At 68.5% G+C, this 57,671-nt stretch carries 48 protein-coding genes and 2 pseudogenes (1 of these 50 running past the window's edge); 15 read left to right on the forward strand and 35 right to left on the reverse strand.

The window, feature by feature from the left end; genetic code table 11:
• Positions 1 to 3,576, reverse strand: a 3,576-nt coding sequence (locus A5708_RS08995) for a type I polyketide synthase (protein ID WP_155765949.1), incomplete at its 3' end; no start/stop codon positions are given.
• A gap of 416 nt (positions 3,577 to 3,992) precedes the next feature.
• Positions 3,993 to 4,343, reverse strand: a complete 351-nt coding sequence (locus A5708_RS09000; protein ID WP_081292884.1) for a hypothetical protein — start codon at positions 4,341 to 4,343, stop codon at positions 3,993 to 3,995.
• A gap of 182 nt (positions 4,344 to 4,525) precedes the next feature.
• Between A5708_RS09000 and A5708_RS09005 the strand changes: the two genes are divergently transcribed.
• On the forward strand, positions 4,526 to 4,861 hold the full coding sequence (locus A5708_RS09005) for an RNA polymerase-binding protein RbpA (RefSeq protein ID WP_007770897.1): 336 nt from the start codon (positions 4,526 to 4,528) through the stop codon (positions 4,859 to 4,861).
• A gap of 24 nt (positions 4,862 to 4,885) precedes the next feature.
• Here the strand turns inward: A5708_RS09005 and lnt are convergent.
• The 3 genes and pseudogenes from lnt to A5708_RS09025 form a co-directional block, all read right to left on the reverse strand.
• Positions 4,886 to 7,471: pseudogene (lnt, locus tag A5708_RS27955) on the reverse strand (apolipoprotein N-acyltransferase); the annotation flags it as partial.
• Positions 7,472 to 7,793: 322 nt separating this feature from the next.
• The gene (locus A5708_RS09020; RefSeq protein ID WP_065028295.1) at positions 7,794 to 9,383 is read right to left on the reverse strand and encodes an amidohydrolase; all 1,590 of its coding nucleotides are present in this window, start codon (positions 9,381 to 9,383) and stop codon (positions 7,794 to 7,796) included.
• Between the two features lie 94 nt (positions 9,384 to 9,477).
• Positions 9,478 to 10,008, reverse strand: coding sequence for an FxsA family protein (locus tag A5708_RS09025; protein WP_065028296.1), 531 nt, complete (start codon positions 10,006 to 10,008; stop codon positions 9,478 to 9,480).
• Between the two features lie 73 nt (positions 10,009 to 10,081).
• Here A5708_RS09025 and A5708_RS09030 point away from each other — a divergent pair, with 73 nt between their 5' ends.
• Positions 10,082 to 10,789: a dienelactone hydrolase family protein gene (locus A5708_RS09030; RefSeq protein WP_065028297.1), complete on the forward strand. Its 708-nt coding sequence runs from the start codon at positions 10,082 to 10,084 to the stop codon at positions 10,787 to 10,789.
• 4 nt (positions 10,790 to 10,793) lie between these two features.
• Here A5708_RS09030 and A5708_RS09035 read toward each other — a convergent pair whose 3' ends face one another.
• Positions 10,794 to 11,657: a type 1 glutamine amidotransferase domain-containing protein gene (locus tag A5708_RS09035; protein WP_065028298.1), complete on the reverse strand. Its 864-nt coding sequence runs from the start codon at positions 11,655 to 11,657 to the stop codon at positions 10,794 to 10,796.
• A gap of 13 nt (positions 11,658 to 11,670) precedes the next feature.
• Entirely contained in the window at positions 11,671 to 12,060 is a 390-nt protein-coding gene (locus tag A5708_RS09040; protein ID WP_065028299.1) for a PPOX class F420-dependent oxidoreductase, read from the reverse strand.
• 127 nt (positions 12,061 to 12,187) lie between these two features.
• Between A5708_RS09040 and A5708_RS09045 the strand changes: the two genes are divergently transcribed.
• From A5708_RS09045 to A5708_RS09060, 4 genes are read left to right on the forward strand one after another with little or no spacing between them, the layout of a single operon-like run.
• Positions 12,188 to 13,426, forward strand: coding sequence for a DUF1214 domain-containing protein (locus A5708_RS09045; protein WP_081292885.1), 1,239 nt, complete (start codon positions 12,188 to 12,190; stop codon positions 13,424 to 13,426).
• Entirely contained in the window at positions 13,423 to 14,568 is a 1,146-nt protein-coding gene (locus A5708_RS09050) for a sulfotransferase family protein (protein ID WP_065028300.1), read from the forward strand. Before A5708_RS09045 ends, A5708_RS09050 begins: the two co-directional genes overlap by 4 nt.
• A 4-nt stretch (positions 14,569 to 14,572) precedes the next feature.
• Complete coding sequence (locus A5708_RS09055) at positions 14,573 to 15,205, forward strand: TetR/AcrR family transcriptional regulator (protein WP_065028301.1); 633 nt, start codon at positions 14,573 to 14,575, stop codon at positions 15,203 to 15,205.
• 2 nt (positions 15,206 to 15,207) lie between these two features.
• Positions 15,208 to 16,011: an SDR family NAD(P)-dependent oxidoreductase gene (locus tag A5708_RS09060; RefSeq protein ID WP_065028302.1), complete on the forward strand. Its 804-nt coding sequence runs from the start codon at positions 15,208 to 15,210 to the stop codon at positions 16,009 to 16,011.
• A 25-nt stretch (positions 16,012 to 16,036) separates the two neighbouring features.
• On the opposite strand, the gene cobN is transcribed toward A5708_RS09060, so the two are convergent.
• Genes cobN through A5708_RS09090 form a run of 6 tightly spaced genes read right to left on the reverse strand, consistent with a single transcriptional unit; the run spans position 16,037 to position 24,079 of the window.
• Positions 16,037 to 19,612, reverse strand: coding sequence for a cobaltochelatase subunit CobN (gene cobN, locus A5708_RS09065; protein ID WP_065028303.1), 3,576 nt, complete (start codon positions 19,610 to 19,612; stop codon positions 16,037 to 16,039).
• Positions 19,613 to 19,658: 46 nt separating this feature from the next.
• Positions 19,659 to 20,333, reverse strand: coding sequence for an alpha/beta hydrolase (locus A5708_RS09070; protein ID WP_065028304.1), 675 nt, complete (start codon positions 20,331 to 20,333; stop codon positions 19,659 to 19,661).
• Between the two features lie 41 nt (positions 20,334 to 20,374).
• Positions 20,375 to 21,466: an LLM class flavin-dependent oxidoreductase gene (locus A5708_RS09075; protein WP_065028305.1), complete on the reverse strand. Its 1,092-nt coding sequence runs from the start codon at positions 21,464 to 21,466 to the stop codon at positions 20,375 to 20,377.
• A gap of 11 nt (positions 21,467 to 21,477) precedes the next feature.
• The gene (locus tag A5708_RS09080; protein WP_065028306.1) at positions 21,478 to 22,488 is read right to left on the reverse strand and encodes an ABC transporter substrate-binding protein; all 1,011 of its coding nucleotides are present in this window, start codon (positions 22,486 to 22,488) and stop codon (positions 21,478 to 21,480) included.
• Positions 22,485 to 23,240, reverse strand: coding sequence for an ABC transporter ATP-binding protein (locus A5708_RS09085; protein WP_065028307.1), 756 nt, complete (start codon positions 23,238 to 23,240; stop codon positions 22,485 to 22,487). Before A5708_RS09085 ends, A5708_RS09080 begins: the two co-directional genes overlap by 4 nt.
• An 11-nt stretch (positions 23,241 to 23,251) precedes the next feature.
• Positions 23,252 to 24,079 carry an ABC transporter permease gene (locus tag A5708_RS09090; protein WP_065028308.1) on the reverse strand — a complete coding sequence of 276 codons (828 nt, stop codon included), beginning with the start codon at positions 24,077 to 24,079 and terminating at the stop codon, positions 23,252 to 23,254.
• A gap of 100 nt (positions 24,080 to 24,179) precedes the next feature.
• Between A5708_RS09090 and cobG the strand changes: the two genes are divergently transcribed.
• From cobG to A5708_RS09105, 3 genes are read left to right on the forward strand one after another with little or no spacing between them, the layout of a single operon-like run.
• Positions 24,180 to 25,274, forward strand: coding sequence for a precorrin-3B synthase (gene cobG / locus A5708_RS09095; RefSeq protein ID WP_065028309.1), 1,095 nt, complete (start codon positions 24,180 to 24,182; stop codon positions 25,272 to 25,274).
• A 45-nt stretch (positions 25,275 to 25,319) separates the two neighbouring features.
• Complete coding sequence (locus A5708_RS09100) at positions 25,320 to 25,946, forward strand: precorrin-8X methylmutase (protein ID WP_065028310.1); 627 nt, start codon at positions 25,320 to 25,322, stop codon at positions 25,944 to 25,946.
• Positions 25,943 to 27,421, forward strand: a complete 1,479-nt coding sequence (locus tag A5708_RS09105; RefSeq protein ID WP_065028311.1) for a precorrin-2 C(20)-methyltransferase — start codon at positions 25,943 to 25,945, stop codon at positions 27,419 to 27,421. The genes A5708_RS09100 and A5708_RS09105 overlap by 4 nt, the downstream gene beginning before the upstream one ends.
• On the opposite strand, the gene A5708_RS09110 is transcribed toward A5708_RS09105, so the two are convergent.
• Positions 27,418 to 29,073 (reverse strand): PPE family protein, encoded by a 1,656-nt coding sequence (locus A5708_RS09110; RefSeq protein ID WP_065028312.1) that lies wholly within the window; start codon positions 29,071 to 29,073, stop codon positions 27,418 to 27,420. The two genes, A5708_RS09105 and A5708_RS09110, sit on opposite strands and share 4 nt — an antisense overlap.
• 175 nt (positions 29,074 to 29,248) lie before the next feature.
• Between A5708_RS09110 and A5708_RS27470 the strand changes: the two are divergent.
• Positions 29,249 to 29,923 (forward strand): annotated as a pseudogene (locus tag A5708_RS27470) (DUF2275 domain-containing protein); the annotation flags it as partial.
• A 126-nt stretch (positions 29,924 to 30,049) separates the two neighbouring features.
• The gene (sigC, locus tag A5708_RS27475) at positions 30,050 to 30,604 is read left to right on the forward strand and encodes an RNA polymerase sigma factor SigC (RefSeq protein ID WP_231117857.1); all 555 of its coding nucleotides are present in this window, start codon (positions 30,050 to 30,052) and stop codon (positions 30,602 to 30,604) included.
• Here the strand turns inward: sigC and A5708_RS09120 are convergent.
• From A5708_RS09120 to A5708_RS09135, 4 genes are read right to left on the reverse strand one after another with little or no spacing between them, the layout of a single operon-like run.
• Positions 30,593 to 31,321, reverse strand: coding sequence for a cobalt-precorrin-6A reductase (locus A5708_RS09120; RefSeq protein WP_065028313.1), 729 nt, complete (start codon positions 31,319 to 31,321; stop codon positions 30,593 to 30,595). The two genes, sigC and A5708_RS09120, sit on opposite strands and share 12 nt — an antisense overlap.
• Positions 31,321 to 32,076, reverse strand: a complete 756-nt coding sequence (gene cobM, locus A5708_RS09125; protein ID WP_065028333.1) for a precorrin-4 C(11)-methyltransferase — start codon at positions 32,074 to 32,076, stop codon at positions 31,321 to 31,323. The genes A5708_RS09120 and cobM overlap by 1 nt, the downstream gene beginning before the upstream one ends.
• Complete coding sequence (locus tag A5708_RS09130; RefSeq protein WP_065028314.1) at positions 32,073 to 33,239, reverse strand: bifunctional cobalt-precorrin-7 (C(5))-methyltransferase/cobalt-precorrin-6B (C(15))-methyltransferase; 1,167 nt, start codon at positions 33,237 to 33,239, stop codon at positions 32,073 to 32,075. Before A5708_RS09130 ends, cobM begins: the two co-directional genes overlap by 4 nt.
• Before the next feature lie 46 nt (positions 33,240 to 33,285).
• The gene (locus A5708_RS09135; RefSeq protein WP_065028315.1) at positions 33,286 to 34,035 is read right to left on the reverse strand and encodes an SDR family NAD(P)-dependent oxidoreductase; all 750 of its coding nucleotides are present in this window, start codon (positions 34,033 to 34,035) and stop codon (positions 33,286 to 33,288) included.
• A 35-nt stretch (positions 34,036 to 34,070) separates the two neighbouring features.
• On the opposite strand from A5708_RS09135, the gene A5708_RS09140 reads away from it, so the two are divergent.
• Positions 34,071 to 34,481, forward strand: a complete 411-nt coding sequence (locus tag A5708_RS09140; protein ID WP_064954310.1) for a F420-dependent biliverdin reductase — start codon at positions 34,071 to 34,073, stop codon at positions 34,479 to 34,481.
• Between the two features lie 50 nt (positions 34,482 to 34,531).
• Here the strand turns inward: A5708_RS09140 and A5708_RS26115 are convergent, their stop codons facing one another.
• From A5708_RS26115 to A5708_RS09160, 5 genes are all read right to left on the reverse strand, one after another.
• Positions 34,532 to 34,840: a hypothetical protein gene (locus A5708_RS26115; RefSeq protein ID WP_155765951.1), complete on the reverse strand. Its 309-nt coding sequence runs from the start codon at positions 34,838 to 34,840 to the stop codon at positions 34,532 to 34,534.
• 92 nt (positions 34,841 to 34,932) lie between these two features.
• The gene (locus tag A5708_RS26120) at positions 34,933 to 35,196 is read right to left on the reverse strand and encodes a hypothetical protein (protein ID WP_081292887.1); all 264 of its coding nucleotides are present in this window, start codon (positions 35,194 to 35,196) and stop codon (positions 34,933 to 34,935) included.
• 11 nt (positions 35,197 to 35,207) lie between these two features.
• Complete coding sequence (locus A5708_RS26125; protein ID WP_081292888.1) at positions 35,208 to 37,766, reverse strand: hypothetical protein; 2,559 nt, start codon at positions 37,764 to 37,766, stop codon at positions 35,208 to 35,210.
• A gap of 88 nt (positions 37,767 to 37,854) precedes the next feature.
• Entirely contained in the window at positions 37,855 to 40,131 is a 2,277-nt protein-coding gene (locus A5708_RS09155; RefSeq protein ID WP_065028318.1) for a prolyl oligopeptidase family serine peptidase, read from the reverse strand.
• A 33-nt stretch (positions 40,132 to 40,164) separates the two neighbouring features.
• On the reverse strand, positions 40,165 to 41,292 hold the full coding sequence (locus tag A5708_RS09160; RefSeq protein WP_065028319.1) for a M24 family metallopeptidase: 1,128 nt from the start codon (positions 41,290 to 41,292) through the stop codon (positions 40,165 to 40,167).
• A 60-nt stretch (positions 41,293 to 41,352) separates the two neighbouring features.
• On the opposite strand from A5708_RS09160, the gene A5708_RS09165 reads away from it, so the two are divergent.
• Positions 41,353 to 42,318 carry a 5'-3' exonuclease gene (locus tag A5708_RS09165; protein WP_065028320.1) on the forward strand — a complete coding sequence of 322 codons (966 nt, stop codon included), beginning with the start codon at positions 41,353 to 41,355 and terminating at the stop codon, positions 42,316 to 42,318.
• Between the two features lie 12 nt (positions 42,319 to 42,330).
• Here the strand turns inward: A5708_RS09165 and A5708_RS09170 are convergent, their stop codons facing one another.
• The 11 genes from A5708_RS09170 to dop all read right to left on the reverse strand — a co-directional run bounded on the left by A5708_RS09170 (position 42,331) and on the right by dop (position 54,497).
• Positions 42,331 to 43,089: a DUF4333 domain-containing protein gene (locus A5708_RS09170; RefSeq protein ID WP_065028321.1), complete on the reverse strand. Its 759-nt coding sequence runs from the start codon at positions 43,087 to 43,089 to the stop codon at positions 42,331 to 42,333.
• Between the two features lie 66 nt (positions 43,090 to 43,155).
• Complete coding sequence (locus A5708_RS09175; protein WP_065028322.1) at positions 43,156 to 45,927, reverse strand: DEAD/DEAH box helicase; 2,772 nt, start codon at positions 45,925 to 45,927, stop codon at positions 43,156 to 43,158.
• 19 nt (positions 45,928 to 45,946) lie between these two features.
• Positions 45,947 to 46,903 (reverse strand): twin-arginine translocase subunit TatC, encoded by a 957-nt coding sequence (gene tatC, locus A5708_RS09180; protein ID WP_155765952.1) that lies wholly within the window; start codon positions 46,901 to 46,903, stop codon positions 45,947 to 45,949.
• Between the two features lie 44 nt (positions 46,904 to 46,947).
• Entirely contained in the window at positions 46,948 to 47,226 is a 279-nt protein-coding gene (gene tatA / locus A5708_RS09185; protein ID WP_064881448.1) for a Sec-independent protein translocase subunit TatA, read from the reverse strand.
• Positions 47,227 to 47,322: 96 nt separating this feature from the next.
• Positions 47,323 to 48,294, reverse strand: a complete 972-nt coding sequence (locus A5708_RS09190) for a helix-turn-helix transcriptional regulator (protein ID WP_065028324.1) — start codon at positions 48,292 to 48,294, stop codon at positions 47,323 to 47,325.
• The gene (locus A5708_RS09195; RefSeq protein ID WP_065028325.1) at positions 48,291 to 49,340 is read right to left on the reverse strand and encodes a helix-turn-helix transcriptional regulator; all 1,050 of its coding nucleotides are present in this window, start codon (positions 49,338 to 49,340) and stop codon (positions 48,291 to 48,293) included. Before A5708_RS09195 ends, A5708_RS09190 begins: the two co-directional genes overlap by 4 nt.
• A gap of 121 nt (positions 49,341 to 49,461) precedes the next feature.
• Positions 49,462 to 50,820, reverse strand: coding sequence for a Pup--protein ligase (pafA, locus tag A5708_RS09200; RefSeq protein WP_007770849.1), 1,359 nt, complete (start codon positions 50,818 to 50,820; stop codon positions 49,462 to 49,464).
• Between the two features lie 201 nt (positions 50,821 to 51,021).
• Positions 51,022 to 51,792, reverse strand: a complete 771-nt coding sequence (prcA, locus tag A5708_RS09205) for a proteasome subunit alpha (RefSeq protein WP_065028326.1) — start codon at positions 51,790 to 51,792, stop codon at positions 51,022 to 51,024.
• Positions 51,789 to 52,679, reverse strand: coding sequence for a proteasome subunit beta (gene prcB / locus A5708_RS09210; protein ID WP_065028327.1), 891 nt, complete (start codon positions 52,677 to 52,679; stop codon positions 51,789 to 51,791). The genes prcA and prcB overlap by 4 nt, the downstream gene beginning before the upstream one ends.
• Positions 52,676 to 52,870, reverse strand: a complete 195-nt coding sequence (locus A5708_RS09215) for a ubiquitin-like protein Pup (RefSeq protein ID WP_007770846.1) — start codon at positions 52,868 to 52,870, stop codon at positions 52,676 to 52,678. Before A5708_RS09215 ends, prcB begins: the two co-directional genes overlap by 4 nt.
• A gap of 118 nt (positions 52,871 to 52,988) precedes the next feature.
• Positions 52,989 to 54,497: a pup deamidase/depupylase gene (gene dop / locus A5708_RS09220; RefSeq protein ID WP_065028328.1), complete on the reverse strand. Its 1,509-nt coding sequence runs from the start codon at positions 54,495 to 54,497 to the stop codon at positions 52,989 to 52,991.
• Between the two features lie 209 nt (positions 54,498 to 54,706).
• Here dop and A5708_RS09225 point away from each other — a divergent pair, with 209 nt between their 5' ends.
• Positions 54,707 to 55,888: a hypothetical protein gene (locus A5708_RS09225; protein ID WP_065028329.1), complete on the forward strand. Its 1,182-nt coding sequence runs from the start codon at positions 54,707 to 54,709 to the stop codon at positions 55,886 to 55,888.
• 9 nt (positions 55,889 to 55,897) lie between these two features.
• Positions 55,898 to 56,542: a hypothetical protein gene (locus tag A5708_RS09230; RefSeq protein WP_065028330.1), complete on the forward strand. Its 645-nt coding sequence runs from the start codon at positions 55,898 to 55,900 to the stop codon at positions 56,540 to 56,542.
• A 22-nt stretch (positions 56,543 to 56,564) separates the two neighbouring features.
• On the opposite strand, the gene arc is transcribed toward A5708_RS09230, so the two are convergent.
• Positions 56,565 to 57,671 carry the 3' portion of a proteasome ATPase gene (gene arc, locus A5708_RS09235; protein ID WP_065028335.1) on the reverse strand. 723 nt of this gene lie beyond the right edge of the window, so only the last 1,107 of its 1,830 coding nucleotides appear in the window; its start codon lies off the right edge, out of view — the gene reads right to left on this strand; the stop codon is at positions 56,565 to 56,567.

Here is a 57,671-nt window from a genome sequence, read left to right on the forward strand (position 1 = left end):
CAATCCGAGTCCGTCGGCGAGCTCGATCGACACCGCCCTGGAGGCCCGAGACGTCGCCTCGGACGACGCCGCCGGCGCGATGCGTGCGCGCACCGCGGACGCGCCCGCGGCGTGCAACGACACCCCCTGCCACGAGAACGGCAGCACCACCTCGTCGGTCTGGCCGCCGATGTGGTGGCTGACGACCAGTGCGTGCATGGCCGCATCAAGCAGCGCCGGGTGGACGCCGAAACCGTTGACGCCGCCGGCGGCGTCGGGCAGCCGCACCTCGGCGAACACCTCGTCGTCGCGCACCCACGTCGCGGTCAGGCCCTGGAATGCCGGGCCGTAGTCGTAGCCGAGCGCCGCCAACTCCTCGTATCCGTCCGCCGCGTCGACCTTGACCGCTCCCGCCGGCGGCCACGCCGACAGGTCCGCGCCCGGCTCGACCGAGCCGGTGCTCAGCGTTCCCTCGGCGTGGCACACCCAGCCGGAGCCGCTGTCGGAACGCGAGAAGATCGACACCCCGCGCTGGCCGGATTCTTCCGCGGGGCCGACCACCACTTGCACGGCAACCGATGCCGACCCGGAATCCTTGGCCGGCAACATCAACGGCGCCTGCAGCGTCAGCTCGTCGACCGTCGAGCATCCGACTTCGTCGCCCGCGCGAATCGCCAGCTCCACGAAGCCGGACCCCGGGAACACGACCGTGCCGGACACGGCGTGATCGGTGAGCCAGCCCTGCAAGCTCGGCGACAGCCGGCCCGTCAGCACCACGCCGCCCGACGACGGCAGCTCGACGACCGCGCTCAGCAGCGGGTGCTCGCTGGTGCCCAGGCCCAGGCCCGAGGCGTCGGCCGCGATGCCCTCGCCGGACAACCAAAACCGGCGCCGGTCAAAGGCGTACGTCGGCAGCTCGACGAAGCCGGCGCCGTCCAGCGCACCGCGCCAGCGCACGCTCACGCCCGCGACGAACGCGGTGGCGGCCGACGTCAGGAACCTGTCGAGACCACCGTCGTCGCGGCCCAGGGTCGGGATGACGATGGCCTCGGTGTCGGCGCCGCCGTGGTCGTTGGCGGTGTCCTCGAGGCCCGCGACCAGTGCCGGATGCGGACTGGATTCGATGAACGTCCGGTAGCCGTGCTCGCAGGCGCTGCGCACCGCCTGGTCGAACTGCACGGTCTGCCTGATGTTGCGATACCAGTAGTCGGCATCCAATCCGGCTGTGTCCAAACGGTTTCCGGTGACCGTGGAGAAGAACGCGATGCGCGAGGAGCGCGGCTCGATGCCGGCCAGGACCTCCGCGAGGTCGGCGCGGATCGCCTCGACCTCAACGGAGTGCGAGGCATAGTCCACGTCGATCCGCCGGGTCCGCAGCTCGAGATCGGCGCAGAAGCCGACGAGCTCGTCGAGCGCGGCGCCCTCACCGGACACCACCACGGCCGACCTGCCGTTGACGGCGGCGATGCTGACTCGATTCCCGTAGGGCGCCAACAACTCCCGGGCCCGTTCGGTGCTGCAGGCGATGGACAGCATCCCGCCGGGGCCGGCCAGTGCCGTCAGCAGCTTGCTGCGCAACGTGACGACGCGGGCCGCGTCCTGCAGCGACAGCGCCCCGGCGACGTAGGCGGCGGCGATCTCGCCCTGCGAATGCCCGATCACCGCGTCCGGGTTGACCCCGATCGACTTCCACAGTTCGGCCAGCGACACCATCACCGCGAAGAGCACCGGCTGGACCACGTCGACGCGGTCCAGGCCCGGAGCATCGGGGGCGCCACGCAGCACACCGGTCAGCGACCAGTCGACGAATTCCGCGAAGGCCTCTTCGCACTCCTGGATCTGTTGGGCGAATACCGGTGCGGTGTCCAGCAATTCGATTGCCATGCCCAGCCACTGGGAGCCCTGGCCGGGAAAGACGAACACGGTCTTGCCCGCCGGAGTCGCGGTGCCCCGGATCACCGATCCGGTGGGGTCATCGTTGGCCAGCTCGTCGAGGCCGTCCAGCAGCCGATCGCGGTCACCGCCGACAACGACCGCGCGGTGCTCAAACGTCGCGCGGCCCGCCAATGACCAGCCTATGTCGGCGATATCCAGATCACTGTGCGCGCGAACGTATTCGGCTAACCGCGCCGCCTGCGCCGCCAACGCCGACGGCGATTTCGCCGACACCGTCCACGGAACCACCGGCCGCACCGGCCCGGCCTCCCGATGCGGGGCCTCCGGACCCGACACCGGCGCCGCCTCGACGATGACGTGCGCGTTGGTGCCGCTGATGCCGAACGACGACACGCCCGCCCGGCGCGGCCGCTCGGCGTTCCAGGGTTGCGCCTCGGTCAGCAGCGACACCGAGCCCGCCGACCAGTCCACGTGCGGACTCGGCGCGTCCACGTGCAGCGTCGCGGGCAGCGTCTCGTGGCGCATCGCCTGGACCATCTTGATGACGCCGGCCACGCCGGCGGCGGCCTGCGTGTGACCCATGTTCGACTTGATCGAGCCCAGCCACAGCGGCTCGCTGCGGTCCTGGCCGTAAGTGGCCAGCAGCGCCTGCGCCTCGATCGGGTCACCCAGGGTGGTTCCGGTGCCGTGGCCCTCGACGACGTCGACGTCGGCCGGGGACAACCCGGCATTGGCCAGCGCCGCCCGCACGACCCGCTGCTGCGAGGGACCGTTGGGCGCGGTCAGCCCGTTGGAGGCGCCGTCCTGGTTGACCGCCGAGCCGCGGACCACTGCCAGCACCGGGTGCCCCAGCCGCTGCGCGTCCGACAGGCGTTCCACGACCAGGATGGCCCCGCCTTCGGACCAGCCGACGCCGTCGGCCGCGCCCGCGTAGGCCTTGCATCGTCCGTCCGGCGCCAACCCGCGGTGGCGGCTGAACTCCACGAAGACCGTCGGCGTCGCGTTCACGGTCGCGCCGCCGGCCAGGGCCAGGTCGCACTCCCCTGAGCGCAGCGACTGCACGGCCATGTGCAAGGCCACCAGCGACGACGAGCACGCCGTGTCCACCGACACCGCGGGGCCCTCGAGGCCGAGCACGTAGGACACCCGCCCCGAGGCGACGCTGGAGGTCATGCCGGTCAGCCGGTAACCCTCGATCTCCTCGGCGAGCATGCCGTAGCCCTGGACGATCAGCCCGGCGAACACACCGGTGGCGCTGCCGCGCAACCCGCTGGGGTCAATTCCGGCCCGCTCCAACGCTTCCCACGACAGTTCGAGCAGCATCCGATGCTGGGGGTCCATCGCGAGCGCCTCGCTCGGCGCGATGCCGAAGAAGGCCGGATCGAAGTCCGCGACGCCGTCCACGAAACCGCCGGTGTTCACGTAGCACTTGTGCCGCGCGTCGGGGTCGGGGTCATACAGGCTCGCGACGTCCCAGCCACGGTCGGCGGGAAACTCCGAGATGACGTCGCGGCCGTCGGCGACCATTTGCCACAGCGCGTCCGGGCTGTCGACGCCACCCGGGAAGCGGCACGACATACCGACGATCGCGATCGGCTCATTCGACCGCTCCAGCAGCGCCCGGTTGGTGCGCTTCAGGCGCTCAACCTGGACCAGCGCTTTACGCAGCGCTTCGGTCGCATGCTGGAGTTGATCAACCATCACAAACCTCACCTAACGACGTTCGGCCGTCTTTCACCGCCGGATGCGGTTTTCGCCGAGTGACGGACTTTGCTGCACGAGGCGACGCCGTTTCCCGTTCGACCAGCGTCGTGCTGCTCTCCGACCCAAGAATATTGCTGGTGAGTATGGCCAACTCCGACTGGATTTCAAAACGCCCGCTGCTCCCGGCTGCTACGGGAGGACCGGCATGGACCGCTGCGCCGCGCCGCGCAAAGAAGATGTGAGGCCGGGTGCCCGGTGTGCCCGGTGTGCTCGCTGGACAGCGGTGCGCTGTAGACATGGCCCCACGTCCATGGCGCGACTGTACCCGGCTGACCATAGCCGGTGGTCAGGCGCATGTCGTGGCGGGTTCGGTGCAGCGCCGGCTTTCCGCCGGCCCCGTGCGGGCGATGCGGTCACACACCCGCTCGGCGCCAGCCGTCGGCGGCCGTGGCGGCTTGGATCAGCGCGTCGCACAACTGGCGAAGTTCGGTGGCCCCGGCGCCTTCGTCGACCGCCGTGGCGACATCCTCGGCCGCGCACCGCACCTGGTAGACGCGATCCGACAGGTCGGCGGCATCCTCGGCCGACAGCACCACCGCGTCCTCGGGCACGGCCGTCACGCCGTTGCGATTCAGCGAGGCCCGTTGTTCGTAGGCGCGCTGCCGGCACGACTGCCGGCAGTACTGACGGCGACGACCCATCCCCGCATCGGTAACGTCTCGGCCGCACCAGCGACAGGGCTGCGGGTGGGTACGGCGGCTCACGCCTGCCGACTTTAGTCGGGTTTTCTCGGCGATCCCGGTATCATTGAGGGTCGCGTCGCGTATGCCGGTCCCGGCCGGGAACTGCGCAGATCGCCGCAGCGTTTGCTAACTGGACAGATTGCATTGAACTGCAGTAAGGGAGCCGAAGAGCTCCGAGAAGAAGACCTGAAGGAGTAGCAGCCATGGCTGATCGCGTACTGAGAGGCAGCCGCCTCGGGGCCGTGAGCTACGAGACTGACCGCAACCACGACCTGGCGCCGCGTCAGCTCGCGAAGTACCGGACCGAGAACGGCGAGGAGTTCGAGGTTCCCTTCGCCGACGACGCCGAGATCCCCGGCACCTGGCTGTGCCGCAACGGCCTGGAAGGCACCCTGATCGAGGGCGACCTGCCCGAGCCGAAGAAGGTGAAGCCGCCGCGGACGCACTGGGACATGCTGCTGGAGCGTCGCTCGGTCGAGGAGCTCGAAGAGCTGCTCAAGGAGCGCCTCGAGATCATCAAGACCCGCCGCAGGGGCTGATCGCGGCTTGAGCCGGGCCGGACCGCGACCTAAGTGCGGTTGTCGGCGCTGGTGGCCCGGGCGCCCGATCGTCGGCCCTGAACACCCCAACGGGTGACCTTGACCAGGGCTTCGCGGATGTTGGAGCCGCTCATCTTGGACACGCCGAGTTCGCGCTCGGTGAAGGTGATGGGCACCTCGGCGATGGTGAACCCGTTGCAGATGGTGCGCCAGGTCAGATCGATCTGGAAGCAGTAGCCCTTGGAGTCGACGCCGTCGAGGTCGATCGCTTCGAGCACTTCGCGGCGGTAGGCGCGGTAGCCGGCGGTGATGTCGTGCACGCCGATGCCGAGCGCCAGCCGGGCGTAGGTGTTCGCCGTCCAGGACAGCGCCCAGCGCCGCCATGGCCAGTTGCGCACCGTCCCGCCCTCGACGTAGCGGGAGCCGATGGCCAGGTCGGCGCCGGCGTCGACGGCGTCCAGCAGGCGGTGCAGCTGTTCGGGCGCGTGGCTGCCGTCGGCGTCCATCTCGACCAGGACCGAGTAGTCACGGCTCAACCCCCACGCGAAACCCGCCAGGTACGCCGCGCCCAGGCCGTCCTTGGCGGTGCGGTGCATGACGTGCGTGCGGCCGGCGTCGGCTGCCGCCAGCTCCTCGGCGAGCTGGCCGGTGCCGTCGGGGCTGCTGTCGTCCACCACGAGCAGGTGCACGTGCGGGCACGCCTCTTTGAGCCGCCGGTGGATGACCGGAAGGTTCTCCAGCTCGTTGTAGGTAGGAATGATCACCAAGACGCGCTGGCTGGGACGGTTGCTTGGGACTTGGGGCGCCGGCTGGCCGGTGGTCATGTAGCTCCTCTGTGTCGCCCGAAATCGAAAGTGTGTCGGCCGTCCTGGTCGGGCGGCGGGTGGTCAGTCGCCGTCGGCTGCCGGCGTGCGGTCCCGAGAGTCGGGCGCAGTGTCTTCAGTCATGCTCGTCGGGCGGGAGTTTGCCCGGGGTTGCACCGGTCCCTTCCGATTGGCGTGTGGACCTGAGACGTACCGAACGCGGGAACCATCCATTGTGCCGTATTCCGGCCAGAATCACCGCTCCGGCCGCCACCACCATGACCCATTGCACCAGCGGCCCCCATTGCGTCGCCGGCGTGAGCCTGGTCTTGAGCCGCACCTGCATGTCCAGATAGGCGGGCTGGAAGAAGTCGGTGCGGGACAACTCGCCGCCGTCGGGGGCCACCACGGCGCTGATTCCCGTGGTGCCGGCCACCACCACGTACCGGTCGTGCTCGACGGCCCGGACCTTGGCGAATGCCAGCTGCTGCTCGCTCATCCTCTTGTTGAAGGTGGCGTTGTTGGCCGGCACCGCCAGCAGCTGGGCACCGCCGAGCACCGCTTGTCGCGGCACCCGGTCAAAGATCACTTCCCAGCAGGTGGCGACGCCGAGTGGCACCCCCGCGATGTGCACCACCCCGGAGCCCTGGCGGGGCACGAAGCTTCCGGCGCGGCCGGCGTAGCCGGACAGGTGTTTGAAAAGCCACGGCATCGGCAGGTACTCGCCGAACGGCTGCACTATTTCCTTGTCGTGGCGATCGGCCGGGCCGGTGGCCGGATTCCACACGATCATGGTGTTGGTGTAGTTCGGATCCTGCGGCGAGCGTCCCGGCACTTCGAGCACGCTGCCGATCAGGATCGGGGCGCCGATCGCCGCCGCGGCCTGCGAGATCTCCAGGGCGGCGTCGTGGTTGACCAGCGGGTCGATGTCCGACGAGTCTTCCGGCCAGATCACGAACTGCGGTTGCGGCGCGGCCCCGGAGCGCACGTCCTCGGCCAGCCGCAGGGTTTCCTGGACGTGGTTGTCCAGCACCGCGCGCCGCTGTTCGTTGAACTCGAAGCCCAGCCGCGGCACGTTGCCCTGCACGGCCGCGACGGTCACCGCGGGCTCGCCGCCGGAGCCGGTACCGGAGTGGCGCACCTGCGGCCAGACGATGAGCGACGCGAAGAGCACCAGACAGATGCAGACGCCGGGCAGCACCACCGCGGGCGGCGCCTGGTCGGGGTGCGCGGCTTCGGCGCCGCTGTCGAGGGGCGCGGGGTGACCGGAGTGCCACCACTTCACGATCTCCAGCGCGATAGCCGTCGCGCTGAAGCCCACCAGCATGATCGCCATGGACAGCAGCGCCACGCCGCCGAGCTGGACCAGCGGCAAGAACGGACCGTGTGTCTGCCCGAACGCCACCGACCCCCAGGGGAAGCCGCCGAACGGGAGGATCGACTTGAGCCACTCCTGGGCCGCCCAAATCAGCGCGAACCAGACGGGCCAGCCGGGCAGCCGGCGCACGATGACGGCGCACAGGCCGAAGAGAGCGGGAAACAGCGAGCACACGATCGCGAGCGCGATCCACGGGATGGGGCCGACCAGGAGCCCGACCCACGGCAGCAGCGGCAGGTAGAAAGCAAGCCCGAACAGGAACGCGTAACCCAGGCCGCCGGCAGGCGTGGTCGCGGGGTGCGTCAGCACCCACGCCAGCAGCGCGGCGGCCACCACCGCACCCCACCACCAATTGAGCGACGGGAAACTGGCGCAGAACAGTAGGCCGCCCATCACCACGCAGCTCAGCCGGGTCAGGCGGGGCAGCATCGCGGCCTGGGCGGCGGGCAGCCGCGCGATCACCGCGGCCACCAGTCCGGCTACCGCGCCGCGCGCCGCGGCCCCGAGCCGACCACCCGGGCTCGCGCCGCCCGGCCCTTCGGGCGATCCCGCTTCCGCGGCGTCCTCGTCCCGGTCGGGGTCGCCGTCGGGCTCGTCGTCCTCGGCTTCGGGCTCGACGCGAACCTCGGCGGGCTGGTCGTCGCGGTCCGACTCCGCCTCGTCGCTGATCGGGTCGATGTCGGGCCGCCGCGGCAGGTCCTCGTCGGCCGCATCGGTTCGGTCCGCGGGCTCGTCGTCGCCGGGCCGATACCTAGCCATGGATGACAGCGCCCCGATGCACCGTTCGCCGGCAACGCGGTAGGGCATCGTCGCGACCCAATCGCGGCAGCGCCGGCACGCGCGACCGCGGATCCGTCGACCAGCGCTGGACGGTGTCGCGCGGGGCGTGCACCTCGAGGTCCCCGGCGTCCCAGACGACATACGAGGCCGGCGCTCCCGGCACCAGCGTGCCCGTCTTGCCGTCGCGGACACCGGCCGCCCGCCAGCCGCCGCGGGTGGCGGCGGCAAACGCGGCCCGCGCCGAGACCCCGCTACCGGCGGTGCGGTGGTTGACCGCGGCGCGCACGCTCACCCACGGGTCGAAGCCCGTGACGGGAGCGTCGGAACCGAGCGCGAGGGGCACGCCTTGGGATGCTAACAGCGCAAAGGGGTTGAGCCGACCGCCTCGCTGGGCACCGAGCCGTCGGGCGTACATGCCGTCGACGCCGCCCCAGAGCGCATCGAAATTGGGTTGAACGCTGGCGATGACGCCCCACCGGCCCAGTCTGGCGGCCTGATCGGCGCTGACCATCTCGACGTGCTCGAGGCGGTGCCCGCAGCGGGCGACGGCGACCGGCCCGAGGTCGGCGACGACGCGCTCGAAAGCCTCCACCGCAGTCGCGACCGCGGCGTCCCCGATGACGTGGAATCCGGCGGTGACCCCGGCCTGGGTACACGCCCGAATGTGCGCCTCGACGGCATCGGAATCCAGGTAGCAGGCTCCGGTGCACTCCGGGGCGTCCGTGTACGGCTCGCGCAGCCACGCGGTGCGCGATCCCAGGGCCCCGTCGACGAACAGGTCACCGGCCAGCCCATGGGCTCCGGTCGCCGCCATCAGCTCGCGCGCCTGGTCGGGGTTGCTCACCGGCTCACCCCAATAACCGATCACCTCGACGCCGTGATCGAGGGCCCGCAACTGCAGCCAGTCGTCGATCCCACCGATCTCGGGGCCGGCGCATTCGTGGACCGCGACGATGCCGGTCGCCGCGGCGGCCCGCAACGCTGCGGTGCGGGCTTCGGCGAGCTGCTCCGCCGTCAGCAGGCCCCGGGCGACGGCCCGCACCAGATGGTGGGCGTCGCCGACCAGCGGCCCCTCGGCGCTGAACCCCGCCGCCGCCGGGAGTTCCGTGGCCAGCCGTCGCAGGCCCGTGGACGCCAGCGCGGAGTGCACGTCCACGCGCGCGAGGTAGGCGGGCCGGTCGCCGAGAACGGCGTCCAGGTCGCCGAGGCTCGGCGGGGTGTTCTCCGGCCACGAGGTTTCGTCCCAGCCATGGCCCCACACCGGCTGGCCGGGGTGTGCGGCGGCGAACTCGGCGACCATCCGCAGGCATTGGGCGCGCGAGGCCGCCGGGCGCAGGTCCAGCCCGCTGAGCGTCAGTCCGGTGGCGGTGAGATGGATGTGGCTGTCCACGAACCCCGGCGCCACGAACCCGCCCAGGAGATCTTCGACGTCGGCGTCGGGAAACAGGCGGCGGCCGACCTCATCGCTGCCCAGCCATGCCACCACGCCGTCGCGGACGGCCATCGCGGTCGCATCGGGCTGGGCCGGGCTGTGCACCCGGCCATTGATCAGCAGGGTCACCGGTGCGGGGCTAGCGGTCACGATCGGTCACAGGCCAAAACTACGTGGAACTGTTCTGATGGCGATAACGGTCGGCGGGTGCCCCGCGCCCGCGTCAGCGTCCGTCGAATCGTTGCGGACGCGCCGGCGCCTCGACGTCATGAACATCGATGACCTCGCCGTCGATGTAGTCGCCGTGGCCGCCTTTCGAGCCCGCATCCGGGTAGTAGCCGCTCGCCGGGTGGGGCTCGGGGCGCAGGACGCTCGCGTAACTGAGTCCCGGCATCTGCCGTTGCAGCTTGCGCACCGCCATGGCCGTCAACCCGGGGCCGACGGCCGACCGCACCGGCGGGATCAGCAGCAACAGGCCCAGCGCCGTGCTGACCAGGCCGGGAACGAGGACGAGGAGCGCGGCCAGGCTGACCAGCGCACCATCGCCCGCAGCGCGTTGGTCGGTCAGTCCCGAGCGCAGTTGACCGATCCGGCGGATGAGGTGCGACCCGGCCATCGGGGCCACAATGCCCCAGCCGAGCAGGAAGGTCCCCACCAGCGCCAGCAGGGTCCAGCCCCATCCGATCGTCGACACCAACGCGAAGATCACCGCGAGTTCGACGACGGCGTAGATCAGCAACAGCCGCGACACCATGCCAGACCAACGTGTGCGGACCGCACCCGAGTTCCCGTGGTGCTCGCCGCCGTGATTGCAGTTAGATGACGCTATGACGACGATTCACATCGATACCCCCGACGGACCGATCGATGCGTTACTGAGCACCCCGCCGGGACAGGGTCCGTGGCCGGGTGTGGTGGTGATCCACGATGCATTCGGTTATGGGCGGGACAAGCAATCGATCAATGACCGCATCGCCGCGGCGGGTTATCTGGCGGTTACCCCGAACATGTATGCCCGCGGTGGCCGCATCCGCTGCATCACCCGCGTCATGAAGGAGCTGCAGACGCAGCGCGGCCGCGCCCTCGATGACATCCTGGCCGCACGCGATCACCTGAAGGCCATGCCGGAGTGTTCCGGCCAGGTAGGCATCGCGGGCTTCTGCATGGGCGGCCAGTTCGCTCTTGTCATGTCGCCCAAGGGTTTCGGTGCCTCCGCCCCGTTCTATGGCACTCCCCTGCCCCGCAACCTGGACAAGACGCTGGACGGCGCGTGCCCGGTCGTGGCCAGCTTCGGCGGCCGTGACCCGCTGGGCCGGGGTGCGCCCGAGAAGCTGAGCAAGACGGTCGCGGCCAAGAACATCGCCGCCGACGTGAAGACGTATCCGGGCGTCGGGCACAGCTTCGCCAACGAGCTGCCCGCCCAACCGCTGCTTCGCATCGCGGGTTTCGGCTACGACCGGGACGCCACCGAGGACGCCTGGCGGCGGGTGTTCGCCTTCTTCGGCGAGCATCTGGGCACGGGCGCCGCGACGTAGTGGGTTAGCGCACAGCGTTCAGCTTGTGCGACAACACCGTTGCGAACGTGTGGGTATCCCCGGGCCAGCGCGCCGACACGTAGCCGCCGTCGTCGACGACGAATGCGGGCCGCGAGTCGGTGGCCGTATCGCGCGCCATGCCCGAGGTTTTCCGCCGCCAGTGTGGTGATCCTGGCGCCACGTCACAGAAATCGGTGGGATCTTCAAGCGCGCGTGTGACTTCCGACTGCACTGACATGTACCCGCCGGGTTGGCCCGGCGCCTCGGTATAGGTCCGGTAGTAGTCGCGATCCCAGAACCGGGTCAGTCGGGTGAGGCGCCAGGCCAACCGCTCCATTGCCCACGTCAACGCCGTGGTCTTGCGCCCGTACAGGACGGAACGGCCGGTTTCGGGATCGACGCTGCGTGCGGCGAGCAACACCCCGTGACAGATGGCGGCCACCACCAGCTCGCGGGCGAAGGCCTGCGCGACCAGCCGGTGCAGGATGTCGCTGTCGATGTAGCTGCGCATCCCGCGGGCGCGATGGCCGCCCGGCAGCAGCAGCGCGTCGACGCCGTCGAGCCCGGCCCCCGCCCAGGTTAACGGATGCTGAAACTCGTTGGAGTGCACCATGTCTCGGTAGGCACTACGCCCGTCTTTGTTGGCGCGCAGCGTCAAGCCGATCAGCGGGATGGCGCCCAGCAGCGGCAGTGCGGACCAGATGTCCAATCCGCGGCCCGTCACCATGATGTCGTCGGCCACCCCGGGCGCGCCGGTTTCGGTCGCGAAGATCACCCGGTGGCCGCTTTGCGTCAACATCTTCCAGCTGACCGCGACTTCGGTCGGGTCGAAGTCGCGGTCCGGGATCGGGAGGAGGACGGTGGCCACGGCGCCCCGGCGTTCAGGCCACTTTCAGTTCGAGGCCGACGTTGTTCTCCATCCCGCCGCGCAGCTTGCTGAAGAAGTTGAACACCTTGCCCACGACGCCGTAGCGCTTGCCGATCGCGTCGTAGACGGCGGCCGTTTCCGACTTGTCGAGGATAGCCGCGGTCCCCTCGATGGCCTCGCTGGTCGGCCGGCCGTTCATGGTGCAGGTGGCCAGCGTGACCCGCGGGGTGTTTCGGATTCGCTTGACCTTCCACGACTTTTCCTGGGTGATGACCAGAAGTCGATCGCCACGCTGCTTATCCAGCGCCGCCCAGATCGGCGTCGGCTTGGGCTTGCCGTCCTTGGTGAATGTGGTCAGCAGGACGTACTGCGTCTTGGCAAGGTCGGCGAAGGTCGGCGTCACCAGGACAACTTACCGCCGCGGGGTCGGGGCGTTGACATTCTCGGTGCTCGGCTGCATAGTCATGACAGCTTAACTGAAAACGCTATTTTCAATTAAGGTCGCAGAGCACCGATCGAAGTAGGCAGTCATGGGCGATCCGACGAGGTCACTGGCGTGGCTGCCGTTCTCGATCGCCGAGGCGGCCTTGGATTCCTCGGGTGAAGCGGGCGATCCCGATCTGTTTGCGGCGTGGTCGCAACTCTTGAGCCGGCTCAACGAAGCCGCGCAGACCGTCGAATCAGAGCCGGCAAGCCGCAACCGGATCGACGTCGCCGCCGGAATCCGGCACCTGCTGGTGCTGCTCACCGCGGGTATCGACGAGGCGCTGCGGTTCGATCCGGATCCCGCACTGCGCGTCCAACGCACCAGCACCGATGACATCGTGACCTGGGGAATGGAGTGCCCGGACTGCCTCTACACCCGCGCCGCGCTGCGCGGCGGGGAGAGCTATCGGCTGTACGGCAACCGCGGCACCGCCCGCTACGTCGGGCTCCAGACGATGAACGGCATCGCCGCCACCGCCAACGAGTTGGTCGACGAGCTCGAAACGGATCCCGACGGGAACTTCGAGGTCGTGCTGTCGGCCTCGAAACAGCCGGGGCGAGCGGGCAATTGGATGCGCATCGAGGGTGAGCATCCCACGTTGACAGTGCGGCACTTCTTCTACGACTGGGATACCGAGGTCGCATCATCGCTGCGCATCGAGCGACTCGGTGACCCGGTCCGGGCTACAACCCCTCCGGTCGACCCCTACGCGGCGGTGACCAGCCAACTGACCGCCCTCGGTGACTTCGTCGCGGACAACCTGGCGTTCTTTTTGCAGTTCGGGTCCGCCGCACCGCCCAACGGCTTCCTGCCCCCGATCGATCGCACCGACATGGGGGCCGCCGCGGAGAACCGGCCGGTGATCGGCCGGTGGGAACTGCACCCGGGCGAGGCCCTCATCGTCGAAGTTCAACCACCACCTGGCATCTATTGGAGCTTCTCGATCGGTAACCCGTGGTGGGAGACGATCCATTACGGGCGCCACCAGTCCAGCCTGAATGCGCATCAGGCCGCGATGGATTCCGATGGATTGGTCCGCGCGGTGCTGTGCGATCGTGACCCCGGGATCGCCAACTGGCTCGACACCGCGGGTCACAGCAACGGCCCGATCATCCTGCGCTGCGTGCGGACCGAAACGGCGCCCACACCGACGACACGAGTGGTGCCATTCGACGACATCCACACCGAGTTGCCTTCGGACACCGCGCAAGTCACCCCCGAAGAGCGCGCATCAATCCTCGCGGCGCGGCGCCGTGCGGTGCACGAAAGGTTCGGACGGTGACCTTCGAAGCTGACGAGTTAGAGGACGGCGCCCGAACCGCAACCGGTCTCGACGATTTCGGATCGTCCTACTACCGCGAGGGACTGCAACGCATCGTCGACGCGCTGAACAACGAGGCGGACCTCAACGACGTCGGGCGGGTCATCCAGCACGCCACTATCAGCAACGCCCTGATCCAGCGCCTCAAGGTCGAGGAGGCCTACCGGCAGCACCCCGAGATCGATGACCAGGTGGTCGGGGGCCCCGTCTTCGTCATCGGCCTGCCCCGGACCGGGACCACCGCGCTGAGCCAGCTGGTGGCCGCCGATCCCCAGTTCCGATCGCTGCGGATGTGGGAGTCGCAAGCGCCCACCCCACCGCCGGAGGCCGCGACCGAGCACAACGACCCGCGGATCGCGCAGGCCGAGGCCGGCCTGAAGATGCTCGACGACATGTTCCCGCTGATGAAAACCCTGTATAACTCCGAGGCCACAGCGCCGACCGAATGCCAGGACCTGATGGGAATGAGCTTTCGCACCTTCCACTTTGACGGCGCCGTGCGCGCCCCCGGGTATCTCGCGTGGTTGATGGGCTGCGACATGCGCGAGACCTATGTCTTTCACCGGCGAGTGCTCCGGCTGTTGCAATGGCACTGTCCGCCGGTGCTGTGGCATCTCAAGACGCCCGTGCACATATTCGCCCTCGACGCTCTCGTCGCGGCATATCCCGACGCCAAATTCCTGTGGAGCCATCGCGATCCGGCCAAGGTGATGGGTTCGGTCTGCAGCCTGATCCGGTATGTGCGTAGCTGGAGCAGCGACCGCGACGACGCCAGGGAACTCGGCGCCGAGCAAGTCGACAGCTGGGCCGAAGGGGTCCGGCGGGCAATGGATTTCCGCGACCGGATGGGCGACGACCGATTCGCCGACGTCTCGTTCGCGGACCTCCAGACGGATCCGGTTGGCACGCTGCAAACCAGCTACGACACCCTGGGCCTGACCTTCACCGATGCCACCCTCGCCTCAGTCAAGCGTTGGGCCGCGGATCACCGGCCGGGCTCCCGCGGCGCACATGACTATGACCTGGCCGACTACGGCCTGACACCCGAAGGCGTTCGCGAGCGATTTGCGGACTATCTCGCCGTCTACGACGCGACCGCCTGAATCCGTGAGCACCCCCCGCACGCGGCGACGCGAAAAACTCGGCCCGGACGCGGCGGTGCGCCGCGAGATCCTGGCTGCCGCTTCAACCGTTCTGCGGGAGCAGGGAATTGGGAAGCTCAGCATCGGCGCGGTGCTGCACCGGGCCGCGCTGGGCACCCGGGCGTTCTATCGTCACTTCGAATCCAAGGACGACTTGGTGGCGGCGCTGTTTCTCGACATGGCGCGCGCGGAGGAACGGCGGCTGCGACGCCGGATGGCACCTGCCGTCACGGAGGTCGACGCGGTCGCGGCGTGGATCGATGGACGACTCGACCTGGCGTTCGATGACAGCATCAAATCCGACCTGCGTCGCCTGTCGCTGGAAGCTCAGTCGCAGTCCTCCGCACTCATTCAGCCCGCGTACGCGGAGATGCTCAGGCCGCTCAGCGAGGTCCTGCAGCGTGGCCTGCAGAGCGGGGTCTTCCACCGGGTCGACCCGGTGACGGGTGCCCAGTTCATTCACGGGGTGGTCTGGGCGGGCATCAACCAACACTGGGCGACGGGCGATTTCGACCGCACCGTTCTCCGCGAACGCATGCTGCAGTTCTGCCTGCGCGGGCTGGGCATGCGGGCCGCAGAACCGAACAAAGGAGACTAGCGATGGATCTGGGATTTGCCGGGTCGACGGCCGTGGTCACCGGCGGCAGTAAGGGGATGGGCCTGGCGATCGCCGAAACCCTTGCAGCCGAAGGGGCCAGCGTAGCGGTGATGGCCCGAGGCCACCAGGCGCTCGATGCCGCCGTCTCGTCGCTGCGGCGAGCGGGCGCTCCGGATGCCGTCGGCATCAGCGTGGATATGACCGACGCCGCGTCCATCACCGCCGGCTTCGGCGCCGTCGCGCAACGGTGGGGGCAACTCAACACCCTGGTCCACACGATCGGACCGGGCGACGGCTATTTCGAGCAGATGGACGACGCACAGTGGGATGAGGCGTTCACCCTCGGCACGATGTCGGCCGTCCGGTCGATTCGCGCCGCCCTGCCGCTGCTGCGCTCCGCGGACTGGGCCCGCGTCGTCACGTTGTCCGCGCATTCGATTCAGCGCCAAAACCCGCGAATAATCGCCTACACGGCGGCAAAATCGGCGTTGGCCAGCATCACCAAGAACCTGGCGAAAAGCCTTGCCAGGGATGGCATTCTGGTCAACTGCGTATGTCCTGGAACCATCGTCACCGCAAGCTTCACCGAAGCGCTCAAGGACATCCTCGCCGCCGACGGCCTCGACGCCACTAATCCGGTCGACGTTATGACCTGGATCGACAACAACTTTCATCAGCCCTGTGACCTCGGCCGCGCCGGACTGCCTGAAGAGGTCGCCTCCCTCACCGCCTACCTGGCGTCGCGGCGCAACGGCTATGTCACCGGCGCGACGGTCAACGTCGATGGCGGGTCGGACTTCATCTGACGGCTGCTTCAGCCCCCGAGCGCGGTCAGCCTTCCAGGTCGCCCTCGGTTTCCAGCAGCGCCTGGCGCAACCCGTCGAGGGTCTCCGGTTGCGGCTGCGCCCACATGCCACGCCCGGCCGCCTCCAGCAGCCGTTCGGCCATGCCGTGCAGCGCCCAGGGATTGGATTCCGACATGAACTTGCGATTCTCCGGGTCCAGCACGTAACGCTCGGTGAGCTGTTCGTACATCCAGTCGGCCATCACCCCGGCCGTCGCGTCGTAGCCGAACAGGTAGTCCACCGTCGCCGCCATCTCGAACGCGCCCTTGTATCCGTGCCGGCGCATCGCAGACATCCAGCGCGGGTTGACGACGCGCGCCCGGAACACGCGGGTGGTCTCCTCCGACAGCGTGCGGGTGCGGATCGCGTCGGGGCGGGTGTTGTCGCCGATGTAGGCGGCCGGCGCCTCCCCGGTCAGCGCGCGCACCGTGGCCACCATGCCCCCGTGGTACTGGAAATAGTCGTCGGAGTCGGCGATGTCGTGTTCGCGGGTGTCGGTGTTCTTCGCGGCCACCGCGATGCGCCGGTACTGCCGGTTCATGTCGTCGACGGCCTCGCGCCCGTCCAGGTCCCGGCCGTAGGCGAAGCCGCCCCACGCCGTGTACACGGCTGCGAGGTCGGCGTCGTCGCGCCAGTTGCGGCTGTCGATCAACTGTAACAGTCCGGCGCCATAGGTGCCCGGCTTGGAACCGAAAATCCTTGTGGTGGAGCGGCGTTGATCGCCGTGCTGAGCCAGGTCGGCCTGGGCGTGCGCACGGACATAGTTGTCCTCGGCGGGCTCGTCGAGGTCGGCGACCAGCCGCACCGCGTCGTCGAGCATCGTCACGACGTGCGGGAAGGCGTCCCGGAAGAAACCGGAGATGCGCACCGTCACGTCGATGCGCGGGCGGCCCAGCTCGGCCAGCGGAATCGCCGCCAGATCGACGACGCGCCGCGACGCGTCATCCCACACCGGGCGAACACCGAGCAGGGCAAGGACTTCGGCGATGTCATCACCGGCGGTGCGCATGGCCGAGGTGCCCCACACCGAGAGTCCGACCGATTGCGGCCACTGCCCGTGGTCGTCGCGGTACCGAATGAGCAACGAATCCGCCAGCGCCACACCGGCTTCCCAGGCCAGCCGGGACGGCACCGCCTTGGGGTCGACGGAATAGAAGTTGCGGCCGGTGGGCAGCACGTTGACCAGGCCGCGCAGCGGGGATCCGGACGGGCCGGCCGGGATGAACCGACCGTCCAGGGCGCGCAGCACCTGCTCGATTTCGGCGGCGGTGCCGTTGAGGCGTGGCACCACTTCGGTGGTCGCGAATCGCAGGACCGCGGCGACGTCGGCGTTGGCGGCGATCCGTTCGGCCGCACCGGGATCCCAGCCGGACGCCTGCAACGCTCCGACAAGCTCGCGGGCCACGGCCTCGGTGTGATCGACCGTGGGCCGGTCGTCGGTGCCGTCCTCCGCCAATCCCAGGGCCTGTCGCAATCCGGGGAGGGTGTGCTCGCCGCCGAAGAGTTGGCGGGCCCGCAGGATCGCGAGCACCAGATCCAGTTCGGCTTCCCCCGTGGGCTTTTGCCCCAGGATGTGCAGGCCGTCGCGGATCTGTACATCCTTGATTTCGCACAGCCACCCATCGACGTGCAGCAGCATGTCGTCGAACGAGTCTTCCTCGGGACGTTCGGTCAGGCCCAGATCGTGGTCCATCTTCGCGGCCCGCATCAGCGTCCAGATCTGCTGGCGGATGGCGGGCAGCTTGCCGGGGTCCAGCGCGGCGACATTGGCATGCTCGTCGAGCAGCTGCTCCAAACGCGCGATGTCACCGTAGGATTCGGCGCGCGCCATCGGAGGGATCAGATGGTCGACCAGAACGGCGTGCGCGCGCCTTTTGGCCTGGGTGCCCTCGCCGGGGTCGTTGACCAGGAACGGGTAGATCATCGGCAGGTCGCCCAGCGCGGCGTCAGGGCCGCAGGCCGCCGACATGCCCAGCGTCTTGCCGGGCAGCCATTCCAGGTTGCCGTGCTTGCCCAGGTGTACCACCGCGTGCGACCCGAAGCCGACGTCCAGCCAGCGGTAGGCGGCAAGGTAGTGGTGGCTGGGCGGCAGGTCCGGATCGTGATAGATGGCGACCGGATTTTCCCCGAAGCCGCGGGGCGGCTGCACCATCAACACCAGGTTGTCCGATTGCATTGCGGCGATGACGATTTCGCCGTCGGGATCGTTGCTGCGGTCGACGAAAAGGTTTCCCGGTGCGGGGCCCCAGTGCTCGGTGACGGCGTCGGTGAATTCGGTGGGCAGGGTCGCGAACCATTCGCGGTAATCCGTGGCGGACACTCGGATCGGGTTGCCGGCCAGCTGGCCTTCGGTGAGCCAGTCGGGGTCCTGTCCGCCCCGCTCGATGAGCGCGTGGATCAGGGCGTCGCCGTCGTTGGCCTCGACGCCCGGCAGTTCCCCCACCCGGTAGCCGTGCTCGCGCATCGCCTGCAGCAGCGCGACGGCGCTCGCCGGGGTGTCCAACCCGACCGCGTTGCCGATGCGAGCGTGCTTGGTGGGATAGGCCGAGAACACCAGGGCCACCCGCTTGTCCGCCGGGGCGATTTGGCGCAGCCGCGCGTGGCGGACCGCCAGCCCCGCGACGCGGGCGCAGCGTTCCGCGTCGGCGACATAGGAGATCAGGCCGTCGTCGTCGATCTCCTTGAAGGAGAACGGCACCGTGATGATGCGGCCGTCGAACTCGGGCACCGCCACCTGGCTGGCCACGTCGAGCGGACTCAGGCCGTCGTCGTTCGCGCGCCATTGGGCGCGCGGGCTGGTCAGGCACAGCCCCTGCAGGATCGGGATATCCAGCGCGGCAAGGTGTTCGACGTTCCAGCTGTCATCGGGACCGCCGGCCGCCGCCTCCGCAGGTCTCAGTCCCCCGGCCGCCAGCACGGTGACCACCATGGCGTCGGCGTCGCCCAGCCGTTGCAGCAGTTCGGGTTCGGCGGTGCGCAGCGAGGCGCAGTAGACCGGCATCGCCCGCGCGCCGGCGTCCTCGATGGCCCGGCACAGCGCCTCGACGTAGCCGGTGTTGCCGGCCAGGTGCTGCGCGCGGTAGTAAAGCACGGCGATCGTCGGGCCGGCGGTATCGATCGCGTCCGGCCGCGGCAGTTCCCCCCAGGTCGGGGTCACGACCGGAGGGGTGAATCCGAACCCGGTCATCAGCACGGTGTCCGAGAGGAAGGCGTGCAGCTGGCGCAGGTTGTCCACGCCGCCGTGGGCCAGGTAGATGTGCGCCTGCACCGCGATGCCGGCGGCCAGCGTGGACAGACCGGTCAACTCGGCGTCGGCGGCCTGCTCGCCGCTGACCAACACCGTGGGCACCCCGCTGGCGATCACCGTGTCGATGCCGCTCTGCCACGCCCGGTAGCCGCCGAGGATCCGCACCACCACGATGGCGGCGCCGGCCAGCAGGTCGGGCAGCTCGTCTTCGGACAGCCGCGACGGGTTGGCCCACCGATAGTTCTTCCCGCTCGAACGGGCGCTGATCAGGTCCGTATCGGATGTCGACAGCAGCAGGATGGTCGGCTCAGCCACCCGTCATTCGTACCGCAACGAGGCGCGCACGCGCCTACTGGGACCGTCAACCGCCCAGCAGGGCCGCGATCCGGCCGGCGACCTGTTGCGCCATGATGCGAGCCGGGCCGTCCCTGGCCGGTTCGTAGCGGTCCGCGCGGGCGTCGTAATCGGCGCCCGCGATCGACCCGTGATCGGCCGCCAGTTCCACCACCTCCACCGGCCAGCCGACACGTTCCAGGCGGGCGGCGAAATCCCTGCTGGCGTCCACCGGCACGACGTCATCGTGGAGGCCGTGCAGCAACGAGAAGGGCGAACCGACACCGGCGTCACTCAGCCCGTTGGTCACCGGCTCGCCGGAGATCGGATCGGGGATCATGAAGGCTCCGGCGAGGCACACCGTGTGCGCCGGAGCGAAGTCGTATTGCGCCGCGCGCAGCGTCACGCCCGCCGCGGCGGCACCGCCCATCGACCACCCGACGAGCAGGATGCGCCCGGCGTCGCGCGCGAGGTTGCGGGTGAACTCCAGCGACCGCAGCAGATCCGCGCGCCCGCCGTCATCGGCATGGGAGTTCCAGTCCGGTGCCACCACCACCGCGGCGCGCCCGGCCAGCATGCCGGCCAATGGGCCGACGGCGGCGCGGGCATCGGTTTGCGCACCATGCCACAGCAAGATCGTGGACGGCGCCGGCTCGCCGAAGACATCGGCCCACCGGCCTGGGGCATATTCCACCGTCCTCACGGGCACGAGGATGCCCGTGCTGACGCGTGTTCAATCCTCGATCAGGCAATGCCACTGCCGCGCAGGATCGGCAGCACGCCCTCGGCGAACCAGTAGGCCTCTTCCAGATGCGGATAGCCCGACAGGATGAATTCGTCGAAGCCCAGCGCGTGGTATTCGGCGATGAGGTTGGCGACCTCCTGGTGGCTACCGACCAGCGCGGTGCCCGCACCGCCGCGCACCAGCCCCACCCCGGCCCACAGATTCGGGTAGATCTCCAGCTTGTCGAGACGGCCGCCGTGCAGCGCGGTCATCCGGCGCTGCCCCTCGGATTCCGAACGAGCGTGCTGCTCAGTGGCATTCGCGATCTGCTCGGGGCTCAGTTCGCTGACCAATTCCTCGGCCACCGCCCATGCCGCCGCGGAGGTGTCGCGACTGATGGTGTGCAACCGGATGCCGAACCGCACGTTGCGGCCACGGTCTTGGGCCAGCGCCCGCACCTTGGTGATCTTCTCCGCTGCGGCCTGCGGCGGCTCACCCCAGGTGAGGTACACGTCCACGTATTCGGCCGCAATGGCCAGTGCCGGCGGTGAGGATCCGCCGAAATAGATCTGCGGCAACGGATCCGGCGGCTCCGACACCCGCGCGTCCTCGACGTGGTAGTACTTGCCCTCGAAGTCGACGGATTCCTGCCGCCACACGGAATTGACGATGTGCAGGAATTCGCCGGTGCGCGCGTAGCGCTCGTCGTGGCCGAGCCAGTCACCGAAGCGGCGCTGCTCGCCGTCGTCGCTGCCACTGACGACATTGAGCAGCACCCGGCCGTCCGAAAAGCGCTGCAGCGTCGCGGTCTGTTGCGCGGCCAACGTCGGCGGCACCAGGCCCGGCCGGAACGCAACCAGGAACTTCAACCGTTCGGTCTCGGCCAGCAGCGCCGACGCCGTCAACCACGCGTCCTCACACCAGGTTCCGGTGGGAGTCAGCACGCCCTCGTAGCCGAGCCGGTCCGCGGCGCGCGCCACCTCGGCCAGATAGCGACGCGTCGGCTTGCGACGACCGGCCGGAACCGCGTGATGTGACGACGCATGCGAGCCACCCACGATGGATCGGCTGTCGCCGGTGGTCGGCAGGAACCAGAAAAACTTTGCCGCCATAACTCCTCAGATCAGCTGGCGAGGCCTTGTCGCAACGCCTCATTGAATCGACGGTCGACCCAGTTGGCAAACCTGGGCGATGACGCGAGCTGGCCTGCGGCCGCGAACAAATCGGCCAGCTTCTGTTCCGACGCGACCACGCCGTCACCGAGTTCTGTCGGCAACCGCAGGCTGCGCGTCGCCGCGACCGCCGCCACCTGTGGATCCAACCCTACTGCGGCGGAATAGTCTTGGGCCCATTCTTGCGGATGAGCCCTGGCCCACTGCACCGCCTTCTCGAAACGTACCAGCAGGTCGGACAGCGCGGTGTTGCGTTTCGGGTCATCCAGCGCCTGGTCGGAGGCGACGCCCACCCAGTCGCCGTTGGTGACGCCCTGCGCCTCGGCGATGCTGCGGACCGGGATCTGCTGCTCGGCCTGGGCCGTGTAGGGATCCCAGATGGCCCAGGCGTCGGCCTGGCGCTGGCTGAACGCCGACAGCGCATCGGCGGGCTGCAGGAACACGAACTTCACCTCGGCGGGTTTGAGCCCGGCCTTGTCCAGCTGGGCCAGCAGGTTGGCGTGCGACGAGCTGCCCTTGGCGACGGCGATCGCCTTCCCGCGCAAGTCGGAGACCGACGTGATAGGCGAATCGGCGTGCACCAGAACGCGATTGCCCGCCCCGCCGCCACCGTACGCGGAGACCGCCTTGATCTTCGCGTTGCTGGCGGCGCCGAAGATCGGCGGCGTGTTACCGGTGATCGCGAAGTCGATCTTGCCCGCGGTGGCCGCCTCGACTTGCGGCGGCCCGGAGGTGAACGTCGAGAACGCGACGCGGTAGGGCAGGTTGTCCAGCTGCCCGGCGGCGCGCAGCAGGGCTTCGGTGCCACCCTTCTGATCCCCCACCTGCAGGGTCAGATTGGACAGCTCCGACAGCGGCACCGCGGCCGGCGGCGGCTTGGGACCCAAACTGGCTGTGCGCGAGACACATCCGGCCAACAGGAATACGATCGTCGCGGCCAGCGCGGCGAAACCCCGCGTCAAAGCCGCACACCAAGACGATCCAGCAACTCCGCGCGATGCCGCTCGGTGTGCGCACCGGGATCACCGGGTGCGCGGCGAGGCTCGCCGATGGTCAGCGTGTGCACGACGCGGCCTTCCTCGAGCACCAGCGCACGATCGGCCAGCGCGACCGCTTCGTCGACGTCATGGGTGATCAGCAACACCCCGAACCCGTGCCGGCGCCACAGATCCAGCAGCAGGGTGTGCATCGTCAGCCGGGTCAGCGCGTCCAGCGCACCGAACGGCTCGTCGAGCAGCAGCAGTTGTGGCTCGGCGACCAGCGCGCGGGCCAGCGAAACCCGTTGCGCCTGACCGCCGGACAGGGTCAGCGGCCACGCCCTGGCATGGTCGGCCAGCCCGACGTCGGCCAGCGCCCGGTCGGCGCGATCCCGGACTTGCGCCCGCGGGAGGCGGCTGCGGGTCAGGCCGTAACCGACGTTGGTCCGCACATCGCGCCACGGGAACAGGCGCGGCTCCTGGAATGCCAGCGCCGGGGCGCCGGCCACCACGCGCTGCCCACTGTGGTCATCCGACAATCCGGCGAGCACCCGCAGCACCGTCGATTTGCCCGAGCCGCTGCGCCCGACCAGCGCGACGATCTCGCCGCGCTGCACCCGCACCGAAACGTCGTTGAGCACCTGCCGGTTTCCGTACCACTTGTCGACGTGGCGCAGCTCGCCGGCGATGTCTGTCCGCCCGCGGGTGGCGGCGGCCGATTCCGCGATGAGTGTCAAGCCAGGACCTTTCAGTGTCGGTACCGCAGCGTGCGGCGTTCGATGAGCCGGACGAGCGCGTCGGTGATGATGCCCAACAGCGCGTAGATGGTCAGCCCGAAGATGATGATGTCGATTCGCAGAAAATCGCGGGCGTTGTTGATCAGGAAGCCAATTCCCTTGTCGGCGTTGATCTGCTCGGCGACGATCAAGGTCAGCCACGCGATGGCCAGCGATTGGCGGAAACCGACGAGCACCTGTGGCGCCGTGCTGGGCACGATGATCCGGGTGAACCGTTGAGCGAATGAAAAGCCCAGCACCTGAGCGGTTTCCAGCATCTTGGGGTCCACCTGCCGGATCGCCGAAAACGTGTTGAGGTAGAGCGGGAAAACCACACCCAGGGCGACGAGCAACACCTTGGGCAGCTCGCCGATTCCGAACCAGAGGATGAACAGCGGGATCAGTCCCAGGTGCGGCAGTGCGCGGATCATCTGCATCGGCGGGTCCACGGTCGATTCGATCCAGCGCGACAGGCCGACCGCCGCGCCCGCCACGATCCCGATGATCCCGCCCAGCAGCAGCCCCTCTGCAACGCGGACGGTGGAGATGTGCAGCGCGTCGGCGAGCTGGCCGTTGCGGGTCAACTCGACGCCGGCCTCGAGGATCAACGAGGGGGCGGGCAGTACGTCGGCAGGAATCACGCCGAGCGCGCTACCCAGCTGCCACAGCGCCAGCAGCGCCAGTGGCGACGCGACGCGCACGACTTCCCATTTGCGGCGCGCCCATAACCCGCGCGGGCCGCCGGCCTGGGCGCTGCCCGGCTTGTTCGACGCAGCGTCGAGCGCGGTGGCAATGCTCACCGGGCCGACGCTAAAGCGCGGCCGGTGCCAGGGTAAGGGTTTACGTCTGGCTGAAGGCAATCCCGGCCGTCGTCTTCGGCGGGGGCCGTACCGTGGACGGGTGGCCAGGACGCGCGATACCGACGCATGCCCGGGTGCGCTGCAGGTGCACCAGGCGGCCGATGGCGCCTTGGCCCGGATCCGGCTGCCCGGCGGCATGATCACCGCCGCCCAGCTGGCCACGCTGGCCGCCGTCAGTAACCAGTCAGGGTCGGGAACGCTCGAGCTGACCGCCCGGGGCAACGTGCAGTTGCGCAGGCTGACCGACGTGACCGCGGTGGGCGAGACGCTCGCGGCCGCGGGCCTGTTGCCGTCAACGACGCACGAGCGGGTCCGCAACATCGTGGCCTCACCGCTGTCGGGGCGCTCCGGAGGAAACCTCGACGTCCGGCGCTGGGTCGGCGAGCTCGATGCCGCGCTGTGCGCCGAGCCCAGGCTCGCCGAGCTGGGCGGCCGGTTCTGGTTCAGCCTGGACGACGGACGCGCCGACGTCTCGGGGCTGCGTGCCGACGTCGGGGTGCACGCGTTCACCGACGGCTGTGCGCTGTTACTTGCCGGACGTGACACCGGTGTCCGGCTGGCGGCCGGCGAGGTGATCGAGACGCTGATCACCCTCGCTACGCGGTTCGTCGACATTCGCGGAACCGCTTGGCGCGTCCAGGAATTGGACGACGTGCGGCGGCTGCTACCCGGCGCCGAATCACGCGCCACCTCCTTTGTGGCCGTCACCAAGGCGCCGGTGGGCTGGATCGGCCAGGACGACGGGCAGGTGACGCTGGGCGCCGCGGTGCCGCTGGGTGTGCTGCCGGCGCGCGTCGCGGAGTACCTGGCTGCGATCGAGGCGGCGGTGGTGATCACGCCGTGGCGCTCGGTGCTGGTATGTGACCTCAGTGAAGAGGTGGCCGACACCGCGCTGCGGGTGCTGGCGCCCCTGGGCCTGGTGTTCGACGAGAACTCCCCCTGGCTGACCGTCAGCGCCTGCACCGGCACCCCCGGCTGCGCGCGCTCGGCCGCCGACGTGCGGGCCGACGCCGCGCGATCGCTGGATCCCGAGTCGACGGTGCACCGGCACTTCGTCGGCTGCGGCCGGGCGTGCGGCAGTCCCCTCGCCGGTGAGGTGCTGGTGGCTACCCCGGACGGATACCGGCGGCTGTAGCCGGGTGCGGCGGGTCGCCGGGTGGGTGAGCCTTAAAGTGGGCGGGTGCTCGACTACATCCGCGACGCGGCGGAGATCTATCGCCAGTCGTTCGCGACGATCCGCGCCGAAGCGGACCTGGCGCGATTCCCCGCCGAGGTGGCACGGGTGGTCGTCCGATTGATCCACACCTGCGGCCAGGTCGACGTCGCCGAGCACGTCGCGTACACCGACGACGTCGTGGATCGCGTCGGCGTGGCCCTGCGCGGCGGGGCTCCGGTGCTGTGCGATTCGTCGATGGTGGCCGCCGGGATCACCGCCGCACGGCTGCCGGCCGACAACCAGGTGGTGTCCCTGGTCGCCGACCCGCGGGCGGCCGAGCTGGCCGCACGCCGGCACACCACGCGCTCCGCGGCCGGGGTGGAGCTGTGGGCGGACCGGCTGCCCGGCGCGGTGCTGGCGATCGGCAACGCCCCGACCGCGCTGTTCCGGCTGCTCGAACTGATCGATGACGGGTTGGCGCCGCCGGCCGGGGTGTTGGGCGGGCCGGTGGGTTTCGTCGGGTCGGCGCAGTCCAAACAGGAGCTCATCGAGAACCCGCGCGGAACGTCGTATCTGGTGGTGCGGGGCCGTCGCGGCGGCAGTGCCATGGCCGCCGCCGCCGTCAACGCGATCGCGAGCGACCGCGAATGACCGCACAAGGCACCCTGTGGGGCGTCGGGTTGGGGCCCGGCGACCCGGAATTGGTGACTGTCAAAGCCGCCCGGGTGATCGCCGAGGCCGACGTGGTGGCCTATCACAGCGCCCGGCACGGCCGCAGCATCGCCCGCGGTATCGCCGAACCCTATCTGCGGCCCGGTCAGATCGAAGAGCACCTGGTCTACCCCGTCACCACCGAGACGACCGACCATCCCGGCGGCTATGCCGGCGCCATCGAGGACTTCTACGTCGAGGCCACCGAGCGCATCGCGGCGCACCTCGACGCCGGTCGCAATGTCGCCCTGCTGGCCGAGGGCGATCCGCTGTTCTACAGCTCCTACATGCACCTACACACCCGGCTCACGGAGCGGTTCGACGCGATCATCGTGCCCGGCGTGACGTCGGTGAGCGCCGCCTCGGCGGCCATCGCGACACCGTTGGTGGCCGGCGACGAGGTGCTGTCGGTGCTGCCGGGCACCTTGCCGGTCGAAGAGCTGACCCGTCGGCTCGCCGACGCCGACGCCGCCGTCGTCCTCAAGCTCGGGCGTTCGTATCACGCTGTGCGGGAAGCGCTTTCGGCATCGGGACAGCTTGACGACGCGTTCTATGTCGAGCGGGCCAGCACCGCCACGCAACGCATCCTGCCCGCCGCCGACGTCGACGCGGCCGGCGTCCCGTACTTCTCGCTGGCCATCCTCCCGGGCGGGCAGCGGGGCCGCCGCGCGCCCGCTGCCGGCAGCGTCACGGTGGTGGGCCTGGGTCCCGGCGACATGGACTGGATGACGCCGCAGACCCGGCGCGAGCTGGCCGCGGCGACCGACCTGATCGGCTATGGCGGCTACCTGGACCGCGTGCCGGCCCGTGACGGCCAGCAGCGTCACCCCAGCGACAACCGCGACGAGCCCGAACGGGCCAGGCTGGCCTGCGCGCTGGCCGAGCAGGGCCACGCCGTGGCGGTGGTCTCGTCGGGTGACCCGGGTGTGTTCGCCATGGCTACCGCGGTGCTGGAAGAGGCCAAAGAATGGCCGGGTGTGCGGGTTCGGGTGATTCCGGCGATGACCGCGGCCCAGGCCGTGGCCAGCAGGGTCGGCGCTCCGTTGGGGCACGACTACGCGGTGATCTCGCTGTCCGACCGCCTCAAGCCGTGGGAGGTGATCTCCACGCGGCTGCAGGCCGCCGCGTCCGCCGACCTGGTGCTGGCCATCTACAACCCGGCCTCCAAGACGCGAACCTGGCAGGTCGGCGCGATGCGCGACATCTTGCTGGCCCACCGCGAACCCGGCACCCCGGTGGTGATCGGCCGCAACGTTTCCGGCCCCGACGAAGACGTCCGGGTGGTCAGGCTGGCCGATCTCAATCCCGGCGAGATCGACATGCGCTGCCTGCTGATCGTCGGGTCGTCCCAAACCCAGTGGTACTCACACGATTCCACCGACCGCGTCTTCACCCCGCGGCGCTACCAGGGCTAGTCGCGCTCCCAGGTGCTCGGCATCATCGGCACGGTGGGACCGTCACTCAACCCGTCACTGGTCAACGTCGCCAATCCGGTGGCCTGCGCGGCATTTGATTTGGCTGCGGCACCGGCGAACCCGAGCGGTCCCGCGCTGTCCTCGGAAGGGCTTGCGGCGTAAGGATCTTCGGTGTCACCGGTTGGATCCGCACCCTCGTCCAAGTCCATGAATTCGTAGCGGTACGCGCGCTCGGTGGCGGTGCCGCCGCGGCGCCGGCGGGCCCGGGCCTTCTTCTTGGCCGCCGTGGCCGCGGCCGCGGTCGCGGGCTCGTCGACGTCGTCGGACGAGGGTTCCTCCGACTTGCGCCGTGACCGGCTGCTCGCGCTGCCGCGCGCAGACAGTCCCGAAAGCCCCACCGCATACAGGGCATTGGACACGTTCGCTCCGATTCCGTCGGTCGCGGTCGGGCCGAAACCGACGCCCGGTCCCCCACCGACGGGTCCGCCGCCGGCCGAGCCGGCGACCGTCGTCGCGGGGGCGGTGGATGGTGTCGGCACGTGGCTCACACTGGCGGGCGCGCTGGTGATAATCGGCGCCGGAGCGGCCACCGGTGCGGGCGCCGCCGTGACGGCCGGCAACGGCGTCGCGGCCGAAAGCGGGACCGCGACGCTGATCGCGGTGACCGCGGCCGCCGCCCCCCCCGCCGCGGCCGCGCCGATTGCGGCCACGACGACCGGGGCGAGTACCACCGCCATCTGGATCGCGGCCTGCATGAAGGGCCAGAAGATCATCAGGGTGTGGAAGATGGCCCAGCCGAGCGCGCTCGACAGGGCCGGCGAGAAGCCCAACTGGCTGAAGAACGAGGCGAGCCCATTAACGAACGGCAGCGGCGGGAAGGGCCACCCACCGGGGTTGAGGTCCTTGGACACCGGCCAGGCGAAATTCTGGGTGTACTGCTGCAGCCACTGAGTGAGCTGGTCCTGCCAGGACGGATAGGTCTGCGTCGCCGCCGTGGCCTGCTGCTGGGCGCTCGAGGTATCAGCGTTGTTCAGGTTGGAGCCGGAATCCGACGCCGGGGCCACCGCGGCCGCCTGTACCGCCGTGACGCCCGCGGTGCCCGCCTCCGCCCCCGGCACGACGATCGTCGGCGCGGGCGTCGTCGCCGGGACCGCCGCCAGGGCGGATGCGCTGACGGCCTGGTAGGTGGTCATCGTCGTGGCGGCCTGCACCCACATGCGCGCGTAGTCGGCCTCGTTGACGGCGATGGGGATGGTGTTGATCCCGAAGAAGTTCGTGGCGACCAGCGCCCCGTGCACCGCGTGATTGGCCGCGAGTTCGCCGAGCGTCGGCATCGCGGCCAGGGCCGCCGTGTAGGCGGTGGCCGCGGTCTCGTGCAGGCTCGCCGCCGCCGTGCTCTTGGCCGCGCTCTCCAGCAGCCAGACCTGGTAAGGGGCGTGTGCGGCCACGTACTGGTCCGCGCTGGGTCCGTCCCACGAACCCGCCTGCGCGGCGCCCAACTCCCCGCTGAGCTCGGCTGCCGCGGTCGCATAGTCGGTGCTCAACGACGACCATGCCGTCGCGGCGGCCAGCAGCGGCGCGGGGCCGGGGCCGCTGCTGAGCAACGTCGAGTGCACTTCGGGCGGAAAAGCGATCCAGATCGGGGCGGTCATCGTCGGGGGCCTTCAGGCAAGAGCACGAATACCTCTTCGGTGAATCTTGGGATGGGCTGGGCGATGCGTTCGACCAGAGGTCGGTTGTCGGCGCGCATAAGTTCCCGGCGATTTCGTCTGGCGCCGAATTGCGCGAGTCTTTGCGCGCGGCCGAACCATGCGCAACGATGCAGGGATGCGGTGTGAGATTGCGCGCGAAGCGCTGTCGGCTCGACTGGACGGCGAGCGCCCCCAGGTGCTCGCGCAGCAAGTCGACGCCCATCTCGAATCCTGCCGCAGCTGCCGCTCCTGGCTCATCGGGGCGGCGGTGCAGACGCGCCGGCTGGCCTCGGTGACTCCCGGCGACGGACCCGATCTGGTCGAGAAGATCATGGCCAGCATCGGCGAGCAGCCCACCGGCCACCGGGCCCTGATGCGCTGGCTGCGGTCGCACTACCGGCGATGGGGCCTGATCGCCGTCGGCCTGTTCCAGGTGGCGATCGCCGCCGCCCAAATCAGCGGAATCGATTTCGGCATGGTGTCCGGTCACATGCACGGCGCGATGTCCGGCGAGCACCTGATGCACGAGTCGACGGCCTGGTTGCTGGCGCTGGGTCTGGCCATGATCGCCGCCGGCGTGTGGCCCGCCTCCGCGTCGGGGGTGGCCGCGATCACCGGTGTCTATTCCGTTGCGCTGCTGGGTTATGTGATCGTCGACGCCTTCGACGGCGAAGTCACCGCGACCCGCATCGCCAGCCACATGCCCCTGTTGCTGGGTCTGGCGTTCGCATTGCTGGTGGCGCGGGAACGGGTGGGCTCACACCGACGGCGCGGCTCCGATGCCTCGGACGACGCCGACTTCCCCACCTGGTCGGCGGACTCGCCCAGTGGTCGGCGGCGCGGCCACCTGCGGCCCATCAATCGCTCGGACCCCACTGCGTCCTCTACGACGAGCTGTCGTAGAATCGGAAAACTCCCACAACAAAGGTGGTTGGGCATGACCGCGGTGAGCGACGACGAGGCCGTAACCGAGCTCGCGTTGTCAGCCGCACGCGGAAACTCCCGGGCGCTCGAGTCGTTCATCAAGGCCACCCAGCAAGACGTGTGGCGGTTCGTGGCCTACCTGTCGGATACGGGCAACGCCGACGATCTGACCCAAGAGACCTTCCTGCGCGCCATCGGCGCCATCGAGCGGTTCTCCGCGCGCTCGAGCGCGCGCACCTGGCTGCTGTCGATCGCGCGCCGCGTCGTGGCCGACCACATCCGCCACGTGCAATCACGGCCCCGCGCCGCCCTGGGCGCCGATCCCGAACACGTAGTGCGTGGGGACCGGCACGCCCGCGGATTCGAGGACCTGGTCGAGGTGACGACGATGATCGCCAACCTCAATGCCGAACAGCGCGAAGCGCTTTTGCTCACCCAGCTGCTCGGCCTGCCCTACGCGGACGCCGCCGCCGTCTGCGGCTGCCCGGTGGGCACCATCCGCTCGCGCGTTGCGCGCGCCCGCGACGCGCTGCTGGCCGATGGCGAGCGCAGCCACCTAACCGGCTAGCGCGCCAACCCATTCGGCGGCCTCGGCCACCGTGCCGACGGTCAACGCCCCGGCGGGTAGCGGCGGCCGGGCCACCATCACCACCGGAACGCCCAGCGCCGCCGCGGCATCCAGCTTCGCGCGGGTCATGTCCCCTCCGCTGTTCTTGGTGACCAGGGCGTCGATGCGGTAGTCGCGCAACAGCCCGAACTCGTCCTGGTAGCCGTACGGCCCGCGGGACAGCAGTACCCGGTGACGACGCGGCAGCACGGACGCGTCGGGGTCGGTGACCGCCCGGATCAGGAACCACGCGTCGCTGCCGGCGAAGGCCCGCACGCCCGAGCGTCCGGTGGTGAGAAACACCCGCGAATAGCCTTGCCGGGCGACGGTTTCAGCGGCGTCGGCATCCGAGTCGACGACGATGGCGGCGCCCGGATCCCACGCCGGGCGGGCCAGGATCAGGTGCGGGATCCGCAAATCCGTGCACGCGTCGGCGGCGTGCGCGGTCATGGTCGCCGCGAACGGGTGGGTGGCGTCCACGACGGCGTCGATGCGCTCGTCTTGCAGCCATCTTTGTAATCCGTCGACGCCGCCGAAGCCGCCGATGCGCACCGGGCCGACCGGCAGTGCCGGATCCGGAACGCGCCCGGCCAGGGAGCTGACGATGTCGACGCGCGGGTGCAGAGCTTTCGCCAGGGCGCGGGCCTCGCCGGTGCCGCCGAGCAACAGGACGCGCATCAATGCCTGCTCCCCCGGGCGCGCCCGGTCGAATACAGGTAGCTGTCTGTGAATCCGCCGGCGGTCAGCGCCTCACCGACGACGATGACGGCTGTCTTGGTGATGTTGGCCCGATGCATCTGCCCGGCGATGTCTGCGAGGGTGCCGCGCAGCACCGCCTCTCGCGGCCAGCTCGCGAAAGCCACGACGGCTGCCGGTGTTTCGGGTTGATAGCCGCCTTCGAGAAGCTGCGGGACGATGGCGTCGATCTGGGCGGCGGCCAGATGCAGGACGAGGGTCCCGCCGGATTGGGCCAGGGTCTTCAGATCTTCGCCGGGCGGCATCGCCGTCGATAGGGTCGCCACCCGGCTCAGCGTCACGGTCTGCGCCACCCCGGGAATGGTGAGCTCACGCTTCAGCGCGGCCGCCGCGGCGGCGAAAGCCGGTACGCCGGGCACGATTTCGTAGTCGATGCCAAGGGAGTCGAGCCGCCGGCATTGCTCCGCGAGCGCGCTGTAGAGCGACGGATCACCCGAATGCAGCCGCGCCACGTCCAGGCCGGCGGCGTGCGCCTCACTCAGCTCCGCGATGATCTGCTCCAACGTCAGCGGCCCGGTGTCAACGACTTTCGCGTCCGGTGGGCACAACGCCAGCAGGTCGTCGGGCATGATCGAGCCGGCGTACAAGCACACCCGGCAGGTTTGCAGAAGCCGCTGACCGCGCACCGTGATGAGGTCGGCCGCGCCCGGGCCCGCACCGATGAAATACACCGTCACTTGGTCACCGCCCACTGGGTGACGGGATACTGCGGTCGCCAGCCGGTGAAGGCGCCCAGCGGCTCGCCGTGATAGTGCTGGAAGCGGTACAGCTCACCACCCAGGCGCTGATGTGCTTGCGTCAGAACGGCTTCGGACTCGGTGGTGACCACGTTGGCGACAAGTCGGCCGCCGGCCGGCAGGTTGGCCCAGCAGGCGTCGAGCAGGACGGGTTGGGTCAGTCCGCCGCCGATGAAGATCGCCGACGGCGGCTCCGCGCTGTCGAACGCGCCGGGGGCCTCGCCACGCACATCGATGCTGACCCCGAAGGCTGCGGCATTGCCCTCCAGGTTGCGCCGGCGGTCTTCGTTGCTTTCAAAAACCACTGCGCTGCAACCCTTTCCGCTCAGACACCACTGCACACTGATGCTGCCGGAGCCCGCGCCGACGTCCCACAATCGCTCCCCCGGGCGCGGGGCCAGCGCGGCCAGCGTCACCGCGCGGATGCCTTGTTTGGTGATCTGCCCGTCGTGGGTGAAGGCGTCGTCGGGCAGGGGTGAGACACGTTCGTCGGGCAGGTACCGCACGGCAATCACGTTGAGGTCGTCCAGGTCTCGATCGTCGGCCCAGTCGCGGGCGGTGCCGTCGCGGCGGTGCTCGTCCGGGGCGCCGAGTCGTTCGAGAACGGTGAACTCCGAATCGCCGCGGCCATGCGCGGTGAGCAGCGCCGCGAGTTCGGTTGGTGTGGAATTGCCCTGCGCCAGCACGACCGCCTGACCGCCGCGACGCACCGCGGTGTGCGGAGGCGCGGTGACCAGACTGATCACCTCGGTGTCGTGGACGTTCCAGCCCATCCGCGCGCACGCCAGCGTCACCGACGACACGTGCGGCAGGACCCTGACGTTGCCGCGGCCGTGCAGGCGGATCAGGGTGCCCCCGATGCCGTGCAGCAGCGGATCGCCGCTGGCCACCACGTGCACGTCACCCGTGCGTTCGTCGAGCAACGTTTGCAGCGCCGGCAGCATCGGCGACGGCCACTGCCGCCGGGGCGCGCGCACCGTGTCGTCGAGCAGGTCGAGCTGCCGCTTGGAGCCGTAAATGATCCCAGCCCTGCGGAGTTCGGCACGCGAAGCCTCGCCGAGTCCGGCCATGCCGTCGGCGCCGATACCGACCACGATGATCATAGGCGCCGCTCCTCATCGCGTCGCTCTGCATCGTCAGCGGGGCGGATCATCGCGGCATCCTGCGCCAGACGAACTGCGGCAGTAGTCGCATCACCGCCGCCGCGGGGCCCAGCGCCCACGGGATCCATACGGTGCGGCGGCCCTTCGCGAGCGCACGCGCGGTGGCGGCGGCGACCTGGGCGGGCGTACTGGGCAGCGGTGCCGGCGACATGCCTTCCGTCATGCGACCGATGACGAATCCCGGCCGGGCGATCAGCAGCCGGACCCCGGTGCCGTGCAGCGCGTCGGCCAGGCCGCTGGCGAAGCCGTCCAGGCCGGCCTTCGCCGAGCCGTAGACGTAGTTGGCGCGGCGCACGCGCGCCCCGGCGATCGAGGAGAACACCACCAGCCGTCCTGTGTCCGCTTTGCGCATCGCCGTGGCCAGGTGGGTGAGCAGGCTGACCTGGGCGAGGTAGTCGGTGTGGACGACGGCGACCGCGTGCGCCGCGTCGGTTTCGGCGCGGGCCTGATCGCCCAGGATGCCGAAGGCCAGCACCGCGGTGCCGATGGGACCGTGGTCGGCGACGATCGAGGCGACCAGCGGGCCGTGCGAGGTCAGGTCGTCGGCGTCGAATTCCCTGGTGTCAACCGCCGCGGCGCCCGCGGCCTTGAGCGCGTTGACCTGCTCAGCGAGCTGATCGGCCTTGCGGGCGGCCAGCACGACCGTCGCGCCGGGCGCGAGGAGTCGCGCCAGCTCGATCCCGATCTCGCTGCGGCCGCCCAGGATTACTACTGGACCTGCGCCCGTGTCGTCCACGGCTGCGATTATCACCTGCGCTAGCGTGGGCGGTGATGGCGAATACCACTACCCGGCTCACCGACGACGCCTTGGCGTTTCTGTCGGAACGCCATCTGGCCATGCTGACCACGCTGCGAGCCGACAATTCACCGCACGTGGTGGCGGTCGGTTTCACCTTTGACCCCAAGACGCACATCGCGCGGGTCATCACCACCGGGGGTTCGCAAAAGGCTGTCAACGCCGATCGTGGCGGCCTCGCCGTGCTCAGCCAAGTCGACGGCGCGCGGTGGCTATCGCTAGAGGGCCGGTCCAAGGTCAACAACGACGTCGACGCGGTGCGCGACGCCGAGCTGCGATACGCCCAGCGCTATCGGACGCCGCGACCCAACCCGCGACGCGTGGTCATCGAGGTTCAGATCGAGCGGGTGCTGGGGTCGTCGGATCTTCTGGACCGGGGCGAGTAGCAGTTGTTCGGGTGGATCCCGACCTGCATCCCCGATCCCGACGCATTCATTCAGCGGAGGTTCCATCCAACGCATCGGCCGATCTCGTGCAGCGCTTCCTGCGATAGTTCTGGGTGCTTCTCGTGGAAACGTCGAAGAATATCGTTCACGCCTTCCACCAATGTCATGTTGCCCCAATCGATCGGCATGCCAACTGCCTCGTGCACCAGTTCAGAAACGCGCGCAATCAAAGATGGTGCTTGCGCTGGCCCGTACACCTCAAGCACCTTCTGTTTGTCAATATGAGGAACAGCGGTGCCGCCGACAGCTATGACGATTGCGGCATTAAGAACGGCCGGATCCACCCTCAGCTGCTCCATCGCTCGAAAATTGTTCTGTCCGTACCCGTTTCGGGATCGACGATCATTATGTACTGAAGTTGAAGATTCATGAATCGTGGTGCTCGACCTCCTTAAACGGGAGTCCCGCGGTTATTGCCAGGTTGTTGCAAGAGCAGATCGTCATGTTCATGCCGACGGCAAGCTTCGATGAATTCGACCGCGGTTTTCCTGTCACCTAGAAACTGCTGGTACTGGTCGGGTGTGAGTTCATAGTATTCTTCGTAGTCTACGATCCCATTGCTTACCGGTATAGACGCGTAGTAGCGGCCTGACGTCGACTCGATGCCGATCGAATATCTATCTTCTCGCGAAAAATATGTGTCATCGAACTTCATAGCGCTTCTTTCTACTCGAAGACATCAGTTACAGTGTAATCGCCTGGGCCTATCCATCCACCATCCACGACAGCCTCCGATGAGCCATTAGGCAAGACGCCACCGGGGATCCATTGTTCGTTCGCACCAGCCTCGTTGCCGGACGGAATTCGTAGGTTGAAGTTCCCTGGGTCAGCGATATCGATCCTGACAATCTTGTTTGAGTCTAGAAAACCTCGGGGTAATCCGAGTTCAGTCTCCATTGCCCGGAAGTCGCCCCCCGTTGCCGCTGTCATTGTATCGGCTTCATGTTTGGGCATCACGAATGATGTTCCATCCCGCTGGGCTATACCGTATTTCTCGAGATTGCTTTCCGGCATAAACCGGGTTGCGCCATCGTCGAACTTACGAAGTTGTTTCTCAATATATTGCGATGACAAGTACTCCGTAGGATCAGGACGAGTGCCTTTGGGCATGGCTATGATCTCATCGCGCTTGTCTGCGGTGAGTCCGTCCGCCGACCCGTCGTCCCCGTGAACAAGATGCGTGTCGTCCGGTCTACGCCTACTCGGATCGTCACCGTCCGGCGACCTGCCGTCCGGACGATCTTCCGGCGGGTCGCCACCGTCTCCATAGGACTTCGCACCACCCGGTTGGTGTCCCGCTGGCGTGCCTTTCTCGGCAGGCCCGTGCCAGCCACCGCTCAGCGGTGGCACTTCAGCCGGGTGACCGTTCGGAGGTGCGAAGTGCGGGGATGCCGGCGCCGGTGAGTGGGCTTCGAAAGGTACGGCTCCGCCGGGAAATCCGTTGGGCGACACTGGCGGCGAATGATCAATCGGTTGCGAGAGTGCCGATGGCAAGCGCTCACCGACGACGGTCGGCACTGCTCCAGCCGGCGAACCGGTGGCCGCCACCGACGCCGGTTCGTGCGGCCCATCCGAGAGGCCTGGCCTCGGAGCCTCGGGGGGTGTTGAATCCGGCGCGGGCATCGATCCCGGCGCCGAATCCGGCGCGTGGGGCGCGCCCGGAGCGCCATCCGCCGGACGAGGCACCGATTCAACCGGTGCGTCCGGCAACTTTCCTGGCGGCAAGCTCACGGGACTGCCACTCGGCGGCGCATCGCCTTTCGGCAGGTCTCCATCGAGATTTTCAAGATCTTTGGTTATATCGCTGCCGGTTTTGGCGATACCCGGCAAGGCACCGCCGGCGCCTTCCGCCTCGGCGGCCGCTCCTTTAACACCCTGGAGTGCCCCTTCGCCCTCCGCGAGATCCCCCGTCGCCTCGGCGCCGCCCGCCGCCTCCGCAGCTTTCACGCCCGACTTCGCTGCACCACCGCCACCGGCCATGGTTCCAAGATCGAAGCCAATCTCTCCGAGCCCCACCCCGGGCCGGTCTGAGGTCAAATCGTCCCAGTGGGTAAGGCCTTTCACGAGGCCGAGATCGGTTTTTGCCGCACCGGCCGGGTCGAACAGCGCATACGCCGGGATGGATTGGACCGCAGTCTTATCCAGTGCGGCCCAACTGGCCGCAGCGCCTTTGGGATCAAAGGCGAATCGACTCGGATCAAGTTGGTCTGCGAATTCCACAGCGCCAACCGCGCCTTTGAAGACGCCTTCTCCGAAATCGGTCCAAGCATCGAAGTAGCCCGCTGCCACACTCCCGACGTCCTCGCCGAAGAATTCGACCAACTGGCCGTCCACCAAGTGCTGCCCCCGAACCACCAGGCGATCGATGATCTGCATTCCGGTCTTCAGGACTTGTTCGCGTGCATGAGCTTCACGCTTCATGTTGTGCAGTACGCCATTGATGTCGTTGGCGATCTTTTCGAGTTCATCGAGCGCATCGCCTTCGAAGATCAATATCGCGTCGTGAACCAAATCGGTCAGGGACCCCAACCGGTTCAACAGATCCCGAATCTTGTTCTGGGCGTCGTCCACCTCGTCCGCGAAGTCGTCCAAGGTATCGGCCAGCTTGTCGCATTGCGGGCCCAACTTGCCGATGATAGCGGCGAGCAACGCCAGATTGTGCTGGACCAACTCGCCTTCCGGTATCTGCTGCCCGGCGATTACCGACTTCGGGCCGTTGAGCGCGGCTTGAACACCGCTAAGCGACGCGCCGAGTCCGCGCCAACAACCCGCGGCCGCATGCATTCCAACCGCATTGCCATTCGGCCACACATCGTCGAGCAGCGATTCCACCACTCCCCACAGCAGTGGTCGGGCGACGCCCGCACCCATGACGTCCGGCGCATTCGGAGGCGCGACCTTCGCGGGTGACCCCGGCGATGGCAGTACATGCCCGCCGCCGCCTACTTTCGAGGCTGCCTCTGCCCGTGAGTAATTCGACGCGCAAAGTTGAATCTTGGCCCCGAGCTTCCGGCAAGCATCGATCCCGGCAGCCACCCCGGTCAACAATGACCGCGCCGCGTTCTGATAGTTCAGCGCAAAGACCATGCCGGCGGAATCCTGGCCGCTATTGATCCCGAATCCAGCCGACAATTGGCCAAGGGCTGTGGCAATGCCGTCGCCAATGACGCTCACACCGGTGCCGGCGACAAACATCGCCTCCGGATCGACAGCCAAGGGAGCCACGTGCGGATTTTCGCTCAGGTCCGCCCGTCGCCGCTATTCACCCAATGATCGCTCCGCCAAGCTAGCCACGATCACCTAGCACGACAACTCATTCGTCAACAGTCGCCGTCAGCGTGATCTGGTGTCGCCCAGGCGACACCGTGACGGTCGGCCCGGCCGGTTGCCCATCGAGCTGCACGGCAACCGCCGCAGGCAAGCCGCCGAGCGTGATCTGGGCGGCGACATCGGTGGACACCGTGATGGTCGACTTCGGCAACGCGGCCAGCCCGGCACGCGCGATATCAACCCTCAGACCGGCAACCCCCTTGAGGCCCAACGTCAGATACGGCAGCGGGCCGACGGGACGTCCAACCTGCCAGTCCAGTTCGCTGTACAGCCCGGGCGTCGGCTCAAAACCCGGAATGACGCCGCGATGGTGCCGAATGGTGTGCGCGGGATCCGGCCGCGCGTACGAGCGCGCATCGACTTCGGCGACGGCCCCGCGCCGCTCGGTCACCTGGCGGTCGGCGGCCAGCTCCGACAACCACCACACCTGGTGTGGCCCGATACCCAGATCGGCGCGCACCAGCTGCGGATACCAGGCGAACGTGATGTGTCCCGGATCCGCTTGGCGCACAGCGGTTCCCATGTGGGAGATCGGATCTTCGAATTTGTCCTGGAACACCCAGGCGATGTGATCCTCGAGCGGGTAAACACTGAATCGGTGCCGGTAACCCAGCCGGTCGAGCTCCAGCACCTGCTCGGCGGCCGAGGCGAAGGGCACCAGTTCGTCGAGCAGCCCATGCGCGATGACGTACGGCAGCCATCGGGCGTTTGCCAGCAGCTTCCAGGTGTCACCCTCGCGGGCGCAGGGTGTGTCCAGATCGAGGTCGGCGGGGATGTCGACGTCAGGCAGCAGCCGCACACCGCACGTCGGGGGCCCCGCCAACACCACCGCCTGCGAGAACACCTGCGGGTAGCTCAGCCCCAGCTTGTAGGTCGCATACCCGCCCATCGAATAGCCGGAGATCACAGTTCGATTGGGATCGGTGCCCAATTGTTCGGCAACCCGCGCCCATACTTCCCAGACGTCGAGTTCGCCGGTGTCGAAGTACCAGGTGGACGGCCCCCGGGCCAACGGCGTGACCACCACCGAGTCGCGGCCCTCGCACACTTCGTGCAGCAGCCGCGGGTCGATCGCGGCGAACTGGCTCTGCCCGAGGGAAAGCGAGTGCAGCAGCAAGGTCAGCGGCAGCGCGCGGCCCGGCGCGTAACTCGACGGCAGGCAGATCGAGTACGGCTGCACCCGACCGAGGAATTGCGGCTTGGTGTTCAAGATGTCGTTGGCGGCCCAGCCCTGTTCCAGGCCCTGGCCGAGGTCGACCGACGACACGTACCACCGGGTGGACGGGCCGGTGATCACCGGCTCGGGAGCGGTTTCGCGGGCCGCCAGCCGAGCCCACGGCACCGTCAACGCGAACTCGGAGACGTCGCCATGTGTCAGGGCGGCCGCCTGAGCGGCATCCGACCAGAAGTTCAGGTGCGGCGGCTCCTGCTCGTTGGTGCGGAATGCCACGTTGTAGACGTTGGGTTGCCCGAGCAGCGCGCCGTGCAGGGCGGACACGTCGGCGAACCCATCCCCCGCCGCGTTGGCCAACCCCGCGACCAGGCGGACCGTCCAGTTCCCCGTGGGCTCCGCCAGCGACCGCGGGACCTGCGCCACAAACGACCGCGACTGCATGTCGACGCTGTGTTCGACCGGCGTCCTGACCTGAGTGGTGAGATCGATCAGCGCGGCGCCGCTGCCCGAGACCAGCAAGGCCATGTCGATACCCTTCGAGCGCACGCCCGCTCCGGCGGGCCAGTCTTCGGCCGCCGTTCGGGTGGGGTCGGTGTCGAAGGTGAACAGCGCGATGGGAATTGAGGCGTCCAACAAGGTATTCCAGTCGATCCGCCACCAGGTGTGGGTCTCGGTGAGCCCGATGGCGACGCGGAAGATGTCGGCGCCGTTGCCCGCCGCGGGCCCGTCGGGATAGACGTAGGTTCCGCGTGGCGGCGCCTGAATCTTCAGGTCGCCGATCGGGATGCCGGTCGCGCCATGGTCGTCGTAGAGGAAGTCGGTCCAGAACAGGGCACCGCCGGCCACTCGTCCGGCGCCGCATGTGCGTGGGAACTGCTCACCGAACGGCCATCCCGCGGGGGTGGGAAGCTTCGGCTCGGGGCGCCGCGCGGCCGGCGGCACACCCTCGGGCATCCCGTCGACCACGATGAGCTCAGCCGGCGGCGCAGGTGCCGGTGCTGATGGCGGTGCGACGTGGTGCAAGACCGCATCGGCGACGTGACGGGCAATGCGAATCGGCAGCAGCGGGAGATCCAGAAGTGACATCACGCCCAACCTACGCGGCCTGTGTCGCGTCGGTCAGGCCACCGGGACCACGATCAGTTCGTGTGGCCGGTTGTTGACGGCCAGGGCGCCATCGGGCGTGACGACGACGATGTCCTCGATGCGCGCACCCCACCGGCCCGGGAAATAAATGCCCGGCTCGATGGAAAAGGCCATGCCCTCGACCAGGGGCAGATCGTTTCCGGCGACGATGTAGGGCTCTTCGTGCACCGACAAGCCGATGCCGTGCCCGGTCCGGTGCACGAAATACTTCGCGAGCCCTTCGGCGGCCAGCACGTCGCGGGCGGCGGCGTCGACCTGCTCTGCCGTCACCCCCGGGCGCACCGCGTCATACGCTGCGCGCTGGGCGCGTTGCAGCACCGAATACTGTTCGGCCACTTCCGGATTCGGCTCTCCGATGCTATACGTGCGCGTCGAGTCGGAGTTGTAGCCGGGTTCATAGGAGCCGCCGATATCGACGACGACGATATCGCCGACCTGTAGTTCGCGATCCGAATACCCGTGGTGTGGGTCGGCGCCGTGCGGCCCGGACCCGACGATGATGAAAGCCACCTCCGAATGCCCTTCGGCCACAATGGCATTCGCGATGTCGGCGGCCACGTCGGCCTCGGTGCGTCCCGGGACCAGAAACTCCGGCACCCGGGCGTGCACCCGATCGATGGCCGCCCCGGCTTTGCGAAGCGCGTCGACTTCGCATTCCTCCTTGACCATGCGCAGTGTGCGCAATACATCGGTGGCCAGGACAGGCAGCACGCCGAGCACTCCGGCCAGCGGCAGCAGGTGCAACGCCGGCATGGCGTCGGTGACGGCGGTCGCGGCGGGGTCACCGCCCAACGCGGCGCCCACCAGATCGTAGGGATTGTCGCCGTCGACCCAATCCCGCACCGCCAGGCCGAGTTCGGCGATCGCAGACCCCTTGAGTGAGGCCAGCTCCAGCCGGGGCACCACCACCGTCGGGTCACCGGATGCCGGCAACACCAGCGCGGTGAACCGTTCCAGGGTCTGCGCGCGCGACCCGACGAGGTAGCGCAGGTCGTACCCCGGTGTGATCACCAGCCCGGCCAGGCCTGCGTCGGCGGCCGCGGCGGCGGCCGCGGCCAGACGGCGCTCATACACTGCTGCGTCGAAGCGGTGAGACTCCATGGCAGCCAGGCTAATGCTCGATCGCACGTCGCCTCGCGGCGGCGTGAGACCATAACCGGCATGCCAGCACCCCAATCACCGCTCGTGCTGCTCGACGGCGCCAGCATGTGGTTCCGCTCCTACTTCGGGGTGCCCTCCTCGATCACCGCACCCGACGGCCGGCCCGTCAACGCCGTCCGGGGATTCATCGACTCCGTGGCCGTGGTGATCACCCAGCAGCGGCCCCGCCGGCTGGCCGTCTGCCTGGACCTCGATTGGCGTCCCCAGTTCCGGGTGGAACTCGTCCCGTCCTACAAGGCCCACCGGGTGGCCGAGGAAGAGCCGCGGGACGAGCCGGACATCGAGGAAGTCCCCGACGACCTGACACCGCAGATCGACATGATCGCCGAACTCCTTGACGCGTTCGGGATCCCGACCGCCGGGGCGGAGGGTTTCGAGGCCGACGACGTGCTCGGCACTTTGGCGGCGCAGGAACGCAAGGATCCGGTGGTGGTGGTCAGCGGTGACCGCGACCTACTGCAGGTGGTGTCGGACGATCCCGTTCCGGTCCGGGTGCTCTACCTCGGCCGCGGGCTGAGCAAGGCCACGCTGTTCGGGCCCGACGAGGTGGCCGAACACTACGGCGTGCCGGTAGACAGGGCCGGGCCCGCCTACGCCGAACTCGCTCTGCTGCGCGGCGATCCCTCCGACGGCCTGCCCGGCGTCCCGGGCGTCGGCGAGAAGACCGCGGCCACCCTGCTGGCCCAGCACGGCTCGCTGGAACAGATCCTGGCCGCCGCCCACGACCCGAAGTCGAAGATGGCCAAGGGCGTACGCGCGAAGCTGCTGGGCGCGCTGGATTACATCGAGGCGGCCGGGAAGGTGGTGCGCGTGGCCACCGACGCGCCGGTCACCTTCTCGACGCCCGACGACGAACTACCGCTGGTCGCCGCCGATCCGCAACGCACCGCCGAACTGGCGACGGAGCTGGGTGTCGGCTCGTCGATCGCCCGCCTGCAGAAGGCCCTGGACGCGCTGCCGAACTGACGTGGCCGACGGCTACTGCGGCCGGCCGACCTCGTAGGTGCCCTTGTTGTCCTGGAAGGTCACCGTCACGTGCTTGGGCGCACCGTCGATGCTGACGTCGCAGTCGAACGTGGCGCCCTTCTTGACGGTGGGGTTCTGGCCGTGATTGCACTTGACGTTCTGGACGTTCTTCGCGCCGTAGCCGTTGGTTTCGTCGCTGAGGACCTGCTGGACCCCAGCCTGCGCCTTATTGACGTCCAGCTTGGTGGTGACGAAGAAGCCGGGCTGCCAGAAGCCGAGCACCAGCACGACCGCGATGAGTAGAAAGGCGATCGCGCCGCCGACGCCGGCGATCAGTCCGACGGGCCGCTTCTTGCCGGGCTGCTGCTCATAGCCGGGGTACTGCTGCGGGTACTGGCCCGGCTGGCCATACTGACCGGGCTGCGGATATTGCCCTGGCTGACCATATTGCCCCGGCTGCGGGTACTGGCCGGGCTGGCCGTATTGCCCCGGCTGGCCGTACTGGCCGGGCTGGCCGTACTGACCCGGCTGACCGTACTGCGGGTACCCCGGCTGCTGCTGCGGGTACTGCTGCGGATACGCCTGTTCGGCCGGCTGCTGGTACTGCGGGTAGTCGGCGGGCGGCGTGTAGGCGGGGGCCTGCCACGAAGTCTCCTGGTTCGACTGCTCGTTCCAGGTGGGTGCGACCTGAGTCGGGTCTGACGAGTGATCGCTACCTTGACCCTGACCAGGCGGTTGCCACTGCTGGTCCGATCCCTGCGGTCCGCTCATCTTTCTCCCTCAGCCCTTGTGTCTTGGCATGAACTATTCGGCGCTTAACGGTAGCTCCGGCCAAGCCTACCCGGCGTCAACTGCGACGACGCCGCGCCGAATGTCATTGATGGCCCGCTTGGCGGTAGCCCGTAACTCGGCGTCCGGAGCGGCGTTGCGGACCTGGTCCAGCAGGTCGAGCGCCTGACGGCACCAGCGCACGAAATCCCCCGCGAGCAGGGGCGATCCGGTGCCGGCCGGGTCGGCGGCCGCCAGTGCCGCGGCCAGATCTCCGGTCCTGGCCCAGCGGTAGATGACGTTGACGAAGCCGTCGTCGGGTTCGCGGCTCGGGGCGATCCGGTGCGTTTGCTCATCGGCGCGCAGCGCCATCGACAGCCGCGACGTCTGCTGCAGCGCCTGCCGCACTTGTTGGGTGGGCGCATCGGCCGCGAAGCCCGCCCCGGGCCCCTCACCACCCCGGGTTTCGTAGAGCACCGTCGAAACCACCGCCGCCAGCTCGGCCGGCTTCAACCCCGACCACGCGCCGGTGCGCAGGCATTCGGCGACCAGCAGGTCGCTTTCGCTGTAGATGCGTGCCAGCAGCCGGCCGTCGTCCGTGACGCGCGGGTCGCCGTCGCGCCCTTCGATGAAGCCGCGCTCGGTGAGCAACCCGACGATCCGGTCGAAGGTTCGGGCCAGCGAATTGGTGGCCGCCGCAACCTTTTTCTCCAATTGCACGTTGTCGCGTTCGATCCGCAGATAGCGCTCGGCCTGCCGCACCTGTGCCTCCAGGCCGGGCGTGTTGTGTGACGGGTGCCGGCGCAGTTGTTCACGCAACGACGCCAACTCGGGGTCGTGGAATTCGCCGTCGGAGTCCCCGCGGCCGCCGCGGCGCCGGGCCGGGATGGTCAATCCGGTGGCGGCCGATCGCAGCGCCGACGCCAGATCGCGCCGGACCCGCGGCTGACGGTGTTCGACCCGCTTGGGCAGTGACATCGAACCAACCGGTGCGGACGCGCCCGAGTAATCGGCCGTCGAAATCCTTCCCGCCCAACGATTTTCGGTGAGCACCAGCGGCCGCGGATCGGAGCTGTCGCGGGCGGATTCCAGCACCACGGCCAGACCGCCGCGCCGGCCATGGGTGATGTTGATGATGTCGCCGCGGCGCAGCGCGGCCAGCGCGTCGCTCGCGGCCTGCCGTCGCTGCAGCCGGGACGCGCGCGACTGCGCGCGCTCCATCTCGCTGATGCGTGCCCGCATCCGCGCGTATTCGAGAATCGGGGACTTGGGCCCGCCGAGCTCCCCGGCGATCTCGTCGAGCATCGCGGCGCCGCGCTCGATGCCGCGGACCAGCCCGACCACGGAGCGGTCGGCCTGATACTGCGCGAATGACTGCTCCAGCAACCGATGCGCCTGCTCGGGACCCATTTGTTGGACCAGGTTGATCGTCATGTTGTACGACGGGGCGAACGAGCTGCGTAGCGGGAAGGTGCGGGTGGAGGCCAGCCCGGCCACGGCGGACGGCTCGGTGGTCTCCTCGGTGGGATTCCACAGCACCACCGCGTGGCCCTCGACGTCGATGCCGCGCCGCCCGGCGCGGCCGGTGAGCTGCGTGTACTCCCCCGGTGTCAGCGCCACGTGCTGCTCGCCGTTGAACTTCACCAGCCGCTCGAGCACCACCGTGCGGGCGGGCATGTTGATCCCGAGGGCCAACGTCTCCGTGGCGAACACGGCCCTGACCAGCCCGGCGGTGAACAGCTCCTCGACAGTGTGGCGGAAGACGGGCAGCATGCCCGCGTGGTGGGCCGCCAGGCCGCGCAGTAGCCCCTCGCGCCACTCGTAGTAGCCCAGCACGCTCAGGTCGGCGTCGGCGAGATCGCCGCACCGGTGCTCGATCACCTCGGCGATCTGTGCGCGTTCCTCCTGGGTGGTCAGCTGCAGCGGCGAGCGCAGGCACTGCTGGACAGCTGCGTCGCAACCGGCACGGGAGAACACGAACGTGATCGCCGGCAGCAGTCCCTCGGAGTCCAGGCTGGCGATCACGTCCGGCCGCGACGGCGTCCGGTAGAAGCGGGGACGCGACGGCCGCCCGGTGCTTCCCCGTCCCGCCTGCCGCCGGGGCCCACGCCAGTCGGTCATCCGGTCCGCCTCGCGGCGGTGCGAAATATGGCGCAGCAGTTCGGGATTGACGCGCGGCTGACGATCCGCGGCCGGTTTCTCGTTGTCGTAATCGAACAGATCCAGCAGGCGCCTGCCCACCAGCACGTGTTGCCACAGCGGCACCGGACGGTGCTCGTCGACCACGACGGTCGTGTCGCCGCGCACGGTCTGAATCCAGCCGCCGAACTCCTCGGCGTTGCTGACCGTCGCCGAGAGGCTGACCACCCGCACCTCGTCGGGCAGGTGCAGGATCACCTCCTCCCACACCGGACCCCGCATCCGGTCGGCGAGGAAATGCACCTCGTCCATCACCACATACGAAAGCCCATGTAGGGCAGGCGAATCCGCATACAACATGTTTCGCAGCACTTCGGTGGTCATCACCACCACGGGCGCATCGGCGTTCACCGACATGTCGCCGGTGAGCAGGCCGATGCGGTCACGCCCGTAGCGCGCCGTGAGGTCGGTGTGCTTCTGATTGCTCAGCGCCTTCAGCGGCGTGGTGTAGAAGCATTTGCCGCCGGACGCCAGCGCCAGGTGCACGGCGAATTCGCCGACCACCGTCTTGCCGGCACCGGTGGGCGCGCAGACCAGCACGCCGTGGCCGCGTTCGAGCGCCGCGCACGCCCGCCGCTGAAAGCCGTCGAGCGCGAAGGGTAATTCGGCGGTGAACCGGCTGAGCTCCACCAGCTCCGCCACGTCAGGGGGCGGCGACGGGTCAGGTGACATCGTCGTGTTGCCCGGCGGTGAACGACGGCTCCGGTATCGCGGTGGGCGGTTCGATGACCGATGCTTCGTCGTCGGGAATCACGGCCTGGGCTTCACGTTTGGCCTTCCGTCTGTCATGCAGCCGGGAGATCTGGATGGCGAGCTCCAAGAGGATGGACAGCGCCAACCCGAGCGCGGTCATCGAAAACGGGTCGGATCCGGGGGTGAAGACCGCCGCGAACGCGAACATCGCGAAGATCAGGCCACGCCGCCACGCCTTGAGCTTCTCGTAGGGCAGCACGCCGATGGTGTTGAGCATGACGATGAGCAGCGGGAATTCGAAGCTGACGCCGAAGACCACCAGCAGGTTGATCAGGAAGCCGAAATACCGGTCGCCGGACAGCGCGGTCACCTGGACGTCGCTGCCGACGGTCAGCAGGAAGCCCAGCGCCTTGGCCAGGACGAAGTAGGCCAGCACCGCGCCGACGACGAACAGGACCACGGCGGGGATGACGAACGCGACCGCAAAGCGACGTTCCTTCTGGTACAGGCCGGGCGTGATGAACGCCCACAGCTGGTAGAACCACACCGGGCAGGCCAGCACCACCCCGGCCGTCAGCCCCACCTTGAGCCGCAGCATGAATTGGTCGAACGGCGCGGTGGCCAGCAGCCGGCACTGGCCACCGGGGCTGATCTCCGCGCGCGCCGACTGCGGCAGCGAACAGTAGGGATGCCGCAGCCACTCGCCCAGGCTTTCCAGCCCGAAGATCGAATGCGAGTACCAGACGAACCCGAAGATCGTGGTCACCAGGATGGCGGCCAGCGAAATCAGCAGCCGGGTGCGCAGCTCGGTCAGATGGTCGACCAGCGACATGGTCGCATCCGGGTTGGTTCGGCTGCGCCGGTTACGGGGGTTGAGGCGCCTCAGCAGGCCGGAAGTGCGCGCTGAAACCTTGAAGACTCTCACGATGCTCGGTCAGTGGCGCTCGGGCAGCGCGACGATGATGGCGGCTACGCCGGACGTGCTTCGCTGTGCCCCTGCTCGCTGGGCGCCGGTGCGTCGACCCGCTGCGACTGCACGGGAGTGGGGTTCGCCGCGGAGGCCTCGCCCTGGGTCCCCAGGGCCGACGTCTCCGCTTTGTTCTCCGTCTGCATTTCGCGGAGCTCGGACTTGAAGATCCGCATCGACTTACCCAGCGAACGCGCCGCATCGGGGAGCTTCTTGGCACCGAACAGCAAGATCACCACGACCGCGAGGATCGCCCAGTGCCACGGACTAAGACTGCCCACTTTGATTACCTCCAGACGTTCACCCGATGCTACCGCAGTAGCGGCATGTGGCGGCGGGCCCGCGCCGCGCCGCGGTGGACCATGTCGCCTGGGCTTTTATGAGCTCAGGGCTTCGTAGGACGTCACAGCGGCCGTCGCGGCGTCCCGCACCCGCTGTGCCAGGGACTCGGGCTGCAGCACCTGCACGTCGGCCCCGAAGCCCAGCACCAGCCGCGTCATCCAATCCTCGGAGGCGTAGGTCATCACCGCCTCGCACGATCCGTCCGGCAATTCGCGCACGTCGCGCATCGGGTAGTACTCGAACATCCAGGACGCCGCGGGCGCCACCCGCAGCTTCGCCGACGGCAGGGAGGGGTCGCCGTCGAACAGCGAGGTGTCCGGCGGGGCGTGCAGCGCCGGCTCGGGCGGCGCGGCCGGCTCGTCGAGCTCGCTGGCGTCCACGATCCGGTCGAAACGGAACAGCCGGACGCCTTCGGCCTCGCGCGACCAGCCCTCCAGATAGCTCTGGCCGCCGATCAGCAGCACCCGGATGGGGTCCACGATCCGGCTGGTCAGGGTATCGTGCGAGGCGGAGTAGTAGTCGATGGTCAGCGCGTGCCTGGACTGGACGGCCGCACGCACCGCGGCGGTGGCACGGTTCTCCACCGGCGCGGGCTCGTCGACGGCCGACGCCGCGTGGGTGGCGTCGTGTCCGAGGGCTCCCGCGGCATCCTCGATCTTGGCGATGGCGCTGCGCGCGGCTTCGGGGTCGACGACGCCGGGAATGTCGACCAGCGCACGCAATGCCACCAGCAGTCCGGTGGCCTCTGGCGAAGTGAGCTTCAGCGGACGGTCGATGCCCGCGGAGAACGTCACCTCGATGGTGTCCCCGGAGAACTCGAAATCGATCAGGTCACCGGGGAAATAGCCGGGCAGACCGCACATCCACAACTGGTTGAGGTCTTCTTCCAGCTGCTTGGCCGATACGCCGAGGTCGGCGGCGGCCTTGGCCCGGGTGACCCGGGGATTGGCCTGGAAATACGGCACCATGTTGAGCAGCCGGATCAGGCGGGTGGAGATGGGTGTCATGCGGACACTCCGCCGCGGCCGGGCGGTTGCCCCGCACCGACGGCGTCGATCCCCGCGTCGGGGCCCGCGTGCGCGCGCAGCCGGGCCAGCACGTCGTCGCGCAGCGACCGCGGTTCCAGCACCAGGGCGTCGGCTCCGTAACCGGCGATGTCGCGTGCCAGCTGGTCGGCGGAGGAGATGTCGAGCTCGATCACCTCGCCCCCGCGACCGCCGAATTGGCGCGCTTCGACGGGCCTGCCGGCGCGCCGCAGCGCGGTGGCCCGCCCGTCGGCCACCCATACCCGGGCCTGTCCGATCGTCGGCGCCGACACGTCGGTGACGGTCTGGGCCACGATCTTGCGCAGGTCAACGCCTTTCGGCACGGTGACGGCGCCCGACGGGCCGATCGGCGTGACGTCCGGGCCGATCCGGGAGAGCCGGAAGGTGCGGGTCGCCTCGCGGTCGCGGTCGTGGCCCACCAGGTACCAGCGACCCTTCTCGGTGACCACACCCCAGGGCTCGACGGTGCGGGTGGCGTACGGCTCGGCCCGGGACGGCCGGTGCGGAAACTGCACGGCCTGGCGAGAATCGATGGCGGACAACAGGATTCCGAGGACTTCCTCCGACCCACGCAGGCCCGGCACCCCGGCCGGCGACGCGATGGCGACGGGCGCGTCCGGATCGACGTCGACGCCGGCCGCGCGCAGTTTGAGCAGCGCGCCCTGGGTCGCGGTGATGAGTTCGGGTGACTCCCACAGCTGGGTCGCCACGGCCACCGCGGCGGCCTCGTCCGGGGTCAGGTCGACCGGCGCGAGCGAGTAGGCGTCACGGTTGATCCGGTAGCCCTCGGTGGGGTCCCAGGCCGACGCCCGGCCGACCTCGAGCGGGATGCCGAGGTCGCGCAGCTCGTTCTTATCGCGCTCGAACATGCGCGAGAAGGCCTCGGCGCTGGCACTGTCCGAGTAGCCCGCCACGCTCGACCTGATCTTCTCCGCCGAGATGTAGCCGCGGGTGGACAGCAGGGCGATGACCAGGTTGACCAACCGCTCGACTTTTGACGTCGCCATTGGCTCCAGATTATTCGATGGACCTCGTCCGCCGCTTTCACGGCCGTTCGCGTCGCGCTATTCCCTGCGGCCAGTCCTGTGCCCGCGGGGCTGATGTGACAGTTGCCGAGCCGATGTGCGGCTACATGCTCGCGATCAGGCGCTTGACCCGCTCGTCGACCGCCCGGAAGGGGTCCTTGCACAGCACGGTGCGCTGGGCCTGGTCGTTGAGCTTGAGGTGCACCCAGTCGACGGTGAAATCCCGGCCGGCGGCCTGGGCCGCACTGATGAACTCGCCGCGCAGCCGCGCCCGGGTGGTCTGCGGCGGGTTGTCGACGGCCTCGGCGATCTCCTCGTCGGTGGTGACGCGCGCGGCCAGCCCCTTGCGCTGCAGCAGATCGAAGACGCCGCGCCCGCGCTTGATGTCGTGGTACGCGAGGTCCAGCTGGGCGATCTTCGGGTCGGACAGCTCCATGTTGTAGCGGTCCTGATAGCGCTGGAAGAGCTTGCGCTTGATCACCCAGTCGATCTCGGTGTCGACCTTGGCGAAGTCCTGGCTCTCGACCGCGTCGAGCTGGCGGCCCCACAGGTCGACGATCTGCTCGATCTGCGCGTTGGGCTCCCGGGTCTGCAGGTGCTCGACGGCCCGGCTGTAGTACTCGCGCTGGATGTCCAGCGCGCTGGCCTGCCGCCCGCCCGCCAGCCGCACGGGACGACGACCGGTGACGTCATGGCTGACCTCGCGGATGGCGCGGATGGGGTTGTCCAGCGAGAAGTCCCGGAACGGGACGCCGGCTTCGATCATCTCCAGCACCAGCGCGGCCGTGCCCACCTTGAGCATGGTGGTGGTCTCGCACATGTTGGAGTCGCCGACGATCACGTGCAGGCGCCGGTATTTCTCGGCGTCGGCGTGCGGCTCGTCTCGGGTATTGATGATCGGCCGGCTGCGGGTGGTGGCCGAGGAGACGCCCTCCCAAATGTGCTCGGCGCGTTGGGAAAGGCAGAACGTCGCGGCCTTGGGCGTCTGCAGCACCTTGCCGGCCCCGCAGATCAGCTGGCGGGTGACCAGGAACGGCAGCAGCACGTCGGAGATCCGGGAGAACTCGCCCGCCCGCACGATCAAGTAGTTCTCGTGGCACCCGTACGAGTTGCCCGCCGAATCGGTGTTGTTCTTGAACAGGTAGATGTCACCGCCGATGCCCTCGTCGGCGAGCCGCTGCTCGGCGTCGACCAGCAGGTCCTCCAGCACCCATTCCCCGGCGCGGTCGTGGGTGACCAGCTGTACCAGGCTGTCGCACTCGGCGGTGGCGTACTCGGGGTGGCTACCCACGTCGAGATACAGGCGGGCGCCGTTACGCAGGAAGACATTGGAGCTGCGGCCCCAGGACACGACGCGACGGAACAGGTAGCGGGCCACCTCATCCGGACTGAGCCGGCGGTGGCCATGGAACGTGCACGTCACGCCGAACTCGGTCTCGATGCCCATGATTCGTCGCTGCACGTAATCGAGGGTACTTGCTGTCCGACCGGGACGGTGGGCAAGCCGCGCGTATCGGTTCGACAGAAGTTTTTCGTCGACCCCTGGGTGACTACGCGCGGCGCGGTGAACCACCCGTCCGCCCGCAGGCCAGGCGTTAGCTCACCCGCACCTCAGGCACCACCAGGCCCATCAGCTCCGACGAATGGGCGCGGCGGTTGGGGTCTATTCGGAGGAGTCGCCGTCCGACTCGGACGGTTCGCCGTCGCCACCCGAGCCGTTGGAATCCAGCTCGCGCAGCAAATTCTCCAGGGTGGCGCGATTGATCCGCCGGAACGCCCGTCGCGGCCGGTTGACGTCCAAGATGGCGACTTCCAGGCTGCCCACGTCGAGGGTGGACTGGTCGCCGTTGGACGCCTCGCTGCCGGCCCGCAACGCTTTCACGGCGATGCGGGTGGCCTCGCGCAGATCGGCGTTCTCCGCGTATGACTCTTTGAGCGCTGTGGTGATCGGTTCGGTGGTACCGCCCATCACCACGAAATGCGGCTCGTCGGCGATCGATCCGTCATAGGTAATCCGGTACAGCTCAGGCGGTTTGGTTTCGCCGCAATGCGCGACCTCGGCGACGCACAACTCCACCTCGTAGGGCTTTGCCTGCTCGGTGAAAATGGTGCCCAGCGTCTGCGCGTAGACGTTGGCCAGCTGGCGGCCCGTGACGTCGCGACGGTCGTAGGCGTAGCCGCGGGTGTCGGCGAATTGGATTCCGCCGCGGCGCAAGTTGTCGAATTCGTTGAACTTGCCGGCGGCCGCGAAGCCGACGCGATCGTAGAGTTCGCTGATCTTCTGCAACGACCGTGACGGGTTCTCCGCGACGAAGAGCACACCACCGGCGTAGACCAGGGCGACCACGCTCTTGCCCCGGGCGATGCCTTTGCGCGCGAGCTCGCTGCGCTCGCGCATCGCCTGCTCAGGCGAGATGAAATACGGGAAGCTCACTTCTCACCGCCATCGGGGCCGAAAGTGTCAGCGCGCGAACGGCTTTGGATCACTTCGCGCGCCAATTCGGCGATGCGTGCCGTCGGCACTTCCAGCGCACCCTCTGCACCGATAGTGACCGCGGTGGGATAGATCCCGCGCACCAGATCCGGTCCGCCGGTGGCGGAATCGTCATCGGCCGCGTCGTAGAGCGCCTCGATCGCTACCCGCACCGCGGAGTCGGCGTCGGTGACCTGTGAGTACAACTTCTTCATCGACGACTTGGCGAAAATCGAGCCCGACCCCACCGACTGGTAGCCCTCCTCTTCCAGGTTCCAGCCGCCGGCGGCGTCGAACGACACGATGCGGCCGGCGCCTTCGGAATCGGCCGCATCGATGTCGTAGCCCACCAGCAACGGCAACGCGATCAGACCCTGCATCGCGGCCGCCAGGTTCCCGCGCACCATGATCGCCAGGCGGTTCACCTTGCCCGCGAAGGTGAGCGGCACGCCTTCGAGCTTTTCGTAATGCTCGAGCTCCACCGCGTAAAGGCGGGCGAACTCGACGGCGATGGCGGCGGTGCCGGCGATGCCGGTGGCGGTGTAGTCGTCGGTGATGTACACCTTCTTGACGTCACGCCCGGCGATCATGTTGCCCTGCGTCGAACGCCGGTCACCGGCGAGCACGACGCCGCCGGGATATTTCAGCGCGACGATGGTGGTGCCGTGCGGCAGCTGCCCCGTGGCGGCATCCGATTGCGTGCCGGACAGGCTCGCCGGCAGCAATTCCGGCGCCTGGCGTCGCAGCAGCTCAGCAAATGACGAGAGGTCGATAGCGGGGTCTCTTGAAAATGCGGAGCCGGGGAGTGCGGAATTGGTGGACAGGCGATTAGAGAAAGGCCAGGTCACTGTCCGCCCTTTTGGACATACGCGCGAACGAAGTCCTCAGCGTTCTCCTCGAGCACGTCGTCGATCTCGTCGAGCAGATCGTCGGTGTCCTCGGCTAGCTTTTCCCGGCGCTCTTGGCCCGCGGCGGTGCTGCTGGCGACGTCGTCTTCGTCGTCGCCACCACCGCCACGCTTGGTCTGCTCCTGAGCCATCGCCGCCTCCTGCGTTGTGTGGGTCCTTTGAATGGCTTATTCACCGATCAAGCCACACTGCCCGTTGGTCTTTCCTAGCCTACCGGTCAACCCCGACGTTCCCGCGGTTAACCGGCACCTAGCTGGTGAGTTGTTCGACCAGTTCGGCGGCGCTGTCCACCGAGTCCAGCAGCGCCCCGACGTGCGCCTTGCTGCCGCGCAGCGGCTCGAGCGTCGGAATGCGGACCAGCGAGTCACCACCGAGATCGAAAATCACCGAGTCCCAGCTGGCCGCGGCGATGTCGGCGCCGAATCTGCGCAGGCATTCGCCACGGAAGTACGCGCGGGTGTCCGTCGGCGGCTTGTCCACCGCCTCGAGCACCTGGTGTTCGGTCACCAGGCGCTTCATCGAGCCGCGCGCGACGAGCCGGTTGTACAGGCCCTTGTCCAGCCGGACGTCCGAATACTGCAGGTCCACCAGATGCAGCCGCGGCGCCGACCAGCTCAGGTTTTCGCGCTGCCGGAACCCTTCGAGCAGGCGCAGCTTGGCCGGCCAGTCCAGGATTTCGGCGCACTCCATCGGGTCGCGCTCGAGCTGGTCGAGCACATGCGCCCAGGTTTCGACGATGTCGGACGCGCGCGGGTCGGGGTCGCGGCTGTCGACCAGTTTGGCCACCCGATCGAGGTAAACCCGTTGCAGCGCAAGCCCGGTCAGCTCACGACCGTCGGCCAGAGCCACGGCGGTGCGCAGCGAGGGATCGCGGCTGATCGCGTGGACCGCGTGCACCGGCCGCGCCAGCGCCAGGTCGCTCAGGTCGATGCCGTGTGCCGGGCCCTCTTCGATCAGGTCCAGCACCAGCGCGGTGGTGCCCAGCTTCAGATACGTCGACGTCTCGGCGAGGTTGGCGTCGCCGATGATGACATGCAGCCGTCGGTAACGGTCGGCGTCGGCGTGCGGTTCGTCGCGGGTATTGATGATGCCGCGCTTGAGCGTGGTCTCGAGGCCGACCTCGACCTCGATGTAGTCCGAGCGCTGGGACAGCTGAAACCCGGGCTCGTCGCCGGAGGGCCCGATGCCGACCCGTCCGGAACCGGTGACCACCTGCCGCGAGACCAGAAAGGGGGTCAGCCCGGCGATGATTGCCGAAAACGGCGTCTGCCGCGACATCAGATAGTTCTCGTGCGACCCGTAGGAGGCGCCCTTGCCGTCGACGTTGTTCTTGTACAGCTGCAATTTCGCGGCCCCGGGCACGCTGGCGACGTGGCGGGCGGCGGCCTCCATCACACGCTCGCCGGCCTTGTCCCAGATCACCGCGTCGAGCGGGTCGGTGCACTCGGGCGCGGAGTATTCGGGGTGCGCGTGGTCGACGTAGAGCCGCGCGCCGTTGGTCAAGATCATGTTGGCCGCGCCGACCTCGTCGGCGTCGACCACCGGGGGTGGGCCGGCGGAGCGGCTCAGGTCGAAGCCGCGGGCATCCCGCAACGGCGATTCCACCTCGTAATCCCAGCGGGTGCGCTTGGCGCGCTGAATGCCCGCCGCGGCTGCATAAGCCAAAACCGCCTGCGTTGATGTGAGGATCGGGTTGGCCGTCGGGTCCGATGGCGATGAAATACCGTATTCGACCTCCGTCCCGATGATTCGTTGCATGACCTAAGCGTAGGCCGGGTGACGAAGCGGCCCGCGCGGCGGGGCGCGCAGGAGCCGGCCAATCGGGTCTAGCCGGGTGACGAAGCGGCCCGCGCGGCGGGGCGCGGTGGGACCGTTGGGCGGGGCCGCCGATATCGGCAAAATGCCAGTCCGGCAACCGTTCCGATAAGGCCACCGCCGGCGACCCGCCGGCCGTAGGGTGAGCCGGCATGGAGCTACTTCGCGGCCGCGCTCCGAGCCGCCGGGCCGAGCCGAGCGCCGCGGCCGAAAGCTGGTTTTTGGAGCGCGGGTTGCCGTCCGTACTCACCCGGCGCGCGCGATGGCGGCGGCTCTGGACGCGGTCGGCGCCTGTGCTTGCCGCGTACGCGGTGCTGCAGGCCTGCATTTTGGCGGTCTATCTGATCACCGGCGGCAACGATGTCGAGATCAGCGGCGCGCCGACAACCTCGGAATTGGCCGTGCTGGCTGTGCTTGCGCTCGCCCTGCCGTTGATGGCGGTCGTCGGCTGGCTGGTCTCGCGAACGCGAAGCCGCAAGACACGCACCGCGATAGCGACGTCGTCGGTGCTGGCCGTGGCGTGCGTGGGAGTCGCCGTGGGCGACGTCGTCCAGGAGGCCATCGTTGTCGCCGTCGTGCTGTTCCTGACCGGCAGCGGCATCGGATCGGTCCTGGGCTGGGCGGTACGGATGATGCTGTCGCACCTTGCGACCGTGGGCGCCTTGGCCGTGCGGGCCCTGCCGGTCGTGCTGCTGACCGCGTTGGTGTTCTTCAATACCTACGTGTGGCTGATGGCGGCGACCATCAGCGGCAACCGGCTGGCACTGGCGATGGCGTTCCTGGTCACCATCGCCGCGGCGTTCGTCAGCTCGGCCACGCGAGAGCGCGTCAGGCCGATGCTGCAATCGGCGACGACACCGCGCGACGAACCCGAAAAGCTCGCGGGCACACCGTTCGCCACGTTGCCCAACCCCGCCGCCGGTGCACCGCTGAAGAAGTCGGAGCGCCTCAACGTGGTCTTTGTTCTGGCCGTATCTCAGCTGGCGCAGATCCTGGTGGTGGCGGTGGTGACCACCGCGATCTACTTGATTCTGGGGCTCATCGTGCTCAGCCCCGAACTGCTCAACGAGTGGACCCACACCTACAAGAGCAGCGCGACGGTGCTCGGATTCACGCTGCCGGTGCCCGACTCGCTGATCCACATGACGTTGTTCCTCGGCGCGTTGACGTTCATGTACATCAGCGCCCGCGCGGCCGGCGACGCGGAATACCGCTCAACGTTCCTCGACCCGCTGATCGACGACCTGGACACGACTTTGGCTGCGCGCAACCGCTACCACGGCGTCGCCGGAGTCACCGTCTGTCGTGTTGACGGCGCCGACACCAGTGACTAATTTCACCCTGTGTCCGCCCCTGGATCCGACCACGCCGTCGGCAAGCACGCACTCGACCTGTCCGGGAAGCGCTACGGCGAAGTACTCCTCGTAACGCCGGGCGAGGCGGGGCCGCAAGCAACGGTGTACAACAGCTTCCCGCTCAACGACTGTCCCCAAGAGCTGTGGTCGGCGCTGGACGCGCACGCCATCGCCACCGAACACGGGGCGGCCGCCGCCCTGCTCAACGGTCCCCGGTATTGGCTGATGAACTCCATCGAAAAACAGGCCAAGGGGCCGCAGATCACGAAATCCTTCGGCGGAATCGAAATGATCCAGCAGGCCACCGTGCTGCTGTCGTCGATGAACCCGGCGCCGTACATCCCCAACACCGTGAACCGCCACACGGTCTTCGTCTTCAACGCCGGCCAAGAAGTGTACGAACTCATCGATCCTCAAAACCAGCACTGGATCATGCAGACCTGGAGCCAGGTCGCCGACGCCACCCTCTCGCGTGCGGACCTGCCGGGCCTCGCCGATCGTCTCGACCTGCCGGCGGGGTGGGCCTACCAACCGCGCGTGCTCGCCGACGAATTGCGCGTCGACACAACACAGCGCCCGGCCCAGGTGCTGCAGGACAATCTGACGAACAGCTATTCGCTGGTGACCGACTGACCGCCGCTGAAGGTGTCGGGCCCTACAGGTACTGACCCAGGTTGGATTCGGTGTCGATGGCCCGCGATGCGCTCGAGCTCTTGCCGGTGACCAGGGTGCGGATGTAAACGATCCGCTCGCCCTTCTTGCCCGAAATCCGCGCCCAGTCATCGGGGTTGGTGGTGTTGGGCAGGTCCTCGTTCTCGGCGAACTCGTCGACGATCGAGTCCAGCAGGTGCTGGATGCGCAGACCGGGCTGACCGGTCTCCAGCACGGACTTGATCGCGTTCTTCTTCGCGCGGTCGACGACGTTCTGGATCATCGCCCCGGAGTTGAAGTCCTTGAAGTACATGACTTCCTTGTCACCGTTGGCATAGGTGACCTCCAGGAACCGGTTGTCGTCGATCTCGGCGTACATCCGGTCGACGACCTTCTCGATCATCGCCTTGATGCATGCCGACCGGTCGCCCTCGAACTCGGCCAGGTCCTCGCCGTGCACCGGCAGCGACTCGACCAGGTACTTCGAGAAGATGTCTTGCGCCGCTTCGGCATCCGGCCGCTCGATCTTGATCTTCACGTCCAGACGTCCCGGCCGCAGGATGGCGGGGTCGATCATGTCCTCCCGGTTGGAGGCACCGATCACGATGACGTTCTCGAGTCCCTCCACACCGTCGATCTCACTGAGCAGCTGAGGAACCACCGTCGTCTCGACGTCCGAGGACACCCCGGTGCCACGGGTACGGAAGATCGAGTCCATCTCGTCGAAGAACACGATCACCGGTGTGCCTTCCGACGCCTTTTCCCGGGCGCGCTGGAAGATCAGCCGGATGTGCCGCTCGGTCTCGCCGACGAACTTGTTGAGCAGCTCGGGCCCTTTGATGTTCAAGAAGTAGGACTTGGCTTCGCGGGCGTCGTCGCCGCGCACCTCGGCCATCTTCTTAGCCAACGAGTTGGCCACGGCCTTGGCGATCAGCGTCTTACCGCAACCGGGCGGGCCGTAGAGCAGCACACCTTTGGGCGGACGCAGCGCGTACTCGCGGTACAGCTCCTTATGCAGGAACGGCAGCTCCACGGCGTCGCGGATCTGCTCGATCTGGCGAGTCAGGCCACCGATGTCCAGGTAGCTGACATCGGGCACCTCTTCCAGCAC

It is taken from the genome of Mycobacterium colombiense, assembly GCF_001672755.1.
Lineage (GTDB): Bacteria > Actinomycetota > Actinomycetes > Mycobacteriales > Mycobacteriaceae > Mycobacterium > Mycobacterium colombiense_C.

Coding starts and splice junctions, on each gene's coding strand:
- A5708_RS09005 (WP_007770897.1), top strand. CDS start 4,526: ATGGCTGATCGCGTACTGAGAGGCAGCCGCCTCGGGGCCGTGAGCTAC.
- A5708_RS09025 (WP_065028296.1), bottom strand. CDS start 10,008: ATGGTGTCGCGGCTGTTGCTGATCTACGCCGTCGTCGAACTCGCGGTG.
- A5708_RS09030 (WP_065028297.1), top strand. CDS start 10,082: ATGACGACGATTCACATCGATACCCCCGACGGACCGATCGATGCGTTA.
- A5708_RS09045 (WP_081292885.1), top strand. CDS start 12,188: ATGGGCGATCCGACGAGGTCACTGGCGTGGCTGCCGTTCTCGATCGCC.
- A5708_RS09060 (WP_065028302.1), top strand. CDS start 15,208: ATGGATCTGGGATTTGCCGGGTCGACGGCCGTGGTCACCGGCGGCAGT.
- A5708_RS09075 (WP_065028305.1), bottom strand. CDS start 21,466: ATGGCGGCAAAGTTTTTCTGGTTCCTGCCGACCACCGGCGACAGCCGA.
- A5708_RS09105 (WP_065028311.1), top strand. CDS start 25,943: ATGACCGCACAAGGCACCCTGTGGGGCGTCGGGTTGGGGCCCGGCGAC.
- A5708_RS09110 (WP_065028312.1), bottom strand. CDS start 29,073: ATGACCGCCCCGATCTGGATCGCTTTTCCGCCCGAAGTGCACTCGACG.
- sigC (WP_231117857.1), top strand. CDS start 30,050: ATGACCGCGGTGAGCGACGACGAGGCCGTAACCGAGCTCGCGTTGTCA.
- A5708_RS09120 (WP_065028313.1), bottom strand. CDS start 31,321: ATGCGCGTCCTGTTGCTCGGCGGCACCGGCGAGGCCCGCGCCCTGGCG.
- A5708_RS09130 (WP_065028314.1), bottom strand. CDS start 33,239: ATGATCATCGTGGTCGGTATCGGCGCCGACGGCATGGCCGGACTCGGC.
- A5708_RS09140 (WP_064954310.1), top strand. CDS start 34,071: ATGGCGAATACCACTACCCGGCTCACCGACGACGCCTTGGCGTTTCTG.
- A5708_RS26115 (WP_155765951.1), bottom strand. CDS start 34,840: ATGGAGCAGCTGAGGGTGGATCCGGCCGTTCTTAATGCCGCAATCGTC.
- A5708_RS26120 (WP_081292887.1), bottom strand. CDS start 35,196: ATGAAGTTCGATGACACATATTTTTCGCGAGAAGATAGATATTCGATC.
- A5708_RS09155 (WP_065028318.1), bottom strand. CDS start 40,131: ATGTCACTTCTGGATCTCCCGCTGCTGCCGATTCGCATTGCCCGTCAC.
- A5708_RS09160 (WP_065028319.1), bottom strand. CDS start 41,292: ATGGAGTCTCACCGCTTCGACGCAGCAGTGTATGAGCGCCGTCTGGCC.
- A5708_RS09165 (WP_065028320.1), top strand. CDS start 41,353: ATGCCAGCACCCCAATCACCGCTCGTGCTGCTCGACGGCGCCAGCATG.
- A5708_RS09170 (WP_065028321.1), bottom strand. CDS start 43,089: ATGAGCGGACCGCAGGGATCGGACCAGCAGTGGCAACCGCCTGGTCAG.
- A5708_RS09190 (WP_065028324.1), bottom strand. CDS start 48,294: ATGACACCCATCTCCACCCGCCTGATCCGGCTGCTCAACATGGTGCCG.
- A5708_RS09195 (WP_065028325.1), bottom strand. CDS start 49,340: ATGGCGACGTCAAAAGTCGAGCGGTTGGTCAACCTGGTCATCGCCCTG.
- A5708_RS09215 (WP_007770846.1), bottom strand. CDS start 52,870: ATGGCTCAGGAGCAGACCAAGCGTGGCGGTGGTGGCGACGACGAAGAC.
- dop (WP_065028328.1), bottom strand. CDS start 54,497: ATGCAACGAATCATCGGGACGGAGGTCGAATACGGTATTTCATCGCCA.
- A5708_RS09225 (WP_065028329.1), top strand. CDS start 54,707: ATGGAGCTACTTCGCGGCCGCGCTCCGAGCCGCCGGGCCGAGCCGAGC.